Raw genomic sequence first — 57,671 nt, forward strand, 5'->3', positions numbered from 1 at the left:
TTGTTCTGTAAATCTGTTTCCATGCGCACGATATTGACCGGGAAGCGGGTTAAAACACGTTTTACTGGTTCATCTTTGAAATACTCATCTACACTTAAATCAAGATTAACCGTCCAGCTATCGGGGCTATGAACAATCACACTATTATCTTTAAATCCACGTCCCACAATTTCATAAACACCACGTGCACGTTCCCGTAATTCACCGTTAGATAAACGGTCATAGTAGTCTTTCTTCAAAAATTCTTGGCAACTTGGCGTAATAAAGGCTTTATTTCTTTCAATATTTAATTTGTATTCTTCCTCGCCATTCTCCATCCAGCGGTTTAACTGCTGGAAGGTTTGATAAGCAAAGGCATAAACGGTTGATTTTGGCACTTCCCACCAAGGGCGTTGACTTCCCGCACGTAAATCCGGTGGGTTATAAATCATTAACCGACTTGGCGCGGTAAAAATAATGGCACATAGCACCAAACAAATCACAAGCAATGCACCGATAGCAATTCGCCCGGTCATGATTTCGCGATTTTTTTGATGAACAATCCCTTTTAAGTCTTTCATAATAAACTCTCTTATTTTTTAACTCGGCGAATAGACCAAGTGCCTTGACGGGAGATAAAGCGATTCCCCCCTAATATTCCATCTAATTTAACCTCAATCATTCGATTCAAGTAGGCTTCCGGCTTACCTCGTTTAAGGCGCGCAATAATCACTTTGCCAATCACCACAGAAAGAATGCAAAACAACATGGCGAGAGACGGAATTAACAACCAAAAATCAAAGCCTAAGGCAAAACAACAAAGGAGGCCAAGCACTGCACCTAAGATAAATCCCATTGCTGCAGCCAACATAAATTCACTTACAGATAACCCGCCATACACACTCGATTCACGATTTAATCGAGTAGGAAGAAAGGGGATCGTTTGCTCTTTATCACTTGACATCTTGACCTCACAGAGATAATTAAAACAGACCGATAGCCAATTTCACCAACCAGAGGCTGAAGAAAATTAAAATGAAACCAAGAATAAGAGCGATAATAAATGGGCCCCATCCTTTTTTGTCATTTTCGTCAGTCGCTGCGTTATAGGTTTTAATTAATGCTTTAACCACTGTCATGATTGACCATGCTGCAAATAAAATTGCAAACAGGGTTGCCAATGATTTAGCAACAAGATAGATAATTTCCATCGGGTCTTTGGTATTGCTATCTACGCCTGGGATTTTAAAATCAGGGATTTTAGAGGCATTGATACCATTACCACCGCCTGTAGCAAATGCATTTTCAACGGATAACCAAAGTAAAGTTACTACCGCAAGAAAACGACTTGAAACATTCTGAAAGAAGGATTTAATCAACTTCATGAGATGTCCTTATGGTTTATTAAATAAAAAAGCTGACAACACATATAATTAATGCTGCGCCCCATAGAATCAGTTTAAAGAATGACCAAATGTCACCATCATTCACCATGCCTTTGTAGCCATGATTAGTTGACCACATATACGCAAGTAGTAATACGGCAATCAAAATAATGGCCAACATGATTTTCAGTTTTAGCGGATCTAAACCACTTACAGCATAAAAGCTGTCTAACGGTGAAACAGAAGGGAAATTAGCGTTACTCATGTCCTATTGACTCCGAAGATTAAGATAATCTTCTTTTAAGTTACGAATAGCTTTAGGATTTCTAGGAATAGCCCGGGAAGGGTTAATATATTGTTTAATCCCTGCCTGCACAGTAGTAATATCTTGATGCGCTGAAGCGTAATCAAAATATTCTCGACTTTTCGCAGAAACCTTTGCACTTGCAGCTGCTCGCTGTAATGAGAGTTTTGCTGCATCCAACTGTTTAATTGCTTGCGCTAAATGCTCTTGCTCTGTTGCTTGAGCACTTATAGCGCCAAACAATAACCCTATTGCTAGAGATAAACTGAAAATATTTTTAGTCACGGAGAACTCCTTACTTGAAACAGATTCCAAGCAAAGAGTGCCAAAGAAGAGAGGGAAATTTAATGAGAAACTCTTTTTAAATTCAAAACAGTTTTTAGTGATAAAAAAGGGCGCTTATTCTTGGAAAAATAAGCACCCATAATGACAACATAGAGGAATATTAAAGGTATTTTTTAAAGCTCGCTGCCGTTACACAGATGGATAGTCCAAATAGAAATGCAGCTGGCACCAAAATTATATTCGGGTAAATAGAAATTGGGATAGAAAGATACAATACCCATGCCGACAACATAATCGGGCCAATTAATCGACGTGCATGATGATAAAGAAAACTAGACTCTCTGCCCGCACCAAATTTACGACGGTCACGCATCATTAATCCTTCAGTAAAGCCCGCAAATGCGGCTAACAAAAAGAGTGGGGACGTAAAAACAATCACTACAAGTCGAATAACAAAGGTGATAAAAACATAAATCACTGACTCAATATAAGCTCGCCCATAATGATACACCCACAAACCTACGCCACTATGCTCACGAGGGTTGGCTAACCAATCTTTTACACCTATTTTCACAAAAAGCCATTCATGTAATGACAAAATAAGACCTTCAGCCAGCTCTTTTGGAGAATGATAGAAAAGACCTCTCGTTAGACTATCAGAAAGCCATCCAAGCTCAGTTAGCATCATTTTTTGACTGTGTAAATGACCTTCTTCAGGCCATAAAAATGCAATACCTAACCATTCAAGAATAATGCTCAAAATCAGGGAACCCAATAAGGCGGCTAATACCGCATTAATGTAGTAAAAAAGACCCTTTTTCTTTTTTTTGACTTGTTGTTCTGCCATTACTGTAATGTTCCCGCTGGAGATAATTTACAGTGAAAGAAAAGATACCCTTTTACTTCACCGTCTAAAAAAATTTGAATTGCCTGGATGCCATTTTCAGATTTTTTTACATCATTAGCCGTCCAAAGTGAGATGCCTTTATTTGCATACTTTTTCGCAAATTCATGTGTGGTATAACGCTGATTATTCCAATCTTCCAAATAAGGTAAAAAGTAATTAAGTAATTCATCAGCGTTTTCCAACCCACAAGAACAGCTAGTGACTGAATTGAAATCTACGCTCATATCCGGAATATCAAGCAAGTTCATATCCGGCTGATTAATTATCTGTGTCATCAAAATCATCCTCATCTGTATCATCATTCTGATCAATATCTTCATCTTCCATATCTTCAGCAACTGGAGCTTCAACATCCCCGAAAAGCATTTCTTCTCCTGCGTGTGAAGGTGCACGATTTAATGACATTGACTGAAAAGCGGTTGCTATATCTTGACTTGGCGCATAATCAGAAAATGCAGATTGCCACCAATTTGGAGAAATATGGTAGTTTTTGCGCATATAAGCCGTCAATTCTTGAAGTGATTCCGGCATCACATCATCTTTATCAACCGCAGGTAAAGGCATTCTTAATTTATAAAGCGTACTCCCTTCAAGAAGAGCAAATGCCTGTCCTTTTGGTAAATTTGTAATATGTGCTGGCGATAGCATTGGCACCATTTTTTCAGAAATACGTTCACCAGTATTAGACGTAAACGCCTTGCCATCATCCGGATTGCTGTTATCTGTCGTACTTGATGTCACCATGCTTTGATAAATTGTGACATCGTTGAGCTGACGCGTTAAAAACTCTGCAGTGGCCGGCTCTTTTACCCGGAACATTAAAAGTGTATTGAAGTTACCTGTTGTTTGTCCCGTTTTCGCTTTACTTCCAATACGAGCTTCAATATCTGAAAGTGTTTGAGTATAGGCTGTTACCTGCATTCCCGCACCACGACCTTTATTGATCAGTGGAATGAATTCATCCCCCATTAATTCATTAAACTCATCGCAATGAAGGTTGATTTTAGGCGGTTTGCTTTTAGTTTTAAATGCATCTGGCAACCCCTCATCTACGCCAAATTTATAAATATGACCAGCCATTGATACCAAATCAGCAAACATACTATTACCCACAGCTGCAGCGACAGTCGCATCAGATAGCGCGTCTAAACCAACGTAAACAATCCCTCTTTTACGAATAATAGATTCCCAATCAAAGATAGGGCGCTCATCATGAATATCAGTGTAATCAGGCGAGAGAAGCTCTGCAGTTTTACCTGTAGTGAGTTTTTCAAGTAACGGTAAAAGCGATGCCACAATTTTATCAAAATAGGTTTTGTCGTAACGTACCGCACTTGATAATCCTTCAAGTACTGGGTCAAAAATTTTATTCTCTAAAATATATTGGTTAATAACAGCAATAAGCGGTCTATCTTTCATCGAGAACGGTAAATTTTTTACATCTAAGTTAGCCGCAACTGAAGCCAACGTTGGCCATATTTTCTTATCGACGGCATCGAAATGAAGTTTTGCGTAGTCTAAGAAAAGTGCATCAATATTTTGTACAAAACGCGAGATTTGCACATAGTCCGGGCGTTTTCCCATTTCAACCAATGCACGGGAGACAATATTCACAAAACGCCACGCAAACTCTTTAAATGCTGCACTATTTCCAGCTCCACTTAATTGCCCAGAAATACGTCCTGCCACTTCAGAAATTCGACCGAAGCGACCAACTGGGTTATATCGAGCAGAAATTTCCGGATGCCCTAAATGGAATACATAAAATTCATTTTCACGCCCAGCACGTTTTGCTTCTGCATACATTCGTTTTAACATATCCGGGTCGCCTTTCGGATCAAAAAAGACAACCACTTCACGCTCTTCAGGTGTTTTACCTCGATGTATATCTTGTGTAACAAGCACTTCAGCAAAACGAGTTTTCCCTACGCCAGTTGTACCAAATACTAAGGTATGACCGCCACGGTCGCCTAACGGAAGCATAATATCGCGTTCATTCGGCTCCACACCATGCATCACCGGAATGCCGCCAACTGGCGGTAGCGGTCTGACTGGATTTAATGGAGAGTCCATTGAAGTGAGTCTAGATAACCAATTATCATGCACTTTTTCATAATCACGAGCGGCTTTAAACCACTTCCCATTTTTCCAATAAATTTGCCCATTTGCAGAGAAACAGTCATAAAGACGTTGCGTATGCTTTGGCTCCCATTCAAAGCCTCGTCCTAAGAACAAGGCTTTTTTACTTACTGGAATTTGACGACTGGTCAAAGCATAGTGAGGGAGTCTGCGTAAATTTCGGTGATAGCGTACAATTTCCATGCCTTGACGAAAACGCATAACCCCCATACCTGCGAAAGCAGCCCCTAATCCATATCCAATAAGAGGATTTAATGCGAGCGACCAAGGCGCACCGCAACAAACAAAAGCACAAGTACCATGGACGGCAGCTGGAAAAAATTCAACAGGCGGTCTAAGTAAACCTTCTAATACATGTTTTTGACTCATTGCGACAATCCTTCTGAAGTCAATAAAGCAGGGTAGTGAGCAAGATTCAATCTTGAAGCTAAGTCATCCCCTGGCGTTGGCATTAAGGTTAAATCAGGTGCTAATTGGCGTAACTCGCTTAATTCGTTTGTTGTTTTAACGCTTACTACAAGTCCCATTGCACCAATTTTTTTAAGGTAATTATAATTAGCGTGTAGCCAATTTTTAGATAAGTTATCTGTTCCAATAAGAAAAATAGGCAACATTCCAGGAAGATTCATTCTGACTGGTTGTATTTGGCCCGGTGTCATTCTATGTGAGATAACAGGTAAAATATCCGCTTCGGTCAATGTTGAAGGAACGCTATTAGGGTAGGCTTGAACCATTGATTCATCCGGTTGTAATGCTTCATAAAAACGGACTGCACTTTCTCCGCCAAAATCACCAATAACTTTTAATTCAGCTTGCGCCTGAACTACTGCTCCTAAGCAGACCAAAGAGAGGAAAAAGGATTTATACTGCATAATTCTGTTCTCGTATTAATTGGTTGGATTTTGCCAACGAATAGCTTGTTGATTTGTTTGATTTGACGCTGGCTCAACCCAACGCATAGCGGTTTCTGTTGGAGAAACCCAATGTAAATTGGCTGGTAATGGTTTGTTCTCAATTTGATAACGTGGTGATACTGAAGGGCGCTGGAAGTTAGCTATTTGTTTACTGACATTAAAACGCTCACTTTGATAAACAAGAAAGCCTTGTACCGACATTCCTTTTTTCATCCCGTTACGTTTCATATTTAGAATATCTTCACGTGTTGCTCTACCTTGTAGCGCTCGATGTAACCCATCTATACCGATATTATGAGCAAGATATAAATTTTCATGGGATGGTTTTATGCCTCGCTCAAAAAACTGATTAATATGCCATCTAGCTAAAAGTGCGGTTGCTAGAGTGTTAAGTTGATTGTTTTTTCTAGGGTCGAAAGGTGTATCACGATTGTAACGAGTGATTTGAGTCATACCTAAGGCTCGCCCCTCATCTGTTGTGGCAAGCCAATTCCAGGTACCCCGGGTAAATTGCCCCACACCGGTTGCCCCGGTTGGGGAAACATTTCCATACCACCCATCTTCAATTTTTACTAACCCACGTAGCATCGCTTCATCGACCTGGTAGCGATTAGATGCATCTTTAATATAGCCATCAATATCAGTTCCAAAGCCATTAAATGCAACGGAGTGAGTCGCAACTCCAAGACCGATTAAGCTAAATACGATTTTTAATAGACGATTTGTTGCCATTGCCCATCCTGTTGAATTTGGAATGCAGCAGGCATTTTGCCATCTGCATACTGTAACCAGGCTCCATTATCATGATTAAGGGTAATTAATTTTCTATTCACTTTATTTGGGTCGATATTATGTTTTTTCGCCCAATTATAGATTTGCTCATTATTCTTCACGCCAACAAAATAAATATCTATAGGCGTTTTATCATTCACATATTGCAGTACACGATCAGCATTCGCTTCACATTTGTCACAATTTTCTAGGCGAGTAAAATAAATCACCCGTCCAAACCGCTCTGAAATATGAGGTTCAACCTTAAATGGTTGCTCATTTGGATACATTTCAGCAAATACGCGATCATAAGTGCGTTGGAACTGCAGCTCTCGCTCCATGCGGTCGTGCATTTTTTTTGCCAGTAGTCGAGCATAACGCTCTCTTTCCTGCTCATTTCGAGACTCCACACCAAGCGAGGTTAAAGGGTCAAGACCTGGCGACCATATACCACGAGCACCTTGATTAAGCTCTTGGTAGCGTTGCCATTCTTGCTCAGTTAAACCCCACTCCTGAGACTTAGCTAATAACTCTTGTTGATTTAATTTATTTGTCACCAAGTTTTGCTGGTTTAAGGATTGAGTAGCCAGCGTATTCGCTGCTGTGACATCAGCAAATACAGCAGTAGAAAACATCCCTAATATCATCGCCACATAGGATATTTTTTTAACATGATTCATTGCTTATTCCTCGATGATTTCTGTTGTGGTTGTTGTCGTTGTTGTGGTTTCTACTTTCGGCTTTTCCCCTGTAGCACGTTCCGGTACAGCTGGGCGTAATTTAAAACAAACGGTACGAGAAACGTCATTGATAGTAATTTCATAAGCCGGCCCTGCTAACATTTGAAGGGCATCACGTAAAGCCATCGGGCCAAATTGATAATGTACTTTTGGTAATGGACGGGAATAAAGCGTAGAAAGTGTTGGTTCATTCTGACCAAAGCCATGGCAAAGTGAAAGGCCTGTATCTTTTAACGTCGTGCGTAATCCCTGCTCAACGGTTGCCGTTAAGGCTCGTTTCTTTTTACCTAACATGTTGACAGTGACACTTTGGTCTAGAAGGTATTTTTGACCTTCTTCCGGAGAGAAATTAATTAAAGTGTATCGACCTTCACGTAACACTTCTGTACGTTCAGGCTGATAGTCTGTGTAAATATCCGGACGAACAATTCTATCTTCCGGTTGTAAAACTTGATGCTGACCTTGTTGAATATTTGGATTTTCTAGTGCTTGTTGCTCATCGGCTGTTTGTTGTTTATGTGCACAACCTGAAAGCACAACCAATGCAAAAGTGGTTAATAGAATTTTTTTCATGATGAGGCTCCAATTAAGGTATTTAAATAATGCCTTAATATGGATAACTCTCACCTGAATTTGAATAATTTATTCTTCTTGAAGTAAAGATAGAAAAATTAGCTGAGAAAAATATATTTAACGCCAACAATAATTGTTAAGTGCACCGGGTAAAAAAGATAAAAGAAAAGCTTAGGCATTCGAGAGATTGAGAGATTACATTGGCGAAGGCCTTTAGGGTGAAGAATAAATATCATTGTACCGACCACAACAGTTACAACACTGATTGTTTCAACAATAGTTTCCCCGAAATTATCAATAAAACTATGATTGACGAAAAGTGCGAGCAATACACAGGTTGGCATCGTAATAAGACGATATTGAGTATCTTTTGTTTGCAAAAAGAGATAACAACCAATGCAATATAAAAGCCCAGGTAAACCATAATCAGAGAGTGCGGAAAGAATAATAAAAAAGCCCAATCCAAAAAACATGACCCAGCTATTTAAGTCTTGACGGTTTTTATATACCCATATTACCCCGATTACAGATAAAAACTGAAATAGGACATTTAAACGGTCATAATTAGGCTCGAAAAGCGTAAAACTGATTTCAGATAAAAATGCGGTTGCTATCATCCAAGTGAAATAACTTTTAAAGTTCACTTTATCTCGAGATAAATTAAGTGCGATGATAAATCCAAACGCCACGTAGGAAAATCGCCCTATCACCCGACACCAGGATAGAGCAGGGTAAGCATTTGAAAAAGCCACACCAATGTGATCGATAATCATCGTGATAAGAGCTAACCATTTTAAGCATTCAGTTTGAGAAGAGGTTAAATAAGGCATCGTTATACTATTAAAAAGAGTTTTATTTATCATACCCTAAAAAGGAAAAGCCTATCTACTTTATGTAGATAGGCTTTCAAGGTAAATAGATTAATATTCATATCCGAGCATAATCGTTGTAGAGCTACGATCTGCTTCAGTGATGATAAAAACACTTTCCCCATCAATAAAATGCTGGCTCACAATGCGTTTATCCTTCTCTACGGCATGATCGTTTTCAATCCAATCTTCAACGCTGGTAGCACCCCAATCATAACTTAATTGTTTTTCAATTAAGCGATGAATGGTTGGCATTCCCAATAACTGTTTAGCGCAGATAGTACACGAAACATCCCCTAACTTAAGTGGTGTTCTTTTTGATTGACATATATCCCAATCAAAGTGTCCTCTTTGCTCATCTTCACTTTCATCAGAAAAAGAAATCTTAGTTGTTCGATTCCCGTCATCATCTACTGAAGTAGAGAGTTGAATAGTGTCTTTACCATTATCTGCTTGATAGAAATTCATGACAATTTCTGAAAGCGGATGTGGCGGTTTTTCAATCCAATCTTTATTCCCCAGCATGATAATGCAGCCATTTTGATGCCACGAGATGACCTCATTGATCTTTTCGGTAGTTAATTCCGCTAAGATACGACGAGAGACGAAGATTTTTCCAAGTTCTAAAATACGATTTTCCTTACACATAAGTGTTTCTCCTAAATTTTTAAAATGTAAAAAGTAAAGGGGATAACACTGCCATTGAGGGTGTTATCCCCCAATGGGTGAAAGGTTGTTAGCTACATAAGATGATTATCAGTAAAGCAAAAAGACGCAGAACCAGAAACGATAAAGTGATCAAGTAATTTAATATCCATTAATTCACAAGCTTCCTTTAATCTCTTGGTTATATATTTATCAGCATCACTAGGCTCAACATTTCCAGTTGGATGATTGTGCCCAATGATAATTGCTGATGCATTTAGCTTTAATGCCTGTCGAATAATCTCCCGAATCGACACAGAAATTTCTGAAACAGATCCTTGAAACATCACCTCAGATTTAATCAATCTGTGCATTCTATCCAAGAAAAGTACCACGAAATTTTCTCTTTCTTCATTACCTATAATGGTTTGAAAATAGAGTTTAGCTATTGATGGCTCAGTAAATTCCTGTGCACCTTGGTAAAAGGGCTTTTCTTCCATCACTTTAGTTAAAATAACCTGTGCCTGTTCTAAAATAGCTTGTTGTTGCTCGTTTAATTTAAACATTCGATATTCCTTCTAAAATAGGGAATATCGCCCATAAGGGATATATCCCCTATGGGTGAAAGTGCGGTCAAATTAACACACACTTTAATGGTACATGGTTTTAATAGAGTCCACTTTATTTAAAAAGTCTGACTTGCATTTACGCCCAAAGTAATTCGGCTAATTTTACTTTTTTCTCAAGCTCATTGACTGCTTTTTTAGCATAAGTGAGAGAAAAAGCATGTGTTCGCAATTCAGGTTTATCTTTAAGCTCTTGGTGTTTTTCTTTGGCTTTTTCCAATTCAAACTTAAAGAACTCAAGACTTTCCGGCATGGATAAATCAATTTTCCCTGCCATCTGTTCCCAATAAGCGATTTTACCGTCATAACTTTCTGCTTTACGCATTTCTTCAATAGACTTATCCATGCGTCTTGCATTACGTTCAATCAAGGCTCTATGACGTTTTTCGCTATGATGACCGATTTTAATCGGTTCCCCCAAGCGAAGAAATTCACGGCCTTCATTAGCAGCTTCACAATATTGTTCACTGCGTTTTAATGCATTATTAGCTGCGTTTTGATAACGCTCAGCTTTTTGTTCTGCACGAACTTGACTATTCACTCCATCACAACGGGTGAAGGAATAAAAATACGCATCCTCAGAGGTTTTTACGAGATTATGAATCTCCACTTCAGTCTCTTTACCGTATTTACTGGTTAAGATGATAACGTCACCTTTTTGGTGAGCATCCGGACATTTAGCAACAAAAACATTAGGGCAAAATTTAGCGTAAGTATTCATAGGTTTCTCCTCAAATAGAAATAAAAAAGGAGAAACCACCCATAAGGGGAGTTTCCCCTTCAGGGTAAAGAAAAAGCCAACAAATCTTGTTGTTGGCTTTCATCAGTTTATAGGTTAGTCATTCCCTTGCTCATCTTGGCGTTTTGCTTGATATTTCAACTCACCATCAACTTTAATAAAGTTAATACGATAGAGTCGTCCTTTAATCGACACGCCAGTATCACCTTTTTTGTGATATTCGCTATCTTTTGAATAAGTGAATGTGTCATACCACAAATCACTCATTACAAAGGAAACCAAGACTTTTTTCTTAGCTTCAACAGCTTCTTGACAGCGTTTGATTAAATTTACAGTTTCTTCACCGGATACGTTCATATCAAAAAAACGATATTCCGGAGAATCGGAAGAACCTGTAAGAGCAGCAATTCGACAAGCCCAAAATGCATCTCCTTTTTTCGGCTTGATTTCGCGAATATCGCTTAAATAACCAATGCCAGAAGTATGAAGATTGAAATATTTTGGTTGTGCGTTTTGAGTAGACATAATGTTTCTCCTAAGTAGTAAAAAAGCGGAGAAACATCCTTACCCAACACGGGAAAAATGTTTCCCGCCAAGGGTTAAATTGTGATTAAACTAGAATAAGTAATCTTATTTTAGGTTAAGGGTAGTTTAAGGTGGCACACCTACGAATTATTCGTAGATTCTCCTTTCAGTGTGCTGGAAAAAATTTTGGCTATGATTCTACTTGCACTAAGGCAAGGCGTTGCTTCTCAAGAATCATGCAACTTCTTAAAGGCTGTTTTCACAGCACCTTAAAAACTGTTGTTATTAAAATCTAAAGCAAACTGTAAATGTATAAAAAATTAAAAATTCTATTTGGAGATATTTTAGTCAAAAGAAAAGGTCACCCAGTTTCCTGAATGACCTTATAGTTTTTGACTATAGATTGATTAAATAAAAATTAAGTAGGCCAAACTAATTTGATTCATAAAAATACTGATACGTTCGTTACCATATACGGATTTTTACGGCTCGCCTTATCCGATTACTTTGTGGCCATCAATCGGTTATATCTGTGGCATCAAATTGACACAAAGGGCACCCATTGTTTCACCGGTGGGCTCCGGTAAGGAGAAAGTAGCAAGCCATTGCGAATTTTCAAAATGCACTTTGCAATACACTTTAAAAATCCGCAATGGCCAGCGATTTGAAAAGTCGAGAGTAAATTGGGGCGTTACTCCATCATTACTCTGATTAACTAGGTGGCACACCTCACAAGGAGCGTTAATCAATGTGAGAAATTCCTTTCAGCGTGCTGGAATCATTTTTGGCTAGTGTGAATTGATAACCGACAATTCACGAACGGTCTTACGAAGGCTTTAGTATAGCACTATTTTTGAGGGCTCGCCATTCACAGGCGCTTAAATCCTAGTTCAATAAGCTTCGTAAAGATGAAATTTGCTCACTCACACTTTTACTCGACTTTTTCTTTAAATTTTTTGTACTTTTCGTATTCTTCTTGCTATCAATATTTTCAATATGTTGGCAATTTGGATAAGCAGAACACCCAAAAAAAGCCCCATTTTTACCATTTCTTTTAATCATTGGCGCACCGCACTTAGGGCATTTACGAATTTCAATATTCCCCAAACTCATTCCCTTTTTAAGGCAATCAGCCATCAAATGCCGCACAAAGACTTCTTGTTTTTGCATAAACACGTCTAGAGAAAGCGTTCTTTCAGCAATTTGATTGAGCGCTTGCTCCCAAAGTGCGGTTAAACCAGGATCTTTTAACATCTGAGGTAAATTATCAATTAGCGTCATTGCTTCATCTGTCGCTAATAGTGATTTACCTTTCTTTTTCAAGAAACCTTTATCAATCAAACCTTGAATCGTTCCCGCCCGAGTAGCTTCTGTACCAAGCCCTTCTGTTTCTCGTAAGCGTTGTTTTAAACGCTCATCAGTTACAAAGCGAGCTGCATTTTTCATTGCGGTGAGCAATGTACCTTCCGTGAAGTGATTAGGTGGTGATGTTTGTAAGGTTTTTATTTCTGAATCAGAAATCTGACAGATTTGTCCTTGCTTTAACGTCGGCAAGGCTTGAGGTGCGTCATCATCTTCATCAAGTGATTTGCCAAATAGAATTTTCCAACCTGGAGCAATAAGCACATTCCCACGTGCACTTAATATATGTTGACCGCACTTCAAAATAATTTGTGTTTTATCTGTTTCAGAAACAGGTAAGAATTGAGCTAAATAACGACGACGTATGAGATCATAAAGCTTTAATTCTTCATCAGACATTTTGCTAATATCAGCTTTAATCATAGTTGGAATAATGCCATGGTGAGCGGTAATTTTTTTATCATTCCAAACTCGTGATTTTTGATTAAGGTTTAGCATACCTGCAAGGGGTTGTAATCGATTATCGGATTGCAACAAACATTGGATAATTTGAGGCGCTTCTGCAAACTGAGACTCCGGTAAATAACCACAATCTGTTCTAGGATAGGTTGTCGCTTTGTGAGTCTCATAAAGTGATTGAGCTATATCCAATACTCTTTGCGCACCCAGTCCATAAAGGCGGTTAGCTTCTGATTGTAAGTCACTTAATGCAAAGCAAAGTGGGGCATTTTGTCTTTCACGTTTAGTTTCAACTGATTCCACTTTCGCTTGGCCCAATTGACGAATTTGCTGATTTGCTGCTTGTATAACTTGGGCAGACAAACAAAGTCCATCAGGATCACAATATTGCTCCGGAATAACATATTGCGTAGCAAAATGCTGATTTCCATCAGAAAGCATTACTTGCAAAGCAAAATGTTGCTTAGGAATGAAGTTTTTTATCTCACGGTCACGATTAACAACCAGGCTTAATGTTGGAGTTTGTACCCGACCAACACTTAAAGGTTTCCCTTGATACCCTTGTTGTTGAGCTAATAAGGTATAGAGACGAGAGAAATTCATACCAATAAGCCAATCAGCTCGACTACGTGCAAGCCCCGCATAGTAAAGAGGTAGTGTCTCCTCATTATTTTTAAGTGCACCCAAGGCTTTGCGAATACTGGTATCATCTAGTGCGGACAACCAAAGGCGTTTTATTTGCCCTCGAAATCCTGCCAAATCCAGCAATTCTCTTGCTATAGTTTCGCCCTCTCTATCAATATCGGTTGCAATGACAACAAGTTTAGCTTGTTTGATAAGTTTCATGACGACATTGAACTGTTTTTTTGTTTCTTTTTTAGGTGAAAGCCCCCATTTACCCGGGATAATTGGCAAGGTCTCAAATGCCCACTTTTTAAAGGCAGGATCATATTCTTCAGGATTAAATTGCTCTACTAGATGACCAATTCCCCAGGTAACTGTAAGCTGACCGTCAGGTGTTGATAAACAACCCTCACCACGCTTTGTCGCACCTAATACTTTTGCAATATCATTGCCTTGTGATGGTTTTTCACATAAAAATAATTTCATGATGTTTTCTCTCATTGATATTTGAGAGATATTTTCGATGTAATAAGATAAACCACAATTAGGAATTCTTTTTAAACTGAGGAGTAAATCATGATAAAACTGACCCCTTCATCAATTGGAGTGATGGTTGATACGCTTAGATATTCAGGTCGAGATAGATATATTATTTTTAGAATGAAAACGAGAGAGCAGAAAGTCGTGTATATGCGTTATCCACAGCATATTGAAAATATGGCTAATCAAGAGAACATGATTGTCATCGTAGATGCTCAAAAGTTTCTTTCTTTATGGCAGCGATCACCGTATGAGGTAGATAAAAATACATGTGCGGGCGATGAGTCAACATGGAGAAAAGATTATAAGTTTCATCATGCTGAAAACGGATTTGCTAAAAGTATGGATTCTCCAGTTCCACTTGCAGATGTAAATGTTCATATTAAAGATGGAGAAATAAGCTGTAGTCTTAATGATGGTATGACAAGAACGCTTTGGTTGCTTGCAAATGGTGTAAAGGAGTTTCCTATTTTGGTTAGAAACCATAAAGAGAAAGCTAAAATTCTGTCAAAGTATGCAAGCCCATTATCTTCACTTCATTTTGAGCCACTTAATTTATTTTTTGCAATTACAGGAGAAAAATACCCCTTGTAGCCAAGGGGTAAACGTTTGAGATATTAAACAATATGAGGAAAAGGAAAAGTTTGGATGGATCTCAAAAAACAAATTTGTTTCGTTATCTATCATACAAAATAATCGTTATTATCGGTATCGAAATTTAAAAATAACTGAAATAAAAAAAGCCCCACTAAGGTTGGGGCAAAGGAGAATGAGGTATTGATTACCTACACTATGTTTATGTTGTCGTATTATTTAATTGCTTTTATCACTTCTGATTTAACAAATTGAGCAAAATCAGATTCATTTGAGGATGCAATCCAGGAAATTCTAACCTTGCCATCCTCTTTTGCAAGCGTTATGTCAATTTTTCGACCGCCAACATAGCTATTTGCCATGTGATAATAGACCCCAGGAGTCGCTTCATGAGCATGTCCTTCTTCATCTAAAAGCGATTCGTAACGTTGACGCTCATACCCGGATAATCCACTTAATGCTTCCTCCCGTGTTTTGAATTTTAAATTACGTTTAATTTTTACGTAAAGAGAGTCAATATTTTTAGATGATGTAATTGAATCCTCTACGTTATAGCGATGAGAACGAGAACTTTGAGTGTAAGCCACACCGGAAGAACTAGAGGAACTATTCCCCCCGCCAAGAACACTGCTGAGCTGACCTGCAACATTACCAACCGCATCATTCAATGAGTTTAATTCAGCACAACCACTTAAAGCAGCGACGGCAGATAAAACAAAAATTATTTTTTTCATCACGATTAACCTTAATTATATTGAGTTCAGAATGGTATTGAATCATCAAAAGCATTTGCCGATGCATCTTGTTGTGGCATTGGCTGAGAATTATTTGCACCATCTGCACTTTGAGGGCGAGTACCTAACATTTGCATTACATCACCTTGGATTTCCGTGGTATAACGATCTTGCCCGTTTTGATCTTGCCATTTACGAGTACGCAAGCGTCCTTCAATATAAACTTGCGCTCCTTTCTTGAGATATTGGCCACAAATTTCAGCTAATTTGCGATAAAAAACGATTCGATGCCATTCAGTCACTTCACGACGTTCACCGGTGTTTTTATCCGTCCAAGCTTCGCTAGTTGCTACACTGATATTTGCAACTGCTTCACCATTCGGCATGCTTCGCATTTCAGGATCATTACCTAAATGTCCCACGATAATTACTTTATTAATTCCAGCCATATTGATTTCTCCTAAATCACAAAATTAACTGTCAAGATTGTGCATTTTTTACATCTAATCCTTAAGGGTAAATTCAGTAAAAAACACAGAGATTTTTTAACACAACCACGAAAGGCAAAGGCTTTTTTTCGTTAAGGTAAGGGGCTTGTCCCCTTACCTTTAAAAGGCCTTTTAGTGAGCCGATCACAAACTATATAAATTAGCCGATTACAAACTAGAAGATCCAACGTTCACAAATGTGAATGTTATAAATGATCTTCTATCTCTTTAATTTTATCTACCGCACTTGATACCTGTCTCATCATAAAATTTAGTACGGAGACCTGCAGATTAATCAAAATGCGTTCTTTCTCAGCTGAGACAAGTTTTTGTCGTAAGTCTGAAGATAACTGAGGATTATTAAATACCGGATTTAACACAGCATCACCAGTCTTAGAAGCTTGAAAACTGCGCCAGCGTAAAAACGTCCCACCGGATGATGATGCTTTATCTCGGATCATGTGAATAGGTAATACACTAAGTTCACTTTTACGGACATTCTGCAACATTTCATTCTGCTGCAACATTAAAGCTTCACGGACTGTAGCAAGGGATTCAGCTAGTAATTCATACTGTTGCACTGAGTCTAACTCACTGAATAACTGTTTCAGCGAGTCATTAAGTGGGGTTGTGCGTCCTAATTGTTTATACATATCAGAAGGAATGAGCACGTTATCCATAATCCCAATCTCCATTATTCAGTTTTATTTGCTGTAATTTGGACTTCAACAGAGCCATTATTATCTGATTCAGCAAGTGATGATTTTTTAATTGTTGGAGCAAATGTTGCACGTGTTGTACCGGAAAGCACGTCAGGCGTTAAGGTATATTTCATACGTTTTACAGCAGCTTGATAGCGAGCGTTATTTTCAAGCGCATCTTGGCGTGTAATACCGGAATTTCGGTAATTCTCAAGCACACCAAATGCACGACGAATTAATTTAGCTCCGGATTCTAGCCAATCATACGCATCATCTTTTGTAAGTAATGCAATATGTGAAGCGGTCATCACTGTACGAGCTAACGAATCAAAATCAGCCAAAAGATACAATAATTGATAACCCAGCTGAGTATTCACAAAAATAGGGTATTGAATCGGAGCAATATTGGCGCAACGCTCAATTTGAAAGTTTTCAGGGATTTTCTCACTGTAGAGATTAACCATTCTCCAGGTCATATCTTGCATCTCTTTACGAAACCCTAATACTTTTTGTTCAAAACGAAGAAGATAATCATCAGCATAAGGATCATCTTGTTCGGCAGCTTGCTGAATTTGACTCAATAGAGATAGAGCATTAGGAATACTGAGAATTGATGATGTAACGACTTCCCCGGCTTCATTTTTAACTAAGTCACGACCATTCCAAAGACGTGTTGCATACTGAGTATGAAGCGTAAATGTAATCTCACTGCGTAACGGCCCAAGCTGTTGGTTGTATGTTGTTGTCATGTTATGTCACCTTTTATCATTTGGTTAAAATTTGCACTTTGTAAAGTCCCTTTACATTGGTTAAATATTGTTCACTGTGCAGTCCCCGCACACTGGTTAATTTTTGTTCACTGTGCAGTCCCCGCACACTGGTTAATTTTTGTTCACTGTGCAACCCTAGCACAGTGATTAATTTTTGTACTTTGTCCAGCCCCTGGACAGTGATTAAATTTTGTACTTTGTAGAACCCTTCTACACGACACAGTTTGCTTTTATACAGCTTATTCAATTGCAAATTGAAGCTTTAAATTGTCGAATACGATCAGCTCTCGCTTTTCGCTCTTCTTCAGATTGCACTCGCATTGGCTTTATTGCGTTATCTGCTTTTACATTATTAACTAAGCTAGTTTCATCATGTTGTGATAACCGATTTTTTGATGATAATGATTGCGCTTGTGTAGCTAAAAATTGTTCATACAAATACGGTTTAAATTCACCACGATGTGCACGTTGGATTAATGTCACTACATAGCCTTGTGGTTTTTTCACTTCACCTTTTATCACACGCTGTTCAAGCTCAAATAAAATCGCTTTACAGATTCCTAAATCAAGTCCACGCATCGCTTGCATAATTGCTGTTTTTTCCAATGATGAAAACTGAATATTAGTCGGCCAGTCAATTTCATCCGCATTACCAGTACAGTACGTATTTATATAAATACTAGTACCTGTACTGTACTGTGAAAAACCTGAGTTCCCTTTTGGAACTAAGCCTGAAATCAATGACTTATCATTATTTTGGGCACTGAGTTCCCTTTTGGAACTCTGTTTGATTTTGCTGAGTTCCATTTTGGAACTAAGGTGATTTTTACTGAGTTCCCCTGTTTTTTCACAGAGTTCCTTATTGGAACTTAGTAGGTTTTCTTGAATAAATGTTGATTCTTCTTGCTCTGAAATATCCATTTTTGGACGTTTTTGATAGTCTTGAAGGCGAGCTCGCATCCAGTCAATGTGAGAAATATAATGCCACTGAGTATTATCCGAGAGCAGGTTTTCTACAATATGGTTTGCTACACCTCGCACAAAGTTATCTCGATGCTGAATGGATTTTTCAAGGAGTGCGATGTAATCATGGTTTAATTGAATCGTATCAATGATTGGCATAGGTTCATCATGAAGGATGTAAAAATTACCCAATACTTGACCTTGCTCATTACGTACAGTTTCACAAAGTGTTAGCCAACGAGTTAATCTAAGTAATAACAACGTTTGGCTAACTAGCTTACGCGAGAGTTCTGCTTCATCATAAGGTTTATCTGAAAGTAATTTTGCAAGCACTTCGTATGATGGGAACATGCCTGATTGAAATTCTCTTGCTTTGTATTTTATAAGTTGCCATGCCAATTTTGCTCTTGATGTTAAATAAGGATCAAATAGCAAACGGGTTGGAACTGTTTCATGCTGGTTGCCAAAAAAGAGCAACCCATGCTCTTGTAATTTTGTTTCCATAATTTAATTCTCTCTGAGAATATTTCATTTTTATTGTTGCAATGTGCTTAAACATCTTTACAATAGCCAATGAACTTTCCCAAGTTCCTTACTAACGATATGAATAACGCCCAACTTAACGTAACGCACTAGGTTGGGCGTTATGTTTTTTAAGCTGCATTCCAGCGGCTAACAAGTTTCCAAATTTCAGTTAAATTAATACCGGTTTCTTCCGCAATTAAAATTAACAGCTCTAGTCCTTCTGTTGATTCAATTGTTTGAACATCACCTTTATGCTCTTGCCATAAGTCCCAAATTAATTTTTCTTCCTCTTCGGTTGCAGCTGGCTTACGTCCCATTGGTTCTTGTTTTCCAAGTAGGCTACGACGAGCAGATACTTTTGAAGTGGTTAAGCCGAAGTAGGAATTGAGCATTTGGATGGATGCACCTAACATTAATGCGCGATCAATAAGGCGACGTTCTTGTGACGACATGCGTACTCGAGCCACTAATCGCCAAAATGCATCGTGATTAATTTCAACTTTGGCAAAGGGAGCTTTGGTGTTAGCCAGTTCATAAACTTCCTCTGTGCTGAGTTTTTCAATTTCTTGCAATTCTTGTTTTGAGAAACCATAGTTCCGGCAAACATTGATATTGCCTTCTTGTAAATTAACCAAAATCTCATTCAATACCACTTGGTTTAAATTGCTGAACATGCTCATTATGCATCTCCTTCTGAACGAATATAGCGAACGAGGCGAATTAAACGGAATAATTTAACTAGCGTGGTATCATCAATTTCTTGAGTATTGAGTAAATATTCCGGTAATAAGGTGAAAGATGTCTGTGGGTGCACATCTGTTTGTAATAAATTTAAGAAGTCATAACACATCTGTGCTACACCGCTCACATCTTTATCTAATGGTTTTACGCGGTAAGTGTAATCAACAGGCTCTTTTACTACATGTTCAATGTAGTCAGTTAATCCAACACTTTCCGCAATGTCGAGTGCTAGTGAATAAGCTTCTACTTTATGCTGACGACCAGGATAAATTTTCCAAATATCATCAACTGGTTGACGGCCTACGCAAGCAAAGCTTAATCCATTTTCTTCCGCACGTTGTTGACGTTGTTCTTGGATGCTCATACCTGGAGTAATGCCAAATTGTTGAGTTAAATTTTTAGCAAAATCAAAAGAAAGCCCTTCTGAATTAGCATTAGTTTCATCAAACTCTTCATCCTCTGTTTTATTATCTGCTTCATCCTCAAATGAAGGAGAAATTTCAACACTTGCTTGCTTTAATACTGGCGCAGGTATTGATTTTTTTTCAGTAGTAGTCATTTTTGGAGTAGTGACTACACTAGGTTGAGATAATGTATCTAATGTGGTTTCTTGTGGCTGTGGTGTATTAAACGCTTGAACATCTTGGATGCTTTCTTGTACGCTTTGCTGTATTTCGTGTTGTTTTTGCGCCATTTTCTTGAATTTTTGCTCATCGAGATCAATTTCAAGATAAAGGACTTCATAACTCACACGATCACCTAACATGGATGACATTTCATCAATAAGATAATCTTGGAAAGTTTTAATATGGAATGGCTGATCGTCGTTACAGCGAGATAAGCTATTTCCCCAAATTTCATCGAAAGAAACATCTAATTCAAATTGATAATTTTGCCAAATGGCTAAGGCGTTATTACGAATCGCAAGCAATTTATCAATTGGCGCATGTCCCAGCCCATTAAATAGCACATCAGGAATGTATGGGTATAGGAAATTAATACAGCGTTCCATTTTTGCTACTGTTGTATTAGCAATAATGTATCCATCATGTTCTAACTCACTTGAAAGCTCGCGAGAAGAAAGGGATTTTCCTAACTTTTGCTCATAGTATTCTTTCGCTTGCTGGATGCCCAAGGCTTTCTCAATAAACGTGAGGTCTGCACGTGTATCATTTTCAATTAAATGACCAATAAGCAAATCTAATTCCGCTTCTACACTATCAGCACTTCCACCTTTCCAGGGTTTATATAAGCATTCAATAGACCAAAAACGTTGATCTTGAGTCTCTGTAAACAGTTCTTTTAATGCTTGAATACGAGTATTCCCACCGTCAGCGATGATATAAAAAGGTTCACCAGGTCGTTGAGTGATATTTGGTTTATGATCAAGACCACGACGACGAATTGACTCTTTAATCATTTCAAAGTTAGGATTACGTGTCTTACGAGGGTTGTGTTCATAAGGGCGTAATTTATCTAACGTAACGGTAATGTATTTAGATTGCGCAGGATAATGTGTTGCTGTTGTTGTTTGATAAGCAGCAGACTGATTATTAATAGGTTGAACATTTAATCCTTTCGCAATCGCGTCTAATTGACTTTGTTGTTTTTTATTTTTAGCAATAAATGGATTATTCATAATATCTATCCTGTGTCGTTAAATTCTCAAAAAGGCTGTATTGACCTTGAAACAGTGTTTTTACTGTGGCTAACGGGCCATTACGCTGTTTACCAATGATGATTTCCGCAATGCCTTTATCTTCTGTGTCAGGGTTATAAATTTCATCTCTATAAAGATGAATGATGACATCAGCATCTTGTTCAAGAGAGCCGGAGTCACGTAAGTCGGCATTGATTGGACGCTTATTAGCTCGATTTTCTAAACCTCGGTTTAGTTGAGATAATGCATAAATTGGGCATCCAGTTTCTTTGGCTAATTTCTTTAAATCATTGGATATTTCGGCAAGTTCTAAATTGCGATTTTCAGTTTTATTTCCGGTTCTCATTAGTTGGATATAATCAATGAAAATCGCTTTAGGTTTACCGTATAGACGAGTGTTTTTACGTACTTTGGCGCGTAAACGATGAGGTGTTAAAGAAGGTTCATCATCAATTAGCAAACGACCTTTCCAGTCTTTTTTAATTGTCCCCATTGCATTAGCAAGACGAGTCCATTCTTCCTCTTCAAGCTCAGTCGCTTGACGAATAGATTGCAAGCTGACGCGAGAGCGCATTGCCATAAAACGCTCTAATAGTTGATCAGCTGGCATTTCTTGGCTGTAAAATTGGATAGGGCTGTCAGGGAATTTATCTAACGTACTTGCGGCAATCGTTTGTGCAAAGGTTGTTTTACCCATTGCTGGACGAGCTGCAATAATGATAAGTTCTCCTGGTTGACCGCCTGTTGTTGCTCTATCTAATTCAATAATGCCTGTTGGTGTTCCACTAACTGGATCGGCATTAATAGAGGAAGTTTCCATGCGAGAAAGGATTCTCTCGAAACTGGCATTAAGATCAGCAACACCATCCGTCTCTTGTTCGATGACAATATTGGTATATTGCTTATCAACACTTTCCTCAAAAGAAGTTAATTCAATTTCATCTTTTGAAGATTGCATTTCAGTTACAATAAACTGGCCCAGGGTCAAAAAACGACGTTGTTTGCTATAACGAGAAATAATCTCAGCATACGCAGTTATATTTGATGCAGAAGGAGTATTGTGAATAACTTCTGCTAGATATGCTAATCCCCCTATCTGATCAATCAGTTTTTTATCTTTGAAATACCGCTCCAAAGTTAAAATATCAGCGGGTTTTCCTTGTGTTAATAGATGGCTAACACCTTCAAACAATACTTTATGAGCTGAGACATAAAAATCATCAGAGCGCAGTAAAGTTGCGATCTCATCAAATTTATCATTATCAATAATGAGAGCACCAATGACCGCACTTTCTGCTTCAATAGAAGCAATAAGTTTATCAGTCATATTAGCCTTCCTTTTTCATTGGTTTATCAAAAAGTGTTTTGAATTGAGGGAGTAACAAGCAACACAGTTCTTTGATAACGGGATATTCAGCCTGGCTATGGCGATAAACTGGCAGTGAATAAGTTGCAGCTTCTCTATATGCCACATGCGCTGGGATTGAAAAATCAAGGAAGGTTTTGCTTTCATCAAAATTGGTTTCAAAGAGTACGTGTAATTGATTGAGTACAAATTTCACGTCATTAGTATTATCAACGCAATTTGCGATAGCTTTGAGAGGTGGTAATTTGAAACCAAATGATTCAAAGGTTTCTAAATCTTGATACATTCCGATAGTTCCACGGATAAATTCTTTCGCAGAAAGAATGTGTGGAAGAATAGGGCAGAATAGGATGTCAGCTGCTAAGACAGACATATCGACAGTAATGTCTCTAGTACCTCGAGTATCAACCACAATAACATCATAATTATCAATGTTTTTAATTAAGTGACTAAATCGAATTGCACCATCAGGGGCATTACGTAGAGTTTGACTTACATTGTTTGATGGGTCATTTGATTGAATTAAATCCAAATTTGGAATGGATGTTTTTGAAATGATATGGGAAGGTTCAATATCACGACGGGTTAAAAACTCATAAATACCACCGGGAGCTTCTTCAGTTAAAGCATAATAAGAGCTTAAGGTTGGTTGAGTATCAGTATCAATAAGAAGAGTTCTTAAACCGTGGTCAGCGCAGAACGCCCCAATATTGGCAGCATTTGTACTTTTTGCAGAACCGCCTTTAGTACAAGCGACAGTAATAATATAAGGTTTTTTAGAAATAGAAGAGAAGTCCATAATTCCTCACCTAACGATAATTAAAAATTAAAGTTAAGTATTGGACTAGGTACTGATTATTGGTTTGGAATTAGATGGTGCCCGAAGCCAGACTTGAACTGGCACGCCTCGAAAGGCGAGGGATTTTAAATCCCTTGTGTCTACCGATTCCACCACTCGGGCAAATTGGAGCGGGAAACGAGGCTCGAACTCGCGACCCCGACCTTGGCAAGGTCGTGCTCTACCAACTGAGCTATTCCCGCGTTTGCTTGTTGCCAAACAACGGGGCGTATTTTACGGATTTATCTCATTGTGTCAAATAAAATTCGTAAAAAAAGTTTTTGATTGGTTAAAAATAGTTCAAAAATAAAAGGTTCGATTAAAATAACCGCACCTTTTATTTAAAATTTAGTCAATTCTATAATTCAATGTTATCTAACAAGCTGCCTTTTGCTGCTTTTAAGTATTGAAGCATTGACCAAACCGTTAAAATCGCAGCTAAATAGAGCAATACAATTGCTAGCGTTTCCATATACACATTATATCGCCAGAGTAATCCACCTAAAGCGAGCATTTGAGAGGTTGTTTTTACTTTTCCTAGCCATGAAACAGCCACTTTATTACGCTCACCTAATTCAGCCATCCATTCACGTAAAGCAGAGATAATGATTTCACGTGAAATCATGATAATCGCTGGAATAGTAATCCAGAAAGAATGTTGATATTCTACAATTAATACTAGCGCAGTGATCACCATTACTTTATCGGCAACAGGATCAAGGAAAGCACCGAAACGTGTTGTTTGTTTTAATTTTCGAGCAAGATAGCCATCAAACCAGTCAGTGACCCCGGCGATAAAGAAGATAAGCGTTGTAATAAAAGGTGCAGAAGGGATAGGCAAATAAAACGCCACGACGAAGAATGGAATTAAAATCACTCGGAGAATCGTCAGAAAAATAGGAATATTATATTTCATAAAAAAATAACCGTACTTTGGTTAAAGATACGCTCATTCTAAAGGATCTACAAAAATAAAAAAAGCCACTTAGTGTGGCTTTTTCTTAAAAGTTAAAGTTTATCAGCGTTTTGTTTCAAGTATTTAGCAACACCTTCAGGGTTGTCTTTCATGCCTTCTTTACCTTTTTCCCATTGAGCAGGGCAAACTTCACCGTGTTCTTCGTGGAATTGCAACGCATCAACCATACGTAACATTTCATCGATGTTACGACCTAATGGTAAATCGTTTACGATTTGGTGACGAACAACACCGTTTTTGTCGATTAAGAATGAAGCACGTAATGCAACACCTTCTTCTGGATGTTCGATACCGTATGCTTTCGCGATCTCATGTTTAACGTCAGCTGCTAATGCATATTTAACTGCACCGATACCGCCGTTTTCAGTTGGGGTATTACGCCATGCGTTGTGAGTAAATTGAGAGTCAATAGATGCACCAACAACTTCAACACCACGTTTTTTGAATTCTTCATAACGGTGGTCGAATGCGATTAACTCAGATGGGCAAACGAAAGTGAAGTCTAATGGGTAGAAGAATAATACCGCTGCTTTACCTTCGATATGTTTTTTGAAATTGAAGTTATCAACGATTTCACCATTGCCTAAAACTGCAGAGGAAGTAAAATCTGGAGCTTGACGAGTTACTAATACCATAGTCATAATTCCTATATAAATGTTAATAAAAATTTTGCGAATGCAAAATTCGGGGAATATTTTAAAAAAATTAACCGCACTTTAACAGCTGTTTTTATCTATTGAATTAATTAATATTGTCTAAGTTATAGGTGAAATATATGTCAGAACATCATACTTTATCAACTACACTGGTTCATGCAGGACGTAAAAAACGTTTTACCCAAGGGGCTGTAAATCCAGTGATCCAACGTGCTTCTTCTTTAGTGTTTAAAACTATTGCAGATAAAAAATATTGCACAAAAAATCGTTACAAGGGAGAGCTTTTCTACGGTCGTCGTGGCACGTTAACTCACTTTGCACTTCAAGATTTAATGTGTGAAATGGAAGGCGGAGCTGGTTGTTATCTTTACCCTTGTGGCGCTGCAGCGGTAACAAATGCAATTTTATCCTTTGTGGAAACAGGAGATCATGTCTTAATGACAGGGGCGGCCTATGAGCCGACACAAGATTTTTGTAATATAATTTTGAAAAAAATGCATATTGATACGACCTATTATGATCCAATGATAGGTACTGATATTGCGAAACTCGTGCAGCCAAATACAAAAGTCTTATTTTTGGAGTCACCAAGTTCTTTAACGATGGAGGTGCCTGATATTCCTGCAATTGTTAAAGCGGTTCGAGCTGTGAGTCCTGAAATCGTCATTATGATTGATAATACATGGGCTGCGGGGGTATTATTTAAAGCGTTAGAGCACAGTATTGATATTTCTATTCAAGCAGGAACGAAATATTTAGTAGGGCATTCTGATATCATGATCGGTACAGCCGTGGCTAATGCACGTACTTGGGATAAATTGCGTGAGCATTCTTATTTAATGGGACAAATGGTTGACGCCGATTCTGCCTATACGACGGCTCGTGGCATTCGCACCTTAGGTGTGAGATTAAAACAACATCACGAAAGTAGTTTAAAAGTGGCCAAATGGTTAAGTGAACAACCACAAGTTAAAGCAGTGTATCATCCTGCGTTACCAAGTTGCCCAGGCCATGAAAACTTTAAACGTGATTTTACCGGCGCAAGCGGTTTATTCTCTTTCGAATTACATAAACGTTTAAACGATGAAGAGCTTTCCGCCTTTATGGATCATTTTGATCTTTTCACAATGGCTTATTCTTGGGGCGGGTTTGAATCGCTCATTTTATGCAATCAACCAGAAGAAATTGCAAAAATTCGCCCAGGTATTGAGCGTAAATTAACGGGGTCATTAATTCGTGTGCATATTGGATTTGAAGACACGGATGAATTAATTGCTGATCTTCAAGCGGGCTTTGATAGAATCAAATAAGAAAGAGGGCTGTTTATGTAAACAGCCCTTATTTACTCAATCTTTGAGTTGATTTATCATAGTCAGCATTTTTAGTAAGTAGAGAAGAACAATGAAACATATTCATATTTTAGGCATCTGCGGTACCTTTATGGGTGGTGTTGCGATGATTGCCAAACAAATGGGCTATAAAGTAACGGGTTCCGATACCAATGTTTACCCACCGATGAGCACCTTTTTACAAGAGCAGGGCATTGAGATTATTCCCAATTATGATGTAGCTCAACTTCAGCCTGCGCCAGATATGGTGATTGTCGGAAATGCTATGAAACGTGGTAATCCTTGCGTGGAATATATTTTGGATAATGCCTTGCCTTACACATCAGGCCCTCAATGGTTACACGACCATTTATTGCGTAATCGTTGGGTGTTAGCGGTTTCAGGTACACATGGTAAAACCACAACAACGGGGATGTTGACTTGGATTTTAGAACAAAATGGCTTAAAACCAGGTTTCCTAATCGGTGGAATTGCGGGCAACTTTGGTACTTCTGCTCGTTTAGGGGAAAGTGAGTTCTTTGTGATTGAAGCGGATGAGTATGATACGGCGTTCTTTGACAAGCGTTCTAAATTTGTACATTACAATCCGAAAACCTTGATCATTAACAATATCAGCTTCGATCATGCTGACATCTTCGATGATCTTCACGCGATCCAGCGTCAATTCCATCATATGATCCGAACTATTCCTTCTACAGGACGCGTTCTTTCTTTTGCAGATGAGCAGAGCGTGAAAGAAACCCTCAATATGGGCTGTTGGTCAGAACAGCAGTTTATTGGTAAAGATAAAGAATGGTTTGCGGAACGTATTACTAATGATTGCTCAGAATTTACTGTATTCCATCACGGTAAAAAAGTTGCTGAAGTGAAATGGAATATTGTCGGACAGCACAATATGCACAATGCGTTAATGGCGATTGCGGCGGCTTACCATGCGGGTATCAAAATTGAAGATGCATGTCAGGCATTGGGCAGCTTTATCAATGCAAAACGTCGTTTAGAAGTGAAGGGGGAAGTAAACGGTATTACGGTTTATGATGACTTCGCTCACCATCCAGAAGCCATTCTGGCGACACTTACTGCGTTGCGTGACAAAGTAGGCGGTGGCGTACGTATTCTTGCCGTATTAGAGCCTCGTTCAAACACCATGAAAATGGGCGTGCATAAAGATGAAATTGCGCCAGCGCTTGGACGTGCTGATGCGGTGTTTATGCTACAACCAGATAATATTCCATGGGATGTGGCTGAAATTGCAGGACAATGTGTGCAACCTGCACATTACACAGGAAATGTTGATAAATTAGTCGATATGATTGTGGCAGAAGCAAAACCAACGGATCATATTCTTGTGATGTCAAATGGTAGCTTTGGCGGCATTCATCAAAAGATTTTAGATCGATTAAAATAATCTCAATGTTAAGTGTGGTCAAAAATGAGAGTGTTTTTGACCGCACTTTTTATTATCAAAAATAAGGAAATTACATGGCTGATCCACATATTCAATCTCTAATGGATGTTTGGGATAAACTCACTGTCATTATTTATCGCACAGGCTTTGTCATTGCGGCATTTAGCATCTTGGCTTTAACTTGGTATCCTCAACAAGCTCAAATTGCCGTGTTGATTGCGGCAACTTGTTGTGCATCATCCCTTCATATTTATTTAAAGCATTTCCGTTTAACATTCCAATTTGCCACGTGGCTTGCACTCTTATGTGCGCTTTTAGGTTGGCATGAATTGGCACTGGGTGGAGCATTGGTCACACTGGGCGGTTTATGTTTTAAAGAATACTTCTGTTTTAGAGTACCGCTATTAAATTTACAACCTGCATTTGTCGCCGCACTTTGGTTTACTTGGGTATTTGAAGGTGGTTGGATTGTCCGAATTTTGTCGGTGATTGTTGGCGGATTATTATTAATTCTAGCGGTTCAAAAATGGCGAATGCCATTACATTTTGATATTGGCGATAAGACAAAGTATCAAATCTAATAAGATTGAGTGATAAAGGCATAATGTTTCAGGACATTGTGCCTTTTTATTTCGATTAAATTTACCTTTATTTAAAAACGAAAAAAGCACCGAAATTTCGGTGCTTTGTAATTTGGTTGCGGGGGCCGGATTTGAACCGACGGCCTTCGGGTTATGAGCCCGACGAGCTACCAAGCTGCTCCACCCCGCGTCTGATGGCGCGTAATATACTCGTTTCAAAAATTATTGCAAGATTTAAACTGAATTTGACTTTCCGTTTGTTAAGAAAATAAACAAAATGAATATTAATTAACCATTTTATGAAATAGTGCTAGTCCTAAAAGGGAATTTTTGATAGCGTATGCACCTTTGTATTGAGTTAGTTTAATTTAGGAAAATAAGAATGAAATTTCGTCAAAATCTCGCTGTAAAAATGCTCTCTGTAATGGCGGCAGTTTCGGTGCTTGCGTCATGTGGTTCAGCACCAAGTAAAGTCTCTTCTAAAAATAATTCTAGCTTGCCGCGTACAGCAACGGGCGATGATCCACAAAAATTTGGGGCAAAGTATAGCGGACGTAATTATCAACAAGCTATTTTAAGCCCAGTGGCTTCCGTGGAGAACAAAGGTGCGGTAGTTAACCAAGGTGATTTTTTAACGCAGTTGACGAATGTTCGTGATTATTCAAATTCATTAACAAATCGCTTTGCGGCGAATTATGGCAAAATCACTAACTGGGTACTTGCAGGGGCCAATGTGAATGAATTAGCGCAATACGGCATCAACCCACAGATTATGAAAGGTTTCGATGGTTATCAAAACGTGTTGATGACAGGTTATTATTCGCCAGTGATTCATGCACGCCGTACTGCACAAGGTCAATATCAACATCCAATTTATGCGATGCCAAGCTATAAACGTTATAGCCGTGCAGAAATTTATAATGGTGCATTGGCAGGACAAGGCTTAGAGCTCGCTTACAGTGATTCAATGATGGATAACTTCCTACTAGGCGTGCAGGGGAGTGGCTATGTTGATTACGGTGATGGCAATTTAAATTATTTAGCCTATGCGGGTCAAAATGGTTATAAATATCAAGCGGTTGGTCGTTTGTTAGTAGAAGATGGTGAAATTCCAAAAGAAAAAATGTCTATTCAAGCGATTCGTGAATGGGGGAAAGCAAACCCATCTCGAGTACGAGAATTGTTAGAACGTAACCCATCTTATGTTTTCTTTAAAAACGATCCGACAGGTAAAGTGAAAGGTTCTGCTGGTGTGCCTTTAGTGCCAATGGCTGCTGTTGCTTCTGATCGCAATGTGATTCCTTCTGGAACCGTATTATTGGTTGAAGTACCTGATATTGATAATGAGGGTAACTGGATGGGCACACACAAATTACACTTAATGGTAGCACTTGATGTGGGCGGAGCAGTAAATGGTCACCACTTTGACTTATACCGTGGTATTGGCGATCAAGCGGGTCATATTGCGGGGTTATCAAAACACTATGGACGCGTTTGGGTACTACAATAATGGCTCGAGTTGATAACTACGAACAACGTTTTGGCGGCATTGGCCGCCTTTACACACCAGAAGGCTTGGCGCGTTTGCGTCAGGCTCATGTGTGCGTCATTGGTATTGGCGGTGTAGGTTCGTGGGTGGTGGAAGCGCTTGCGCGAAGTGGCGTAGGGCAGATCACAATGATTGATATGGATGATATTTGTGTCACTAATATTAATCGTCAGCTTCCTGCGTTGAGTGGCAATATTGGCAAGCTTAAAACGGAAGTGATGGCAGAACGCGTTAAGCTGATTAATCCAGAATGTGTGGTGAATATTATCGATGATTTCATTTCACCGGATAATCAAGCCGAATACTTAAATCGTGGTTATGATTATGTCATTGATGCCATTGATAATGTGAAAACCAAAGCAGCCATGATTGCCTATTGCAAACGTAATAAAATCAAGATTATTACTATTGGTGGCGCAGGTGGTCAGACAGATCCATCCAAAATCCAAATTGCTGATTTAAGCAAAACGATTCAAGATCCATTATTGGCGAAAGTGCGGTCAGTTTTACGTAAGGATTTTAATTTTACCCAAAATCCACAACGTAAATTTGCAGTTGATGCGGTGTTTTCAACCCAGCCTTTGATTTTCCCTAAAATGGGCGAGGGCTGTAAAGTATCAGCCACCATGAATTGTGCAAATGGTTTTGGTGCGGCAACCATGATCACCGCAACCTTTGGATTTTTTGCCGTTTCTAGGGTAATAGACAAGTTATTAAAATAAAGAAATGAAGCAACGTGAAAACGTTGCTTTTTCTTTATGAATAAAAGTATTCAATAAGATGAAGAAATATCACTTCATTTTTTTAATTTGAAATGTTGCAATTTTATCAAAAAGGCGTAGTCTATGTTGGGTTTGAGAATAATTCCCAATAAAAGTAAGGAAACAAAATGAAACAAGTATTAAAAATGAGTGCAATTTCTACCGCACTTTTAACCCTTCCAATGATGGCAAATGCTGATGTATTGGCCTCCGTGAAACCGCTCGGTTTTATTACATCATCTATTGCAAACGGTGTGACAGATACACAGGTTTTAGTACCAGCTGGTGCTTCTCCACATGATTACAGCTTAAAACTTTCAGATGTGCAAAAAGTGAAATCTGCAGATTTAGTGCTTTGGGTTGGTGAAGATATTGACGCTTTCTTAGCGAAACCGATTAGCCAAATTGATAGTAAAAAAGTCATCAATATTTCTGATATTCCAGAAATTAAACCGCTTTTAAGCAAAGTCCATCATGAACATTATCATGAAGGCGATGAACACGAGCACGGTCATGATCATAAACATGGACACGATCATAAGCACGAACATGGTCATGACCATAAGCATCATCACCACGACGTGGATGAAAATGGATTAAGCGTGAACTGGCATTTATGGTATTCACCAGCCATCAGCCAAATTGTGGCACAGAAAGTGGCGGATAAATTAACGGAACAACATCCGGATAAAAAAGAGCTCATTGCGAAAAACTTAGCCGATTTTAACCGCACTTTGACTGAGCAAAGCGACAAGATCAAAGCACAATTAGCGCCACTCAAAGATAAAGGTTTCTTTGTGTTCCATGATGCTTATAGCTATTTCAATGAGGCTTATGGTTTAAATCAAACCGGTTATTTCACCATTAATCCATTAGTGGCACCAGGTGCAAAAACCATTGCTCACATCAAAGAAGAAATAGAAGAACACCATGTAAATTGTCTTTTTGCTGAACCGCAATTCACACCAAAAGTGATTGATTCGCTTGCACAAAGCACAAAAGTTAATGTTGGTCGTTTAGATCCTATTGGCGATAATGTACAGCTTGGTCCAAATTCTTATGCGAATTTCCTTCAAGCCACCGCTGATAGCTATGCTCAATGTTTAAGTAAATAATCAAAAATCTCCCCCTCGCCCCCTCTTTACAAAAGAGGGGGAATATTCTTGAAATATCCCCAAATTTAACCGCACTTTCGTGCTATAATCCGCCCAATTTTTCCCTATCGAGAAAACGCATGAAACAACTATTTGCCACAACTGCCCGTGGTTTTGAAGAACTCTTAAAAGTCGAACTGGCTGAGCTTGGTGCAACAGAATGTAAAATTGCACAAGGCGGCGTACATTTTCAGGCTGATGATGAAACACTTTATCGAAGCTTACTATGGTCACGTTTAGCTTCACGTATTTTGTTACCTATTGTAAATGGCAAGGTATACAGTGATTTAGACTTGTATTCAATTGTGACAGGGCAAGATTGGTTAAGTTATTTTGACGAGAAAGCCACATTTTTTGTTGATTTCAACGGGACAAACCAAGAAATTCGTCACACCCAATTTGGTGCGATGCGTGTGAAAGATGCCATTGTGGATTATTTTGAACGCCAAGGGAAAGCGCGCCCAAATGTGGATAAAGACTATCCGGATATTCGAATTCATGCTTATTTAAATAAAGAAGAACTCGTTGTTTCACTCGATTTAAGTGGTGAAGCATTGCATTTGCGTGGCTATCGTGAAGATACAGGGCAAGCGCCTTTACGTGAAACCTTAGCCGCCGCGATTGTGCTTCGTTCAGGTTGGAAAAAAGGAACACCGTTAGTGGATCCAATGTGTGGTTCTGGCACCTTGCTAATTGAAGCGGCACAGATGGAAGCACAAATTGCACCGCAATTACATCGTTTACATTGGGGCTTTGATTGCTGGAAAGGGCATAATCAAGATGCTTGGGATAAGGTGAAAGCAGAGGCGGTACAACAAGCGGAAACTTATTTTAATCAAAATCTAAAACCGCATTTTTATGGCTTCGATCTCGATCATCGCGTACTGAAAAAAGCACAAAAAAATGCACAAAATGCAGGTGTGGCACATTTAATCCAGTGGAAACAAGGTGATGTCGCCGCATTAAAGAATCCAAGCCCAGATGAAGTGGGAACAGTGATTTGTAACCCACCTTACGGTGAACGTTTAGGCACAACCCCTGCGTTGATTGCACTATATTCAGTCTTTGGACAACGTCTTAAAAATGAATTTGGTGGTTGGAATGCATCGATTTTCAGTAGTGAATCTACGTTGCTTGATTGCTTGCGTATGCGTTCTTATCGTCAATTTAAAGCGAAAAATGGCCCATTAGATTGTGTTCAGAAGAATTATCAAATTTCCGAGCGCAAAGAAAGTGCGGTTGAAAATCCGCTTGAATTTGACCGCACTTCAACGGTCGCGGTGGATTTTGCGAATCGCTTGCAAAAAAATATCAAGAAAATTGAAAAATGGGCGAAACAGCAAGGCCTTGATGCGTATCGTTTATATGATGCTGATTTACCGGAATATAACGTAGCGGTGGATCGTTATGGCGATCATATCGTGGTGCAAGAGTATGCCGCCCCGAAAAATATTGATGAAAATAAAGCCCGTCAACGTTTATTGGATGCAGTGACTGCAACCTTGCAAGTCACTGGTATTGAAACCAATAAACTGATTTTGAAAGTCCGTCAAAAACAAAAAGGCACCAATCAATATGAAAAATTGGCCAATAAAGGCGAATATTTCTATGTAAATGAATACGGCGCACAGCTTTGGGTGAATTTAACGGATTATTTAGATACAGGATTATTCTTAGATCATCGTTTAACCCGTAAAATACTTGGTGAAATGGCAAAAGGCAAAGATTTCCTCAATCTTTTTGCTTATACCGGTTCAGCAACGGTTCACGCAGCATTAGGTGGGGCAAAATCGACAACAACCGTGGATATGTCTAACACTTATTTAAACTGGGCAGAGCAAAACCTGATTTTAAATGATATTGAAGGCAAGCAGCACAAGCTCATCCAGGCAGATTGTTTGCAGTGGTTAGAGAAATGTGATTGCCAGTTTGATTTGATTTTCGTGGATCCGCCAACATTCTCGAATTCTAAGCGTATGGAAGACAGTTGGGATGTACAACGTGATCACATCAAATTAATGCGTAATCTTAAGCGTATTTTACGTCCTAACGGCACCATCGTGTTCTCGAACAATAAACGTGGTTTTAAAATGGATTTTGAGGCGTTAGATGAATTAGGATTAAGTGCGGTCGAAATTTCAGCGAAAACCTTACCGCTTGATTTTGAGCGAAATAAACAAATCCACAACTGCTGGGTTGTGACAATGAAAGCCTAATAAAAAGCCCGATAATGATTTATCGGGCTTTTTTGTTATTCGACTTCTTTTTGTTTTTCGGTTTCAGAATCATCATGAAGAAGGGTTTCGACCGCAGCTTCATCATTGATCTCATCTTCTTTTTCTAAGATTTCCGCTGCTTCTTCATTTAATGCTTTAGCATCAGAATGTGGTTTGATGAAGGGTTTAGGCATCCAATATTTTCGGATGATGTCTGTTGAGAAACTATGTAAAACTTCTTCATTTAAGCGTTCTTGATCTAAATAACGAACTTCCGCAATGATTTCATCTGCTTCAATTTTGTTTACACCTAATTGCATTAACGCTGCATGACTGAGCGTGAGGGCAGACTCAAAGGTCTCACGTACAATAAAGTCCACATCTAGCTTAATAAGACTCACGGTTGTTTGGCGGTCATAAGTTCGCGCCAATATTGGGAGTTTCGGATAAGCATCTTTCAAATTCTGAACGATGTTTTCAATACGTTGTGTATCGTTAATCCCGATGACAACACATTTAGCTTTTTCGATACCCGCTGCACGTAAAACATCAAGGCGAATACCGTCACCGTAATAAACTTTAAAACCAAATTTAGCTGCCGCACGAATGTTTTCGATGTTACGGTCAATCACCGATACGTTAATACCACGAACAAGAAGCGATTGACACACGATTTGGCTGAAACGACCAAAACCAATCACGAGCACGCTATCTTCTAAATCCACAATTGGATCGAGATCGCTAGTATCGACTTTTTCCTCTTGATTCGCTGATTTGCGTTGGTTGATTTTACGCATTAATAAGCCAATCAATGGTGAGAATAACATTGAGATAATGACTGCAGCGGTAAAAGTCGCATTTTGATCTTTTGTCATCACGCCTGCAGTAGTCGCAGCAGAGAAGAGTACGAATGCAAATTCACCACCGTGCGCCATGATGGTCATTCGTCCAACCGATTCGGTACGGTCAAGTTTTGTAATACGCGCCACGGTATAAACGGCTAAGGCTTTGCCGACGATGTAAAGGCATACGATACCTAACAACCAAACCGCATCATTGAAGACTAAACTGAGGTCAAGCGACATTCCCACGCCCATAAAGAAGAGACCGAGCAATAAACCACGGAATGGTTCAATATCGGCTTCTAATTGGTGACGGAATGCGGATTCTGAAAGCATTACACCTGCAACGAATGCGCCCATCGCCATTGAAAGGCCGCTCGCTTCCATTGCCAATGCAGCACCTAACACCACAAGTAAGGCGGCAGCTGTCATCATTTCGCGAATATGAGCTTTGGAAATCAAACGGAAAATTGGGTTCATTAACCATTTACCCGCAACGACTAAACCGACAACGGCGCCGAGTGCAATAGCGATGGATGTCCAGTTGGTTTGATGTTCAATATGTTTGGTTTCAGGCGTTAAAAAGGCAATAGATGCCAATAATGGCACAATGGATAAATCTTCAAAAATTAAGGTAGAAATAACTCGTTGGCCTTTTGGTGTATTCGTAATCCCGCGTTCTTCTAATACCTGCATCACAATAGCGGTGGAAGAAAGCGTAAAGCCCATACCCGCAATAAATGCGACCTCTTTAGGAAGATTTAAAATATAGATACCTGCAAAGGTAAGCAGAACGCCACATAGCCCGACTTGTAGAAAGCCCCGTCCAAAGATCGCTTTTCGCATCGCCCATAAACGTTCTGGATGCATCTCCAAACCGATAATAAATAAGAACATCACCACGCCCAGTTCGGCCATATGCAGAATCGATTCTGCATCTTTCACTACACCGAACACGGAAGGACCAATTAAACAGCCTGCCACTAAATAACCCAACACGCTACCTAAGCCAATACGCTTAAAAAGCGGCACGATAGTGACACTGGTAGCAAGCAGGACAACAGTTTTAATTAATTCAGGGCTGACGACATTCGACATAGGGCAAAAAACCTTAGTAAAAACAGGGAGTATGAGAAGAAAGTTGACTTGTATTCTAGCCTTTTTTCACTAAATAAAAAACACAGAAAAGCAAGAAATTGGTATAATTTACAAAAACTTTACACGCATAAAAATGGTCAGTTTTTTGACCGCACTTTAGAGGTATTATGACATTACAATTCAATATGGTCGCGTTGTTATTGGTTTTCTTAATTGTTTTAGGTTTAATTAGCCAAAATAGCGCGATTACCATCTCAGCCGCCGTGCTGTTAATTATGCAGCAAACCTTATTATCCAAATACATTCCTATACTCGAACAATACGGAGTCAAAATCGGGATCATCATTTTAACGATTGGTGTCCTAGCACCGTTAGTGTCGGGAAAAATCCAACTGCCCGATCTCAGTTCATTTTTAAACTGGAAAATGGGTGTTTCTATTTTAACAGGGGTATTCGTCGCATGGCTTGCAGGTAAAGGTGTGCCATTAATGAGTGAACAACCTGTTTTGGTGACAGGATTATTAATTGGTACGATTATTGGTGTGTCTTTCTTAGGCGGTATTCCAGTGGGACCTTTAATCGCCGCAGGGATTTTAGCTGTATTAATAGGAAAATTTTAAATGAAAAACAAATGGTTATTTATCGCGGGATTGAGCGGTTTTTTGTGTGTGACAATTGGTGCTTTTGCGGCACATGGATTAAGCAAGGTTTTAGAACCTAAAGAGTTAGCCTGGATTGAAACGGGTGTGAAATATCAAATGTTCCACACCATTGCGATTTTAGCGATTGGCATTTTGCAATTATGCCGTGAATCATTGGTTGCAAACAAAATAGTTAATCTTGCTGCAGGGACTTGGGTGTACGGTATTCTGCTCTTTAGCGGTAGCCTTTATGCGCTTGCGCTTGGTGCGGGCAAATTTCTCGTTTGGGTGACACCGATTGGAGGCACGCTCTTTTTAATTGGTTGGCTTTGCTTGGCTTACGGTGGTTTTAAAAGTAAATCAGTATGAAGAACAAATCAATCAAACGTGAATTAAATCCGATACAACAATCTCTCTTTTCGAAACTCAAGGATATTATGCTGGTGGATCAACGTCGTTTATCCGCCCGCATTCATGGTATTGGAAAAATTAAAAGCCAAGAGGCTCAGCAAGCCGTTGCCGCAGAAATCCAGATGCAGATTGAACAGGCTCAATTGCGTGTAGAAAATCGTAAAAGTGCGGTCAAAAATCCGATTGTTTTTCCAGAGAGTTTGCCCGTTAGCCAACGCAAAGCCGAAATTCAAAAACTGCTTTCTGAGCATCAGGTCATCGTGGTGGCAGGGGAAACCGGTTCAGGTAAAACCACTCAATTGCCGAAAATGTGTTTGGAATTAGGTTTCGGCAATTTAGGCATGATTGGTCATACTCAACCACGCCGTATTGCTGCTCGTTCGGTGGCGGCGCGTATTGCGGAAGAACTGGAAACGGAGCTTGGCGATTTAGTTGGTTATAAGGTTCGTTTTAACGATCAAATCAGTGATGATACGCAAATCAAGTTGATGACTGACGGGATCCTGTTAGCAGAAATTCAAAACGATCGTTTTCTCAACCAATATTCTTGTTTGATTATTGATGAAGCCCACGAACGTAGCCTAAATAACGATTTTATTCTCGGTTATCTGAAACAACTTTTACCACGTCGTCGTGATTTAAAACTCATCATCACATCCGCGACCATTGATGTGGAACGCTTTTCTAAACACTTTAACAATGCGCCGATTATTGAAGTCTCAGGTAGAACCTATCCTGTTGAAGTGCGTTATCGTCCCGTAGTGGAAGAAGACGATCAAGATCAGCTACAAAGCATTCTCAACGCAGTGGATGAACTGCAAGCAGAAGGTCGGGGCGATATCTTGATCTTTATGAACGGTGAGCGTGAAATTCGCGATACCGCCGAAGCTTTACAAAAACAAAACCTAAAACACACGGAAATTCTACCGCTCTTTGCACGCTTGTCTGCGCAAGAACAAAATAAAATTTTCCATCCGAGCGGATTAAATCGCATCGTGTTGGCGACCAACGTCGCAGAAACCTCATTGACCGTGCCGGGCATTAAATATGTAATTGACCCAGGTACTGCGCGAATTTCCCGTTATAGCTATCGCACCAAAGTACAACGTTTACCGATTGAACCCATTTCACAGGCATCTGCTAATCAGCGTAAAGGTCGTTGTGGTCGTGTAAGTGAAGGGATTTGTATTCGTTTATATTCGGAAGAGGATTTTAATTCTCGTCCGGAGTTTACCGATCCTGAAATTCTGCGCACCAATTTAGCCTCCGTTATTTTGCAAATGACGGCATTGGGTTTGGATGATATTGAAGCCTTCCCATTTGTGGATTCGCCAGATAAACGCCATATTCAAGATGGTATAAAATTGTTGGAAGAATTGGGTGCGTTTGAAATCGTTCGCACCAAATCTGGAGAGAAGCGTCAATTAACGGCTGCAGGTCGTCAATTATCGCAATTCCCTGTGGATCCACGTTTAGCGAAAATGTTGTTGAGTGCTGTTTCACAAGATGCGTTGCATGAAGTAATGATTATTGTTGCAGCGTTATCCATTCAAGATCCGCGCGAGCGTCCACAAGAAAAACAGCAAGCTTCTGATGAAAAACATCGTCGTTTTGCCGATAAAAAATCAGATTTCTTGGCTTTCCTCAATCTTTGGCGTTATCTACAAGAACAACAAAAAGAATTGAGTAAAAACCAATTCCGTCGCCAATGCCAAAAGGATTTCTTAAATTATTTACGTATTCGTGAATGGCAGGATATTTATCATCAAATTCGTTTAACTGTACGTGAAATGGGTTTGCCGATTAATTCCGAAAAAGCAGAATATCAGCAAATTCATACCGCACTTTTAAGCGGTTTGCTTTCTCATATCGGTTTAAAAGAAGCGGAGAAACAACAATATCTTGGCGCACGTAATGCCCATTTTGCAATTTTCCCCAATTCTGTACTTTTCAAAAAACAACCGAAATGGGTGATGGCGGCAGAGTTAGTGGAAACCTCCAAACTTTGGGGGCGTATGGTGGCAGAAATCGAGCCAGAATGGATCGAGCCACTAGCCGAGCATTTAATTAAAAAATCCTATTCTGAACCGCGTTGGTCAAAATCTCGTGGGGCGGTGATTGCAGATGAGAAAGTGACGCTTTACGGAGTGCCGATTGTGGCTGCGCGACCAGTGAATTACGGCTCTATCGATCCAACGGTAAGCCGTGAGATCTTTATTCAATCTGCCTTAGTGGAAGGGGATTGGAATACCAAACATAAATTCTTCAAAGAAAATCAACGACTCGTTCGAGAAGTGGAAGAGTTGGAACACAAAAGCCGCCGCCGCGATATTTTGGTGGATGATCGCACGCTTTTTGAATTTTACGATCAGCGTATTGGCACAGAAGTGGTTTCTCAAAAACATTTTGATACATGGTGGAAAAAGGCGCAGCAAAAAGATCCTGAATTGCTTAATTTTGAACGTTCATTCTTAATTAATGATGATGCGGAACAAGTGAGCAAGCTGGATTTCCCGAATTTCTGGCATCAAGGTAATTTGAAACTCAAATTAACTTATCAATTTGAACCGGGTACCGATGCAGATGGTGTGACTGTGCATATTCCGTTGCCGTTGCTCAATCAAGTGGAAATGACGGGGTTTGATTGGCAAATTCCGGGCTTGCGGGAAGAACTGGTGATTGCATTGATTAAATCGCTGCCGAAATCTTATCGCCGTAACTTCGTGCCGGCACCTAATTATGCCCAAGCTTTTTTAAGCCGAGCAGTGCCATTGGAAAAACCGTTATTAGATACGCTAATTTATGAATTACGTCGTATGACGGGCGTTACTGTAGAAGCGGAACATTGGAATTGGGAACAAATTCCAAGCCATTTGAAAATGACGTTCCGTGTGGTGGATGAAAACGGCAAGAAAATCGCTGAATCCATGAATTTGGATGAGCTGAAATTCAACTTAAAAGATCGCGTACAGGAAAGTATTTCTGCTGTGGCAGATGATGGTATTGAACAAAGCGGGCTGCATATTTGGAGCTTTGCAGAGCTGCCACAATGTTACGAACAAAAACAACGTGGTTTCAGCGTCAAAGCGTTCCCGGCCATCGTAGATGAAAAAGATGCGGTTGGTATCAAACTGTTTGAAACAGAATTTGAGCAAGCGGTGGCGATGCAACAAGGTTTGCGCCGCTTATTGTTGCTCAATGTACCGTCACCGATTAAATATCTGCATGAAAAATTGCCGAATAAGGCTAAATTAGGTCTGTATTTTACTCCGTTCGGTCGCGTGTTGGATTTGATTGATGACTGTATCGCTTGTGCGGTGGATAAACTGATTGCTGATTTTGGCGGTTTTGTGTGGGATGAAGCAGGCTTTGAAAAATTGCGTGATTTCGTTCGAGAAAATCTGAATGAAGTGACCGTGGATATCGCGCAGAAAGTGGAACAAATCCTCTCTCTCAATCACGCCTTAAACCAACGTTTAAAAGGCAAAATGGATTTCACCATGGCCTTTGCCTTTTCTGATATTAAGGCGCAATTAAGCGGGCTGATTTATCCAGGTTTTGTGCAAAAGAGCGGTTATGATCGCCTATCAGATTTACAACGCTATCTGCAAGCCGTTGATAAGCGTATTGATAAACTGGCTCAAGAGGTGAACCGCGATCGTGCCGCGATGCTACGCGTGGAACAAGTGCAACAGGCTTATCAACAATTACTCGCTAAACTGCCGAAATCTAAACCAATTTCTGATGAAGTGGCAGAAATTCGCTATATGATCGAGGAATTGCGTGTGAGTTTATTTGCTCAGCAGTTAGGTACGAAGTACCAGGTGTCGGATAAGCGGATTTTGAATGTGATTGCCGATATTTAATATATATAGAGAGATTAATAAAATATGGCTATAAAAAATAACCAGAAGCAGAGATATAGTTATTTTTGTCATGACTCGAGAAACTCTTATTTTTTTAATAAGAATTTTAATAAAACTAATAGTTTCAAAACAAATTTTTCAAATTCAAAATTTTCGAATTGTGGACTTGTCAGTGCGAAGTTTAAATTTTGTTCTTTTTATAATGTGATATTTGATAATTGCTATATTAGAGGTGCTTTATTTAAAAAATGTAATCTTATAAATACAAATTTTAGAAATTGTATAGTTAGTTCATCTGTATTTGAACGTTCAAAATTAAATAATTGTCAGTTCATTGATTGTATCATTTTAGATAAAAATCAATTATTAGATTCTTGCCAATTCTGTAATACAGAAAGACTATCTTGTTTTCCTTATGAAAAAGAATTTGATTCTAGGCTTATTAGAGAAGTTAGGACGCTAAGAGAAAACTTTTTTATTAGGCGATCAACTATTCTTCATCGCAAAAAAGGAAAATTGGAAACCGTATCAATAAAATATCTTTGTAGAGTTTTTGGTGAGCGCTTTTTGATTCAAAATATTTCTAAGCTTTCAACGCTTATAACGAAAGAGTTTTATAGTCTGAGCTATATTATAACTATGTTGAATAAAATACGAAGTTGATGTAGGATCTAGTTACCCGGTTCTATTGCCCTCAGTATTCCAACATTAAAATAAAAGAAAATGTCTACGGACCGATGCGGGTTGTCTTCTTTTATATATAATTCTTTAATGGGGGTGTTGCCTATGGTAATGGATATTTTAACAATTAGTAACTTTATTGTTTTTGTTATGTATAAGATACTATTTGTAATCAATATTGAGGTTAGCAATAGAATTGACAATAGTCGCCTTCCCGATGGCGCACTTTTTCTACGTGTGCCTTTTCCAAAAAATATAAGCATACGCCAGAAAGCATGCATTATTTATAGTTCTTCAAGATAGTACAAGCGTTCATGCTTGTGCTTATTTGGTCAAAGCGAGGACGCTTGAACCATCGCTCTGTTTTAAAAAAGTGCGGTTGTTTTCTCAAACGTTTTTTATTAACTGCAAAAATTTAATTAAAATCAACCGCACTTTATCCCCAAAATTCTTTTTGTGATCTATCTCAAATTTTCGTATTGAACTGATTTACAACAGCCAATTCAATCGCTAATTAGCCACACAAATGGGCGTCAACCCAGCGTTCTTAACCATTCCAATGTTACAAGCCTCTAACTTAGGTCGTGGTTTATCACCGGTTTCTGGCGTGGTTGTAGCAGTATCTGGTATGGGAAAAATCTCACCATTTGAAATCGTAAAGCGTATGTCTGTACCAATGTTGGTTGGTTTTATTTGTCTGATTATCGGCACAGAAATCTTTGTTTCTGTTGCCGCCTAGATTGATAGGTAAAAAAGAAGGGCTGATAGTGAATATCAGCCCTTTTGTTTTGAGTTAAGTGCGGTCAATTTTTTCGCTATTTTTGATTTTATGCATTTGATGATTTTCAAAGGCTTTCACCAAATCTGCGACTTTTTCACCTTCCGGTAAAACCAAATCTTGTGCGATATCATTAAGCGGCACAATCACGAATTCGCGATTTTTCATATCGTAATGAGGCACGGTTAAGCGTTCATTTTGAATGATTTGATCGCCGTATAGCAGAATATCCAAATCCAGTGTACGCTCACCCCAACGACGTAAACGTACGCGACCTTGTTTATTTTCAATGCGTTGCAATTCATCGAGCAAAGCTAAAGGTGGGCGAGTGGTTTCAATCATCGCTACCGCATTCACATAATCAGGTTGATCTTGCGGGCCTAATGGTTTGCTTTGATAAAACCCGCTGACCGATTGTAATTCGGTATTAGGCAGCGCAGAAATTGCCTCTAATGCGGAATTTAATTGTTCTGTCGGCGTATTTAAATTGCTGCCAAGGGCGATATATACTTGAACCATTAGTTAGCCGCCTTAGGTTTATGTCTGCGGTAATATTTTTTCTTCGGCGCTGGATGCAATTTTTGTTGCTCTTGAACCAATTGACGACGTTGTTCTTGATTGCTGAGTTGGTACTCATGCCACCATTTTGCGAGTTCAACGGTTTCACCGCCTTCCACTTCAGCACGCATCGCCAATAAATCAAAGGCTGCACGGAATTTTTGATGTTCCATCGTGCGAGCAGGGTGAGAACCGGTACGTTTAAGCAGTTGTAATTGCAACATCCAAATATCACGAATGACGGATGTATGACGACGAGGTGCGGCTAATGATCGGCATAATTGATCAAGCACTTCATTGCCTGCAAGGGCATAGGCATCGTGATTGTTTAAGCCACCTTCATTTTTCAGCACATCCACTTTTTCGCGTAATGGATACCAGAAGAATGCCGCAAATAAAAAGGCTGGATTAATACGTAATTTATCGGCAATACGTTCATCAGTTGAATTTAACGAAGTTAAAATCATGCGCTCCGCAAGGCTGTCTTCTTTTTCGGTGAAATAAGGCGTTAAGCTCGGGAAAAGCTGTTCAAATAAGCCATATTGACGAAGCAATTTATAGGTTTTTACGCCATTGCCAGACTGCAATAATTTTAAGCTTTCATCGAATAAACGTGCGGGTGGAATATTTTTCAGCAATGGTGCAAGCTCACGAATTGGCTGTTCACTTGGTTTTTCCAAGAACATATCCAATTTCGCCATAAAGCGCACAGAGCGTAACATACGCACAGGATCTTCTTGATAACGGGTAACCGGATCGCCAATCAGACGTAATTTCCCGTTTTTCAGGTCATCAATTCCGTTGAAGTAATCACGCAACGTATTATCTTGCGGATTGTAGTAAAGGGCGTTTACGGTGAAGTCACGGCGCTCCGCATCTTGTTCAATAGTGCCATACACGTTATCACGTAATAACATCCCTTCATCACTTTGTTTCGCTTGATTTTCACTGCGCGCATCTGAATGATTAGCACGGAATGTGGCCACTTCGATCACATCGCGACCAAACATAATATGCGCAAGACGGAAACGACGACCAACTAAACGACATTGACGTTGGAATACCGCTTGAATTTGGTCGGGACGTGCATTTGTTGCTACATCAAAATCTTTTGGATGTTTGCCCAACAATAAATCACGCAAACAACCACCAACGATATAAGCGTCATAACCTTGGCGTTGCAATTTTTCTACCACGGTAATGGCATTACGGCTAAACATACGTGGGTTAATACCAAAATAAGAGGCTTTAACGATATGTTTGTCGTGACGATGCGCTTGGGTGTTCGTTTTTTTGTGGTGAGAAGAGGACGGGGCGATCTTGGGTTGTGAACGCTCTGTTTTTGAAACGTTTGGTTTTTCAGTTTTTGGCGCCGTTTTGGGGACAGGCGAATTTATATTGGTTTCAGTTTCTTTTTTAGTTTTTTTACCAAATAAATTTTTTATATAAGTAAGAATAATTTACTCCATTCTCTATGTTAAATGCGCATTTGATAAAAACACGAAAAGTGCGGTTGTTTTTGACCGCACTTTTTCGTTGGGTTATTTGAATCAATTAACCTGCGACTTGTTTTTCACGAATTTCAGCAAGAGTTTTGCAATCAATACAAAGATCAGCAGTAGGGCGCGCTTCTAAACGACGGATGCCAATTTCTTCCCCACAAGAATCGCAATAACCGAAATCATCGGTATCTAATTTTTTCAATGTATATTCAATCTTTTTCATTAATTTACGCTCGCGATCGCGGTTGCGTAATTCCAGACTGAATTCTTCTTCTTGTGTCGCACGATCTGCAGGATCAGGGAAGTTAGACGCTTCATCTTGCATATGAGCAACGGTTCTTGATGCTTCTTCTACAATTTGTTCGTGCCATGCAGTTAAAATTTTTCTGAAATGAAGAATTTGATCTTTATTCATGTATTCTTCATCAGGCTTTAGTTGATAGGGTTTAACACCTGCTAAATCTAGCAAACTTAGAGACGCCTTAGACATAATAACTCCTAATTGTGGTACAGATTTTTACGACTTCCTGTCTTGTTGTTGTGATGGGTTCTCATCATCTAAAAAATAGTTGAGATCAGCCCCTGTTATTTTGAGGGCGATATAAATAGCAGAACTTCATCTATTTAGCAAATAAATTTAACCTGGAAATTTAAATTTTGCGATCGAGATCGCAAAAAATGGCGTAATTATTTGTTTATTTATGAGGTTAAGGCTAGGTTGCCTTATTTTCTCGCGATAGATCACACTCCAAATGAAACTCACGTTATTTCAACTGTGCATCATGCTCATCATTTCAGCCTTTTCTTTGCTTATCGTGCCTGATTTTTTACTGTTTACCTGGCAACGAGCGGGGCTGAGCATTTTAATGTTGGTTATGACTGCATTTTGTTTCCATTGGTTCAATTATTTTAAAGTCAGAAATTTTTGCATTAACGGCATTTGTTTTTTGCTTGCCTTAGCTTACGTGCATTCACAAGCCTTGTCCTTATTGACTCAAGCAGAAAAAATCTCCAGTTTACCGAATAAAATCGCTTTAGATCTTCACATCTCAGAAATTTTTCATCAGCAAGATTATCAAACGTTGGTTGCAAGAACGTCCTTATTTGATGGGCAAGAACAACGGATTTTTATTAATTGGAAAACACCTGAAAAGCCACAGTTAGGCGAAGTTTGGCGAGCTGATGTAAAGCTTCGTCCTATTTCGGCGAGATTAAATCATGGAGGGTTTGATCGACAACAATGGTATTTTTCCAAAAGAATTATTGCCGTAGGGAATGTGAAAAGTGCGGTCAAAATTGGTGAAGATTTTTCTTTCCGCACACATTTTCTACAAAATAGCCTCAAACAGACGGAAGGGCTTTCTTTACAAGGTTTACTTATCGCATTGGCATTTGGTGAGCGAGCTTGGCTGGATAATAAAACGTGGCTGATTTACCAACAAACGAATACAGCACATTTAATTGCCATTTCAGGACTCCATATCGGTTTAGCAATGGGCTTAGGCTTTTTCTTTGCTCGATTCTTGCAACTTGCACTGCCTACACGCTTTATTTCGCCCTGGTTTCCGCTTTGCTTTGGTGTATTGATTGCTTTAGGTTATGCCTATTTAGCTGGATTTAGTTTACCAACCTTCCGTGCAATGATGGCATTGGTTTTTATTGCCATCCTTCAATTTTCTCGGCGATATTACACACCTTTGCAAATGCTGTGTTTGGTGGTAGTATTTTTGCTTTTTTGTGATCCGCTTATGCCGCTTTCGGTGAGCTTTTGGCTTTCAATTGGTGCCGTTACCTGTCTGATTGTGTGGTACCGATATGTTCCCTTATCAATCATTGAATGGCGACATCAAAAATTATCCAACAAAGTGCGGTGGATTTTAGGCTTGTTTCATTTGCAGTTGGGGCTGCTGATTTTATTCACGCCTATTCAGCTTTTCTTTTTTAATGGTACGGCGTTAAATGGATTCTTAGCAAATTTAATTGCAGTGCCCTTGTATAGTTTCTTACTTGTACCCTTAATTCTCTTTGCGGTATTAACGAATGGTGCATTTTCTTCTTGGCATCTTTCAAATGCGATTGCTCAAGGTATTACACAATGCCTTAGTTTTTTCCAAGGCTGGTACATGCCGATTTCAATTAATTTATCTCTCATTCTGACCACACTTTTAAGCCTTGTTTTCGGCGGAATGTTATATGGTTTGTATTTTGCATCTCAAAGGAAAACAAAAAACACACCGCTAAAATCAAGTCGATTTTTCACATTAAACAGCACAAAAATCTTATCACCAGAAGAGTATAAACAAGCGCTTCGTAGTGTCATTTTTATTTTTTGTTTTTGTATTGGCACGCTTGGGTATCGATATATCATGAAACCCAAATGGCAGTTAGATACGTTAGATGTTGGACAAGGTTTAGCAACCTTAATTGTGAAAGACGGGAAAGGTGTATTGTATGACACAGGGCCTGCTTGGCAGAGTGGAATAGGTGGCTCTTCTATGGTGGAATTGGAAATATTGCCTTATCTTCAACGAGAAGGCATTGAACTTGAAACCTTGATTTTAAGCCATGATGATAATGATCATTCGGGCGGCGCCAAAGCGATTTTAGCCGCATATCCAGAGATTGAACTGATTACACCTTCTCGTAAAAACTATGGCGAAACGCACCGCACTTTTTGTCTTCAGGAGAAACAGTGGCAGTGGCAAGGGCTTGATTTTAAAATTCTTTCACCCGCGCAAATAACCGATAGGGCGGAGAATCCCCAATCTTGCGTGATTTTATTCACGGATGGACAGTATCAGATTCTGTTAACCGGTGATGCGGATGTGGCAACAGAAAGATCTTTTGCTGAAAACCTCGGCAAGATTAATGTGTTACAGGTAGGACATCATGGTAGTAAAACTTCAACAGGCGAGATTTTACTGGCACAGACAAAACCTGATCTAGCCTTAATTTCAAGCGGGCGATGGAATGCGTGGAATTTTCCTCATCCAACCGTCATTGAACGATTAAATCGTTATCAAAGTGCGGTCGAAAATACCGCTATTTCAGGTCATATAAGGTTAAATTTTACTGAAAAGGGCATTGAAATTGAAAAGGCGAGAGGAGATTTTTCACCTTGGTTTGCCCGTGTAATTGGATTATCCCCGAAATAACAGGTACAATGCAGCCAATTTTTATTAAGATAATATGATGCAAAACAAACTATGCAAGATAAAGATTTTTCAACCTCGCAAACTTTTAAGCGTTTATGGCCGATGATTTCACCTTTTAAATCAGGTTTATTTGTTGCTGCCGTCGCTCTCGTTTTTAATGCATTAGCTGATTCTGGCCTGATTTATATGCTTAAACCGTTGCTCGATGATGGTTTTGGGAAAGCAGATCATTCCTTCCTAAAACTGATGGCGTTTGTTGTGGTTGGTATGATTATGTTGCGTGGTGTGACTAACTTTATTTCCAGCTATTGCTTGGCTTGGGTGTCTGGCAAAGTGGTGATGATTATGCGCCGCCGTTTGTTTAAACATTTAATGTTCATGCCAGTAAGCTTCTTTGATCGTAATTCAACGGGGAAATTGCTTTCTCGTATTACTTACGATTCAGAAATGATTGCCAATTCTTCCTCTAATTCATTAGTGACCATTATACGTGAGGGTGCCTATTTAATTTCATTGCTCGTAGTAATGTTCTACACCAGTTGGGAACTGACTTTGGTTCTTTTTGTCATTGGGCCAGTTATTGCGGTGCTTATTCGTTTTGTATCGAAGATCTTCCGTAAGCTTAGTAAAAACATGCAAGACTCTATGGGGGAATTAACCTCTGCGACGGAACAAATGCTAAAAGGACATAAAGTGGTGCTTTCTTTTGGTGGTCAGTTAGTGGAAGAAGAGCGTTTCGATAAAGTGAGTAACGATATGCGTCGTAAAGGCATGAAAATGGTAACGGCAGATGCCATTTCAGATCCAGTTGTTCAAGTGATTGCATCTTTAGCATTAGCCGCAGTACTCTATTTAGCAACGACACCGTTAATTGCTGATGATAATTTAACCGCGGGTTCTTTCACTGTCGTCTTTTCTTCTATGTTAGCGATGATGCGTCCATTAAAATCGTTGACGAATGTAAACTCACAATTCCAACGCGGTATGGCAGCTTGTCAGACATTATTTGCGATCTTAGATTTGGAAACAGAGAAAGATAATGGCACATATAAAGCCGAACCCGCAAAAGGTGATTTAGAATTTAAAAACGTCAGTTTTGCTTATAAGGGTAAAGAAGAGAAAGCCTTAAATAATATCTCTTTCTATGTGCCCGCAGGCAAAACCGTGGCTTTAGTGGGGCGTTCAGGTTCGGGTAAATCAACCATTGCTAATCTAGTCACACGCTTCTACGATATTGATGAAGGTGAGATTTTATTAGATGGCGTGAGAATTCAAGATTATCGTTTATCTAATTTACGTGAGAATTGTTCTGTTGTTTCTCAACAAGTGCATTTATTTAATGATATGATTGCCAATAATATCGCCTATGCGGCAGAAGATAAATACAGCCGTGAGCAAATTATCGAAGCAGCAAAAGCGGCTTATGCCCTAGAGTTTATCGAGAAACTTCCACAAGGTTTTGATACCGTTATTGGTGAGAATGGCGCAAGTCTTTCTGGTGGTCAACGCCAGCGTTTAGCCATTGCTCGTGCATTACTACGTAATTCACCCGTCTTAATTTTAGATGAAGCGACTTCTGCACTCGATACCGAATCTGAACGTGCGATCCAGTCTGCATTAGAAGAACTGAAAAAAGATCGTACGGTATTGGTGATTGCGCATCGTTTATCAACCATTGAAAATGCCGATGAAATCTTAGTCATTGAACACGGTGAAATTAAAGAACGTGGTACGCATCAAGATTTATTAGCGCTTGATGGTGTGTATAAACAATTACACAGTATGCAGTTTAGCGGATAAAATAATAAGGGCGAACCAATGTGTTCGCCCAAAATCAATATAGGATAAATGAAATGCCTTTTTGGTACTCTAATTCACAGCTAGCTTGGTTGCTCCTTCCTTTTTCACTGCTATTTTGGTTGATTAGCCAAATTCGCCGAGCATTATTTTCTCTTAATATCTTATCCTCTTATAAATCCCCGAAACCCGTCATTATTGTTGGTAATCTTTCTGTTGGTGGAAATGGTAAAACACCTGTCGTTGTGTGGCTAGTTGAAGCGTTACAAAAACAAGGATTACGTGTAGGCGTGATTTCTCGTGGCTATGGTAGCCAATCTAAAACCTATCCTTTACTTGTCACACCTGAAACAGACCCTGTTCAAGGGGGCGATGAACCTGTCTTAATTGCTAAAAGAACAGGTGTGCCTGTGGTGATTTCACCGAATCGTCAACAAGCTATTGAATTACTTTTGAAAACACAGGATTACGATCTGATTATTTCGGATGATGGATTACAACATTATAAGTTGCAACGTGACATTGAAATTGTGGTGATGGACGCAGAACGCGCTTTAGGGAACGGATTTGTGCTACCTGCAGGGCCTTTGCGTGAGTTACCAAGTCGTTTAAAAAATGTGGACTTTGTGATTACTAATGGCGGAAAAAATGCTTATTCTGATGCGGTTATGACGCTCGTTCCTCATTATGCGATTAATTTAGTGACGGCAGAAAAACGCTTGTTAAGTGAATTTACTCAAGGTTCAGCCATCGCGGGAATTGGCAATCCTCAACGTTTTTTTACAATGTTGGAAAATTTAAATATTCGTTTAGAAAATACGAAAGCTTTTCAAGATCATCAACATTTTGAGCCGCAATTATTAGAAAAACTTGCTGAAAACCAACCGCTCTTTATGACCGAAAAGGACGCAGTAAAATGCCAAGCTTTTGCTAAAGAGAATTGGTGGTATATTCCTGTTGATGCGGAGATTGTGGAGGCTGAAAATCAAGGCCAAAAACTTCCACAATTGTGGGAAAAAATCCGTCATTTGGTTTAACTTTACTCGAGTGAAATATGCGTGAAAAACTCAATCCTCGATTATTAGACGTGATCGCTTGCCCGCGATGTTTGGCAAGATTGAAATACGATCAAGAAAATCAACGGCTCATTTGCCCTTTTGAGCAAGTGGCGTATCCTATTGAACACGGCGTGCCGGTTTTGTTGGCAGAAAAAGCCGAAACATTAAAAGAATAAGGAATACTTATGTCATTTACAGTTATTATCCCTGCTCGTTTTGCATCGAGTCGCTTACCAGGTAAACCTTTAGCTGATATTGCCGGTAAACCCATGATTCAACATGTTTTTGAGAAAGCTCAACAATCAGGCGCGAGCCGAGTCATTATTGCGACAGATAACGAACAAGTTGAAAAGGCAGCAAAAGCTTTTGGGGCAGAAGTGTGTATGACATCAGAAGCACATAATTCTGGTACTGAGCGTTTAGCGGAAGTAGTGAGTAAGCTTGGTATTGCTGATGATGAAATTATTGTAAACATCCAAGGGGATGAGCCGCTAATTCCTCCCGTTATTGTGAGTCAAGTGGCAGAGAATTTAGCGAAATTTAATGTGAATATGGCGACGCTTGCAGTGAAAATTCACGAAGCGGAAGAGTTATTTAACCCAAATGCGGTGAAAGTTGTTACGGATAAAGATGGCTACGTTTTATATTTTTCCCGTTCAGTGATGCCTTACGATCGTGATCAATTTATGCAATTAGCGGATACCTCCAAGGCGCAATTGGCTGATGCGTATCTTCGCCATATTGGTATTTATGCTTATCGTGCAGGCTTTATTAAACAATATGTGCAATGGGCACCAACGCAGTTAGAAAACTTAGAGAAATTAGAGCAACTCCGTGTATTGTGGTACGGTGAGCGTATTCACGTAGAATTGGCAAAAGAAGTCCCGGCTGTTGGTGTGGATACAGCAGAAGATTTAGAAAAAGTAAGGACTCTTCTAAAATCTATCACTTGATGTACTTTGAACAAATCAGATGCTATTTAAATAAATAGGTCGCTGAAAAAATGTCTGCTATATGATATGAACTATATTGAAGAGAGATAACAAGAATATGAAAAAATTTAACTTATTGATGACATGTCTCTGTATGACTCAGATACCTCAACTTGCTCAAGCGGAAGAACAGGAAAATACTTGGGTTGATAAACAACATATTAATGTTAAAACTACGTTGAATAGTTGGGCAAAAAGTATTGACAGCTGGATAAGCGATCCTGATCCAGAACATTCAGCTAAGGCAGGATTACGTGTAATAATGGATAGCCAATGGAATCATTATGACCATTTTTCATTTAAACCGCGGGTCCGTGGTAAAATTCGTTTACCGAGTTTGAAGAAGCGATTAAGTTTAGTATTCGGGGATGAAGATTTGGAAAACCAGGCTAGTGATAAAAACCATGTCGGCAATGTGTATAAAAAACCCTTAGATAACAATAAAAGTTACAATCGTAGTCAGGCACGTAACGATAATGCCTCTATTGGTTTACGCTGGTCTGATGGTATTAAAAAATTAGGCATTGATACTCATCTGGATCTTGGTATTCGCTCAGGAGCGGATGTTTATGTTCGCTTTAAAGCTGAAAAAGGATGGCAGATTAATGATGATCTTGCGACTAGGCTAGAACAAATTTACCGCTATGGCAGCAATAGTAAACATTACGTTCGTACTAATTTTGAAACAACTTATAGCCGTTCAGTAAACACATTTATCGGCAACAACTTATACCTGCAATATGAGCATGACATCGACGAAGATATTTCATGGGGAAATAGTATTTATCAACAGCATGATTTTGCAAATGATAAACGCTTAAGTTACGGTATTTTTATTGGTGGTGATTTAGATCATAATAAATTTGATATAAACCAATACGGACCATTTATAAGCTGGCGTCAGCCAATTTGGCGAAAATGGCTGTTTATTCAACCTGAACTAAATTACTATAATGACCGAAGTCAGGGTCGTAATCATCATCTTGGTGCATTTGTACGATTAGAAGCAATTTTCTAGCAATAATAACATTAACTATTATGGAGTCATATGTCATGAAATGATAAATTGACTCTTCCTTGTAGAGATTGAATTGGTTGTTCTTACAATATTCTTTCAGTGTTGAATTGTTAAACTCAGTATAATTTATAGTGAATTTTCTTGAGGTTATGGATTCATCTTATTTCAAAAATCTTATTCATGTTTGATTCCAAAAAGTTTCTATCCGATGTTTCTCATAAACCTGGTGTGTATCGTATGTATGACGATAAAGATCAGGTTATTTATGTGGGTAAAGCGAAAGATCTTAAAAAGCGCCTTTCCAGCTATTTCCGAAAAAACTTAAGCAGCAAAAAAACAGAAGCCTTGGTGTCGTCAATTCATCATATTGATACGACGATTACCTCTTCAGAAACAGAAGCATTATTGCTTGAGCATAATTTCATTAAGCTTTATCAACCTCGTTATAACGTATTATTGCGAGATGATAAATCCTATCCTTTTATTTTATTGACGAAAGAACGTCATCCTCGTATAACTTCTTATCGTGGAACAAAAAAAATTGCAGGCGAGTATTTCGGACCTTATCCTCATGCGGGTGCCGTGCGTGAAACCTTGTCGTTAATGCAAAAATTATTCCCTGTTCGTCAATGTGAAAATTCAGTTTATAACAATCGTTCCCGCCCTTGTTTGCAATATCAAATCGGGCGTTGTTCTGCACCTTGTGTGGCAGGTTATGTGAGCGATGAAGAATATAACCAACAAGTTGAATTAGCACGACTATTTTTACAAGGAAAAGATCAGCAAGTATTAGATTATCTCATTGGTAAAATGGAACAGGCGAGCCGAGATTTAGATTTTGAAGGAGCTGCACGCTATCGTGATCAAATTCAAGCGGTTCGTGCGGTTATCGAAAAACAATTTGTTTCCAATGAACGTTTGGACGATATGGATATTATGTCTATTGCGTATCAGCACGGTTTAGCTTGTGTTCAAGTGATGTTTATTCGTCAAGGTAAAGTATTAGGCAATCGCAGTTATTTTCCGAAAGTGCCTGCTAATACAGATTTATCTGAACTCGCAGCCACTTTTGTTGGGCAATTCTATTTGCAAGGTCATCAGGGCAGAAGTATTCCTAATAGTATTATTGTGGATCATAAATTAGATGAAAAAGCGGAGCTTGAGGCCTTATTAACTGAACAAGCTGGCCGAAAAGTTGTGATACAAGAATCTGCTAAAGGTGATAAAGGTAAATATCTACAACTCGCACAAATTAATGCCAAAGCGGCTTTAGCGACTCAACTTAAACAATCTTCCAGAATGCATGAACGTTATCAGGCGCTTTGTGAATTGCTCGATATGCCTGAAATTAAACGTATGGAATGTTTTGATATTAGTCATACGATGGGGAATCAAACCGTCGCATCTTGCGTGGTATTTAATCAAGAAGGCCCACTGAAATCAGATTATCGCCGTTTTAATATTGAAGGCATTACTGGTGGCGATGATTATGCCGCGATGGAGCAAGCCTTAAAGAAACGTTACGACCGCGATCTTGAGGAAGATAAAATCCCCGATATTATTTTTATTGATGGTGGTAAAGGGCAGCTTAATCGTGCCTTAGCGGTTTTTCATCACCTCAACGTAAAATGGGATAAAAATCGACCGCACTTAATTGGTGTGGCAAAAGGAGTGGATCGTCGAGCAGGACAAGAGGTGTTGATTATCAGCAAACAAGATCGTGAAATCCATTTGCCGGATGATAGTCTTGCGCTGCATTTAATCCAACATATTCGAGATGAAAGCCATAATCATGCGATTAGCGGTCATCGTCAAAAACGCCAAAAAGCCTTTACCCAAAGTGGATTAGAAACCATTGAAGGGGTGGGCGCTAAACGACGTCAAGCCTTGCTGAAATATTTAGGGGGATTGCAAGGTGTGAAAAATGCCACGTTGGATGAGATCGCCTCTGTACCCGGTATTTCTAAAGCGTTAGCAGAAAAGATTTTCGAGACCTTAAAAAGTTAGGAAAAACCTTGATTTTCTATGCGAACTGTCTATGATCCAACCTTTCGGATTTTATTATAGGAACATATTATGTTTGAATGGCTTGTTGATCCTGAAGCATGGATTTCATTGCTTACTTTGACCGCACTTGAAATCGTCTTGGGTATCGATAACATTATTTTTATTAGTATTTTAGTGGGACGTTTACCGGCGAATCAACGCCAATCTGGTCGCATTATCGGTCTTGGATTAGCGATGATTACCCGTATTTTACTTCTTATTTCTCTTTCTTGGATGATGAAATTAACGGAACCGCTATTCACTTTAGTCGGTCAGGAAATTTCAGGTCGTGATTTGATTTTATTCCTCGGGGGCTTATTTCTGATTGTGAAAAGTACAGGTGAAATCAAAGAAGCGATGCATCCTGAATCACATCATGAAGAAGAGAATAATAAGAAGAAAGTCAGCTATTTAGGTGTGCTAATCCAAATTGCGATTTTAGATATCGTATTTTCTTTAGACTCTGTAATCACAGCTGTAGGGATGGCAAATCACCTTCCAGTGATGATATTGGCAATTATGATTGCAGTAGGTGTAATGATGTGTGCGGCCAAACCAATTGGTGATTTTGTTGATACCCATCCAACATTAAAGATTTTAGCCTTAGCCTTCTTAATTTTGGTTGGCGTAAGTTTAATGGCTGAAAGTTTGGATATTCATATTCCAAAAGGCTACATTTACTTTGCAATGGGCTTCTCAGCAGTAGTTGAAATGCTCAACATCAAAATGCGAAAATCACTTGGTCATTAAATCATATAAAAAGGCGGAACAATGTGTTCCGCCTTTTTTAGTCATTATAGAACACGCCTTTCCCATATAAATACAGCGTGACTTGTTCGCCAGTATGATATTCGTTAATGAGCTCTTCATTGATATTCAATTTATAACCGCTAACATCAATACAAATATTGATAGCTCGTCCTCTTGATTCAATCCGTTTAATCTCACCGTTAAAAGAAGCGCTCGGATCTTGGATTTTTTTCGCAAGAGAGAATTGCTCTGGGCGAAATAGAACTTTACCTTGCGTATGGCTATTTCCTTTATTTTCGATGGCAATTTCACCTAATTGACAGGTCGCGATGCCTTCGTTTTTTAATGTTGCAGGAAGAATAATGTTTTCCCCAATAAATTTAGCAATAGACAAATACTGAGGTGACCAATAGAGCGTTTTAGGTGTCGCAATCTGGAGAATTTTCCCTTCTTGAATCACTGCAATTTTATCCGCATGGCATAGCGCTTCATCACGATCATGGGTCACGAATACGGCAGCGGAACCACTTTCTCTTAATACTTGCAACATATCGTAACGAATTTGATTTCTTAGATGTTCATCTAATGCACTAAATGGCTCATCAAACAGGATTAACTCAGGGCTTGGTGCAAGAGCTCGAGCAAGTGCAACACGTTGCTGTTGACCACCAGAAAGCTGATGAGGGAAACGGTCAGCTAAACTGCTAATGCCCGTCAGTTTCATCACTTCCTGTATGCGTTGTTTTTCCTCTTCAGTTTTCCCTTTACCATCACCTAAGCCATAAGCAATATTGCGGTAAACATTTAAATGAGGGAATAATACGCCTTCTTGTACCACATAGCCTAATTTGCGTTGCTGAGTTGGCACATTCAGATTTTCTTTAAAAATAGGTTGATTCTTTAACCAAATCTCCCCACTTGTAGGTTGTTCAAAACCAGCAATGCTACGCAATAAGGTTGTCTTCCCACAACCAGATGCACCAAGAAGAAAGAGAATTTCACCTTTCTCTAATTGTAGCGAGATGTTATGTAGAACCTGGTGCCCATTAAAGGATTTATTTAAATTTTTAATATCGAGTAATATTGTCATTTTTATCTTTCGTTATTTAAAACCGTATCGTTTCAGTAAAAATACAGGAATCCCTGAAAATAGCACTAACATAATGGCATAAGGGGTAGCGGCCGCATATTGTGCATCGGACGTATATTCCCACACCGCAGTTGAAAGCGTTTTAATGTCATTTGGAGTCAGCAATAGGGTCGCGGTGAGTTCTTTCATTAAGTTTAAGAACACTAAAGCAAAGGCGGCTGCAATCCCTGGCAACATGGCTGGAATAACTAAGGTACGGAAAATATAAAAGTTGCTACGGCCTAAACTTTGTCCTACCTTTTCAATGTTGCTAGACATTTGTTCAAGTGAGCTACGCAAGGTCGTTTGTGCCATTGGAAGATAAAGCATAAAGTAGGCGACGATAACCATGGCAAAGGTTTGGTAAAGGGAATACGCATAGTTGATGGTAAAGAAAACTAACGATAATGCGATAACAAGCCCTGGCACAGCATGAAGTAGATAAGGGATTCGATCAAGCCAAATTGTTAATTTACTGCGATAGCGTACTGCGGCCCATACCAACGGCAAAGCACAAATAACGGTAAGTGCTGCACCAAGGATAGATATGGTCAATGAATTTGTGAAGGCGGTAAAAAATTCTCCAAAATCGACCGCACTTTTAATAGAGCTTCCTACTTTTAGCCAATAAATCAGCATAGTAATCGGTACACCAATACTGAGCATAAAAATGGTTGTAAAGAAGCCCACGATTAAAATTTGTTTTCCTACGGATAGCGTTTTCAACGGATAGGGACGTATTACACCTTTGCCGCTTTGATAGAGCGTTTGTGTGCCTCTAAAACGAATTTCACCCATTACAACAAGGATACAGATCACCATTAACACACCAGAAAGTAAGGCAGCGGTGTTGTTATTAAAGGCCATTTCATATTCTTGGAAAATAGCTGTGGTGAAGGTTTGATAATTTAAAATAGAAACTGCCCCAAACTC

Annotated in this window: 55 protein-coding genes, 3 tRNA genes and 1 pseudogene (2 of these 59 running past the window's edge); 21 read left to right on the forward strand and 38 right to left on the reverse strand. The window is 39.1% G+C overall.

Going from position 1 to position 57,671, the window contains the following annotated elements:
• The 18 genes from QQS40_RS06815 to QQS40_RS06900 form a co-directional block, all read right to left on the reverse strand.
• A protein-coding gene (locus QQS40_RS06815) for a PFL_4703 family integrating conjugative element protein (RefSeq protein WP_047922049.1) crosses the window boundary here: on the reverse strand, positions 1-560 show its 5' portion. Its footprint begins 85 nt before the window's first position; only the first 560 of its 645 coding nucleotides appear in the window; the start codon lies at positions 558-560; its stop codon lies beyond the left edge, outside the window.
• An 11-nt stretch (positions 561-571) separates the two neighbouring features.
• Entirely contained in the window at positions 572-943 is a 372-nt protein-coding gene (locus tag QQS40_RS06820) for a TIGR03750 family conjugal transfer protein (protein WP_011271844.1), read from the reverse strand.
• Between the two features lie 19 nt (positions 944-962).
• Positions 963-1,364, reverse strand: a complete 402-nt coding sequence (locus QQS40_RS06825) for a DUF2976 domain-containing protein (RefSeq protein WP_005653541.1) — start codon at positions 1,362-1,364, stop codon at positions 963-965.
• Positions 1,365-1,383: 19 nt separating this feature from the next.
• Positions 1,384-1,629, reverse strand: coding sequence for a DUF3262 family protein (locus QQS40_RS06830; RefSeq protein ID WP_005750915.1), 246 nt, complete (start codon positions 1,627-1,629; stop codon positions 1,384-1,386).
• Positions 1,630-1,632: 3 nt separating this feature from the next.
• Complete coding sequence (locus tag QQS40_RS06835; RefSeq protein ID WP_053007201.1) at positions 1,633-1,953, reverse strand: integrative conjugative element protein, RAQPRD family; 321 nt, start codon at positions 1,951-1,953, stop codon at positions 1,633-1,635.
• 160 nt (positions 1,954-2,113) lie between these two features.
• The gene (locus tag QQS40_RS06840; protein WP_329504506.1) at positions 2,114-2,800 is read right to left on the reverse strand and encodes a TIGR03747 family integrating conjugative element membrane protein; all 687 of its coding nucleotides are present in this window, start codon (positions 2,798-2,800) and stop codon (positions 2,114-2,116) included.
• Entirely contained in the window at positions 2,800-3,135 is a 336-nt protein-coding gene (locus tag QQS40_RS06845) for a hypothetical protein (protein WP_005687581.1), read from the reverse strand. The genes QQS40_RS06840 and QQS40_RS06845 overlap by 1 nt, the downstream gene beginning before the upstream one ends.
• A complete protein-coding gene (traD, locus tag QQS40_RS06850; RefSeq protein ID WP_047922048.1) occupies positions 3,119-5,368 on the reverse strand; it encodes a type IV conjugative transfer system coupling protein TraD in 2,250 nt (749 codons plus the stop codon). Before traD ends, QQS40_RS06845 begins: the two co-directional genes overlap by 17 nt.
• Positions 5,365-5,871: an integrating conjugative element protein gene (locus QQS40_RS06855; protein WP_011271841.1), complete on the reverse strand. Its 507-nt coding sequence runs from the start codon at positions 5,869-5,871 to the stop codon at positions 5,365-5,367. Before QQS40_RS06855 ends, traD begins: the two co-directional genes overlap by 4 nt.
• 15 nt (positions 5,872-5,886) lie before the next feature.
• Positions 5,887-6,645 carry a transglycosylase SLT domain-containing protein gene (locus QQS40_RS06860; protein ID WP_011271840.1) on the reverse strand — a complete coding sequence of 253 codons (759 nt, stop codon included), beginning with the start codon at positions 6,643-6,645 and terminating at the stop codon, positions 5,887-5,889.
• Complete coding sequence (locus tag QQS40_RS06865; RefSeq protein ID WP_012564936.1) at positions 6,624-7,364, reverse strand: TIGR03759 family integrating conjugative element protein; 741 nt, start codon at positions 7,362-7,364, stop codon at positions 6,624-6,626. Before QQS40_RS06865 ends, QQS40_RS06860 begins: the two co-directional genes overlap by 22 nt.
• A 3-nt stretch (positions 7,365-7,367) precedes the next feature.
• Positions 7,368-7,997, reverse strand: coding sequence for a PFGI-1 class ICE element type IV pilus protein PilL2 (gene pilL2, locus QQS40_RS06870; protein ID WP_012564935.1), 630 nt, complete (start codon positions 7,995-7,997; stop codon positions 7,368-7,370).
• A gap of 98 nt (positions 7,998-8,095) precedes the next feature.
• Positions 8,096-8,860: a TraX family protein gene (locus tag QQS40_RS06875; RefSeq protein WP_012564934.1), complete on the reverse strand. Its 765-nt coding sequence runs from the start codon at positions 8,858-8,860 to the stop codon at positions 8,096-8,098.
• A 57-nt stretch (positions 8,861-8,917) separates the two neighbouring features.
• Entirely contained in the window at positions 8,918-9,514 is a 597-nt protein-coding gene (locus QQS40_RS06880) for a hypothetical protein (protein ID WP_233781949.1), read from the reverse strand.
• Positions 9,515-9,606: 92 nt separating this feature from the next.
• Positions 9,607-10,077 carry a RadC family protein gene (locus QQS40_RS06885; protein ID WP_112064985.1) on the reverse strand — a complete coding sequence of 157 codons (471 nt, stop codon included), beginning with the start codon at positions 10,075-10,077 and terminating at the stop codon, positions 9,607-9,609.
• A gap of 139 nt (positions 10,078-10,216) precedes the next feature.
• Complete coding sequence (locus QQS40_RS06890; protein ID WP_040975694.1) at positions 10,217-10,858, reverse strand: DUF3560 domain-containing protein; 642 nt, start codon at positions 10,856-10,858, stop codon at positions 10,217-10,219.
• A gap of 114 nt (positions 10,859-10,972) precedes the next feature.
• The gene (locus tag QQS40_RS06895; protein WP_011271832.1) at positions 10,973-11,401 is read right to left on the reverse strand and encodes an STY4534 family ICE replication protein; all 429 of its coding nucleotides are present in this window, start codon (positions 11,399-11,401) and stop codon (positions 10,973-10,975) included.
• An 885-nt stretch (positions 11,402-12,286) separates the two neighbouring features.
• Positions 12,287-14,332, reverse strand: a complete 2,046-nt coding sequence (locus tag QQS40_RS06900; protein ID WP_105872825.1) for a DNA topoisomerase III — start codon at positions 14,330-14,332, stop codon at positions 12,287-12,289.
• A 90-nt stretch (positions 14,333-14,422) separates the two neighbouring features.
• Here QQS40_RS06900 and QQS40_RS06905 point away from each other — a divergent pair, with 90 nt between their 5' ends.
• Positions 14,423-14,980, forward strand: a complete 558-nt coding sequence (locus QQS40_RS06905) for a plasmid fertility inhibition factor family protein (RefSeq protein ID WP_011271830.1) — start codon at positions 14,423-14,425, stop codon at positions 14,978-14,980.
• Between the two features lie 215 nt (positions 14,981-15,195).
• Here the strand turns inward: QQS40_RS06905 and QQS40_RS06910 are convergent, their stop codons facing one another.
• From QQS40_RS06910 to QQS40_RS06970, 13 genes are all read right to left on the reverse strand, one after another.
• Positions 15,196-15,714, reverse strand: coding sequence for a membrane lipoprotein lipid attachment site-containing protein (locus tag QQS40_RS06910; protein ID WP_005687559.1), 519 nt, complete (start codon positions 15,712-15,714; stop codon positions 15,196-15,198).
• Between the two features lie 26 nt (positions 15,715-15,740).
• On the reverse strand, positions 15,741-16,163 hold the full coding sequence (locus QQS40_RS06915; RefSeq protein WP_005687556.1) for a single-stranded DNA-binding protein: 423 nt from the start codon (positions 16,161-16,163) through the stop codon (positions 15,741-15,743).
• Between the two features lie 245 nt (positions 16,164-16,408).
• On the reverse strand, positions 16,409-16,882 hold the full coding sequence (locus QQS40_RS06920) for a DUF3158 family protein (protein WP_005653583.1): 474 nt from the start codon (positions 16,880-16,882) through the stop codon (positions 16,409-16,411).
• A gap of 14 nt (positions 16,883-16,896) precedes the next feature.
• Positions 16,897-17,652 carry a PFL_4669 family integrating conjugative element protein gene (locus tag QQS40_RS06925; protein WP_112064984.1) on the reverse strand — a complete coding sequence of 252 codons (756 nt, stop codon included), beginning with the start codon at positions 17,650-17,652 and terminating at the stop codon, positions 16,897-16,899.
• 264 nt (positions 17,653-17,916) lie between these two features.
• Positions 17,917-19,140 carry an STY4528 family pathogenicity island replication protein gene (locus tag QQS40_RS06930; RefSeq protein ID WP_049380300.1) on the reverse strand — a complete coding sequence of 408 codons (1,224 nt, stop codon included), beginning with the start codon at positions 19,138-19,140 and terminating at the stop codon, positions 17,917-17,919.
• Between the two features lie 149 nt (positions 19,141-19,289).
• Positions 19,290-19,841 carry a DUF2857 domain-containing protein gene (locus QQS40_RS06935; RefSeq protein WP_005653590.1) on the reverse strand — a complete coding sequence of 184 codons (552 nt, stop codon included), beginning with the start codon at positions 19,839-19,841 and terminating at the stop codon, positions 19,290-19,292.
• Entirely contained in the window at positions 19,841-21,541 is a 1,701-nt protein-coding gene (locus QQS40_RS06940; RefSeq protein ID WP_112064982.1) for a ParB family protein, read from the reverse strand. The genes QQS40_RS06935 and QQS40_RS06940 overlap by 1 nt, the downstream gene beginning before the upstream one ends.
• The gene (dnaB, locus tag QQS40_RS06945) at positions 21,534-22,889 is read right to left on the reverse strand and encodes a replicative DNA helicase (RefSeq protein WP_112064981.1); all 1,356 of its coding nucleotides are present in this window, start codon (positions 22,887-22,889) and stop codon (positions 21,534-21,536) included. The genes QQS40_RS06940 and dnaB overlap by 8 nt, the downstream gene beginning before the upstream one ends.
• A 1-nt stretch (position 22,890) precedes the next feature.
• Positions 22,891-23,727 (reverse strand): ParA family protein, encoded by an 837-nt coding sequence (locus QQS40_RS06950; RefSeq protein ID WP_005653598.1) that lies wholly within the window; start codon positions 23,725-23,727, stop codon positions 22,891-22,893.
• Between the two features lie 75 nt (positions 23,728-23,802).
• Positions 23,803-23,889, reverse strand: a tRNA-Leu gene (locus tag QQS40_RS06955).
• Between the two features lie 4 nt (positions 23,890-23,893).
• Positions 23,894-23,969 (reverse strand) — tRNA-Gly (locus tag QQS40_RS06960).
• Between the two features lie 155 nt (positions 23,970-24,124).
• Positions 24,125-24,682, reverse strand: a complete 558-nt coding sequence (gene pgsA, locus QQS40_RS06965; protein ID WP_054418055.1) for a CDP-diacylglycerol--glycerol-3-phosphate 3-phosphatidyltransferase — start codon at positions 24,680-24,682, stop codon at positions 24,125-24,127.
• Between the two features lie 92 nt (positions 24,683-24,774).
• A complete protein-coding gene (locus QQS40_RS06970; protein ID WP_126470937.1) occupies positions 24,775-25,377 on the reverse strand; it encodes a peroxiredoxin C in 603 nt (200 codons plus the stop codon).
• A 140-nt stretch (positions 25,378-25,517) separates the two neighbouring features.
• Here QQS40_RS06970 and metC point away from each other — a divergent pair, with 140 nt between their 5' ends.
• From metC to QQS40_RS06985, 3 genes are all read left to right on the forward strand, one after another.
• Entirely contained in the window at positions 25,518-26,708 is a 1,191-nt protein-coding gene (gene metC / locus QQS40_RS06975) for a cystathionine beta-lyase (RefSeq protein ID WP_329504530.1), read from the forward strand.
• A 91-nt stretch (positions 26,709-26,799) separates the two neighbouring features.
• Complete coding sequence (gene mpl / locus QQS40_RS06980; RefSeq protein ID WP_329504532.1) at positions 26,800-28,155, forward strand: UDP-N-acetylmuramate:L-alanyl-gamma-D-glutamyl-meso-diaminopimelate ligase; 1,356 nt, start codon at positions 26,800-26,802, stop codon at positions 28,153-28,155.
• A gap of 74 nt (positions 28,156-28,229) precedes the next feature.
• A complete protein-coding gene (locus QQS40_RS06985) occupies positions 28,230-28,736 on the forward strand; it encodes a DUF2301 domain-containing membrane protein (RefSeq protein ID WP_289901257.1) in 507 nt (168 codons plus the stop codon).
• A 113-nt stretch (positions 28,737-28,849) separates the two neighbouring features.
• On the opposite strand, the gene QQS40_RS06990 is transcribed toward QQS40_RS06985, so the two are convergent.
• Positions 28,850-28,926 (reverse strand) — tRNA-Met (locus QQS40_RS06990).
• A gap of 192 nt (positions 28,927-29,118) precedes the next feature.
• Between QQS40_RS06990 and mltA the strand changes: the two genes are divergently transcribed.
• The 4 genes from mltA (at position 29,119) to rlmKL (ending at position 34,416) form a co-directional block, all read left to right on the forward strand.
• A complete protein-coding gene (gene mltA, locus QQS40_RS06995; RefSeq protein WP_289901256.1) occupies positions 29,119-30,246 on the forward strand; it encodes a murein transglycosylase A in 1,128 nt (375 codons plus the stop codon).
• Positions 30,246-31,007 (forward strand): tRNA cyclic N6-threonylcarbamoyladenosine(37) synthase TcdA, encoded by a 762-nt coding sequence (tcdA, locus tag QQS40_RS07000; RefSeq protein ID WP_289901255.1) that lies wholly within the window; start codon positions 30,246-30,248, stop codon positions 31,005-31,007. The genes mltA and tcdA overlap by 1 nt, the downstream gene beginning before the upstream one ends.
• A gap of 167 nt (positions 31,008-31,174) precedes the next feature.
• Complete coding sequence (gene znuA / locus QQS40_RS07005) at positions 31,175-32,161, forward strand: zinc ABC transporter substrate-binding protein ZnuA (RefSeq protein WP_329504537.1); 987 nt, start codon at positions 31,175-31,177, stop codon at positions 32,159-32,161.
• A gap of 119 nt (positions 32,162-32,280) precedes the next feature.
• Entirely contained in the window at positions 32,281-34,416 is a 2,136-nt protein-coding gene (gene rlmKL, locus QQS40_RS07010) for a bifunctional 23S rRNA (guanine(2069)-N(7))-methyltransferase RlmK/23S rRNA (guanine(2445)-N(2))-methyltransferase RlmL (RefSeq protein WP_289901253.1), read from the forward strand.
• A gap of 35 nt (positions 34,417-34,451) precedes the next feature.
• Here rlmKL and QQS40_RS07015 read toward each other — a convergent pair whose 3' ends face one another.
• A complete protein-coding gene (locus QQS40_RS07015; RefSeq protein ID WP_329504540.1) occupies positions 34,452-36,356 on the reverse strand; it encodes a monovalent cation:proton antiporter-2 (CPA2) family protein in 1,905 nt (634 codons plus the stop codon).
• Positions 36,357-36,523: 167 nt separating this feature from the next.
• Between QQS40_RS07015 and QQS40_RS07020 the strand changes: the two genes are divergently transcribed.
• The 5 genes and pseudogenes from QQS40_RS07020 to dcuC all read left to right on the forward strand — a co-directional run.
• Entirely contained in the window at positions 36,524-36,976 is a 453-nt protein-coding gene (locus tag QQS40_RS07020) for a DUF441 domain-containing protein (protein ID WP_065243362.1), read from the forward strand.
• Positions 36,977-37,366, forward strand: coding sequence for a DUF423 domain-containing protein (locus QQS40_RS07025; protein WP_128787532.1), 390 nt, complete (start codon positions 36,977-36,979; stop codon positions 37,364-37,366).
• Entirely contained in the window at positions 37,363-41,274 is a 3,912-nt protein-coding gene (gene hrpA, locus QQS40_RS07030) for an ATP-dependent RNA helicase HrpA (protein ID WP_329504543.1), read from the forward strand. Before QQS40_RS07025 ends, hrpA begins: the two co-directional genes overlap by 4 nt.
• 24 nt (positions 41,275-41,298) lie before the next feature.
• Positions 41,299-41,937, forward strand: a complete 639-nt coding sequence (locus tag QQS40_RS11235) for a pentapeptide repeat-containing protein (RefSeq protein WP_420485548.1) — start codon at positions 41,299-41,301, stop codon at positions 41,935-41,937.
• A gap of 532 nt (positions 41,938-42,469) precedes the next feature.
• Positions 42,470-42,694: pseudogene (gene dcuC / locus QQS40_RS07035) on the forward strand (anaerobic C4-dicarboxylate transporter DcuC); the annotation flags it as partial.
• A 54-nt stretch (positions 42,695-42,748) separates the two neighbouring features.
• On the opposite strand, the gene folK reads toward dcuC, so the two are convergent.
• The 3 genes from folK to dksA form a co-directional block, all read right to left on the reverse strand.
• Positions 42,749-43,252, reverse strand: a complete 504-nt coding sequence (gene folK / locus QQS40_RS07040) for a 2-amino-4-hydroxy-6-hydroxymethyldihydropteridine diphosphokinase (RefSeq protein WP_128787529.1) — start codon at positions 43,250-43,252, stop codon at positions 42,749-42,751.
• Positions 43,252-44,511, reverse strand: coding sequence for a polynucleotide adenylyltransferase PcnB (gene pcnB, locus QQS40_RS07045; RefSeq protein ID WP_420485549.1), 1,260 nt, complete (start codon positions 44,509-44,511; stop codon positions 43,252-43,254). Before pcnB ends, folK begins: the two co-directional genes overlap by 1 nt.
• Positions 44,512-44,845: 334 nt before the next feature.
• Positions 44,846-45,283, reverse strand: coding sequence for an RNA polymerase-binding protein DksA (gene dksA, locus QQS40_RS07050; protein ID WP_128787527.1), 438 nt, complete (start codon positions 45,281-45,283; stop codon positions 44,846-44,848).
• A 262-nt stretch (positions 45,284-45,545) separates the two neighbouring features.
• Here dksA and QQS40_RS07055 point away from each other — a divergent pair, with 262 nt between their 5' ends.
• The 8 genes from QQS40_RS07055 to QQS40_RS07090 all read left to right on the forward strand — a co-directional run bounded on the left by QQS40_RS07055 (position 45,546) and on the right by QQS40_RS07090 (position 55,609).
• Positions 45,546-47,948 carry a DNA internalization-related competence protein ComEC/Rec2 gene (locus tag QQS40_RS07055; protein ID WP_172622016.1) on the forward strand — a complete coding sequence of 801 codons (2,403 nt, stop codon included), beginning with the start codon at positions 45,546-45,548 and terminating at the stop codon, positions 47,946-47,948.
• A 51-nt stretch (positions 47,949-47,999) separates the two neighbouring features.
• Entirely contained in the window at positions 48,000-49,748 is a 1,749-nt protein-coding gene (msbA, locus tag QQS40_RS07060; RefSeq protein WP_297568630.1) for a lipid A ABC transporter ATP-binding protein/permease MsbA, read from the forward strand.
• 53 nt (positions 49,749-49,801) lie between these two features.
• Positions 49,802-50,782 (forward strand): tetraacyldisaccharide 4'-kinase, encoded by a 981-nt coding sequence (gene lpxK / locus QQS40_RS07065; RefSeq protein WP_329504551.1) that lies wholly within the window; start codon positions 49,802-49,804, stop codon positions 50,780-50,782.
• 17 nt (positions 50,783-50,799) lie between these two features.
• Positions 50,800-50,979 carry a Trm112 family protein gene (locus tag QQS40_RS07070; protein WP_070583226.1) on the forward strand — a complete coding sequence of 60 codons (180 nt, stop codon included), beginning with the start codon at positions 50,800-50,802 and terminating at the stop codon, positions 50,977-50,979.
• Between the two features lie 9 nt (positions 50,980-50,988).
• A complete protein-coding gene (gene kdsB, locus QQS40_RS07075; protein ID WP_329504555.1) occupies positions 50,989-51,756 on the forward strand; it encodes a 3-deoxy-manno-octulosonate cytidylyltransferase in 768 nt (255 codons plus the stop codon).
• 97 nt (positions 51,757-51,853) lie between these two features.
• Positions 51,854-52,813, forward strand: coding sequence for a hypothetical protein (locus tag QQS40_RS07080; RefSeq protein ID WP_289901244.1), 960 nt, complete (start codon positions 51,854-51,856; stop codon positions 52,811-52,813).
• Positions 52,814-52,993: 180 nt separating this feature from the next.
• Positions 52,994-54,820 (forward strand): excinuclease ABC subunit UvrC, encoded by a 1,827-nt coding sequence (gene uvrC / locus QQS40_RS07085; RefSeq protein WP_297568640.1) that lies wholly within the window; start codon positions 52,994-52,996, stop codon positions 54,818-54,820.
• Positions 54,821-54,889: 69 nt separating this feature from the next.
• Positions 54,890-55,609: a TerC family protein gene (locus QQS40_RS07090; RefSeq protein ID WP_289901242.1), complete on the forward strand. Its 720-nt coding sequence runs from the start codon at positions 54,890-54,892 to the stop codon at positions 55,607-55,609.
• A gap of 37 nt (positions 55,610-55,646) precedes the next feature.
• Here the strand turns inward: QQS40_RS07090 and QQS40_RS07095 are convergent, their stop codons facing one another.
• Together QQS40_RS07095 and QQS40_RS07100 are read right to left on the reverse strand one after the other, a co-directional pair.
• Positions 55,647-56,699 (reverse strand): ABC transporter ATP-binding protein, encoded by a 1,053-nt coding sequence (locus QQS40_RS07095; protein WP_289901241.1) that lies wholly within the window; start codon positions 56,697-56,699, stop codon positions 55,647-55,649.
• A 12-nt stretch (positions 56,700-56,711) separates the two neighbouring features.
• Positions 56,712-57,671, reverse strand: partial view of an ABC transporter permease gene (locus QQS40_RS07100; protein WP_289901240.1) — the 3' portion only. It continues 561 nt past the right edge of the window; 960 of the gene's 1,521 nt are visible here — the last part of the coding sequence; its start codon lies off the right edge, out of view; the stop codon is at positions 56,712-56,714.

It is taken from the genome of Haemophilus parainfluenzae (genome assembly GCF_036288925.1).
Classification (GTDB): Bacteria; Pseudomonadota; Gammaproteobacteria; order Enterobacterales; family Pasteurellaceae; genus Haemophilus_D.

Coding starts and splice junctions, on each gene's coding strand:
- QQS40_RS06820 (WP_011271844.1), bottom strand. CDS start 943: ATGTCAAGTGATAAAGAGCAAACGATCCCCTTTCTTCCTACTCGATTA.
- QQS40_RS06825 (WP_005653541.1), bottom strand. CDS start 1,364: ATGAAGTTGATTAAATCCTTCTTTCAGAATGTTTCAAGTCGTTTTCTT.
- QQS40_RS06830 (WP_005750915.1), bottom strand. CDS start 1,629: ATGAGTAACGCTAATTTCCCTTCTGTTTCACCGTTAGACAGCTTTTAT.
- QQS40_RS06840 (WP_329504506.1), bottom strand. CDS start 2,800: ATGGCAGAACAACAAGTCAAAAAAAAGAAAAAGGGTCTTTTTTACTAC.
- QQS40_RS06845 (WP_005687581.1), bottom strand. CDS start 3,135: ATGACACAGATAATTAATCAGCCGGATATGAACTTGCTTGATATTCCG.
- traD (WP_047922048.1), bottom strand. CDS start 5,368: ATGAGTCAAAAACATGTATTAGAAGGTTTACTTAGACCGCCTGTTGAA.
- QQS40_RS06855 (WP_011271841.1), bottom strand. CDS start 5,871: ATGCAGTATAAATCCTTTTTCCTCTCTTTGGTCTGCTTAGGAGCAGTA.
- QQS40_RS06860 (WP_011271840.1), bottom strand. CDS start 6,645: ATGGCAACAAATCGTCTATTAAAAATCGTATTTAGCTTAATCGGTCTT.
- QQS40_RS06865 (WP_012564936.1), bottom strand. CDS start 7,364: ATGAATCATGTTAAAAAAATATCCTATGTGGCGATGATATTAGGGATG.
- pilL2 (WP_012564935.1), bottom strand. CDS start 7,997: ATGAAAAAAATTCTATTAACCACTTTTGCATTGGTTGTGCTTTCAGGT.
- QQS40_RS06875 (WP_012564934.1), bottom strand. CDS start 8,860: ATGATAAATAAAACTCTTTTTAATAGTATAACGATGCCTTATTTAACC.
- QQS40_RS06880 (WP_233781949.1), bottom strand. CDS start 9,514: ATGTGTAAGGAAAATCGTATTTTAGAACTTGGAAAAATCTTCGTCTCT.
- QQS40_RS06885 (WP_112064985.1), bottom strand. CDS start 10,077: ATGTTTAAATTAAACGAGCAACAACAAGCTATTTTAGAACAGGCACAG.
- QQS40_RS06890 (WP_040975694.1), bottom strand. CDS start 10,858: ATGAATACTTACGCTAAATTTTGCCCTAATGTTTTTGTTGCTAAATGT.
- QQS40_RS06895 (WP_011271832.1), bottom strand. CDS start 11,401: ATGTCTACTCAAAACGCACAACCAAAATATTTCAATCTTCATACTTCT.
- QQS40_RS06900 (WP_105872825.1), bottom strand. CDS start 14,332: ATGAAATTATTTTTATGTGAAAAACCATCACAAGGCAATGATATTGCA.
- QQS40_RS06905 (WP_011271830.1), top strand. CDS start 14,423: ATGATAAAACTGACCCCTTCATCAATTGGAGTGATGGTTGATACGCTT.
- QQS40_RS06910 (WP_005687559.1), bottom strand. CDS start 15,714: ATGAAAAAAATAATTTTTGTTTTATCTGCCGTCGCTGCTTTAAGTGGT.
- QQS40_RS06915 (WP_005687556.1), bottom strand. CDS start 16,163: ATGGCTGGAATTAATAAAGTAATTATCGTGGGACATTTAGGTAATGAT.
- QQS40_RS06920 (WP_005653583.1), bottom strand. CDS start 16,882: ATGGATAACGTGCTCATTCCTTCTGATATGTATAAACAATTAGGACGC.
- QQS40_RS06925 (WP_112064984.1), bottom strand. CDS start 17,652: ATGACAACAACATACAACCAACAGCTTGGGCCGTTACGCAGTGAGATT.
- QQS40_RS06930 (WP_049380300.1), bottom strand. CDS start 19,140: ATGGAAACAAAATTACAAGAGCATGGGTTGCTCTTTTTTGGCAACCAG.
- QQS40_RS06935 (WP_005653590.1), bottom strand. CDS start 19,841: ATGAGCATGTTCAGCAATTTAAACCAAGTGGTATTGAATGAGATTTTG.
- QQS40_RS06940 (WP_112064982.1), bottom strand. CDS start 21,541: ATGAATAATCCATTTATTGCTAAAAATAAAAAACAACAAAGTCAATTA.
- dnaB (WP_112064981.1), bottom strand. CDS start 22,889: ATGACTGATAAACTTATTGCTTCTATTGAAGCAGAAAGTGCGGTCATT.
- QQS40_RS06950 (WP_005653598.1), bottom strand. CDS start 23,727: ATGGACTTCTCTTCTATTTCTAAAAAACCTTATATTATTACTGTCGCT.
- pgsA (WP_054418055.1), bottom strand. CDS start 24,682: ATGAAATATAATATTCCTATTTTTCTGACGATTCTCCGAGTGATTTTA.
- QQS40_RS06970 (WP_126470937.1), bottom strand. CDS start 25,377: ATGGTATTAGTAACTCGTCAAGCTCCAGATTTTACTTCCTCTGCAGTT.
- metC (WP_329504530.1), top strand. CDS start 25,518: ATGTCAGAACATCATACTTTATCAACTACACTGGTTCATGCAGGACGT.
- mpl (WP_329504532.1), top strand. CDS start 26,800: ATGAAACATATTCATATTTTAGGCATCTGCGGTACCTTTATGGGTGGT.
- QQS40_RS06985 (WP_289901257.1), top strand. CDS start 28,230: ATGGCTGATCCACATATTCAATCTCTAATGGATGTTTGGGATAAACTC.
- mltA (WP_289901256.1), top strand. CDS start 29,119: ATGAAATTTCGTCAAAATCTCGCTGTAAAAATGCTCTCTGTAATGGCG.
- tcdA (WP_289901255.1), top strand. CDS start 30,246: ATGGCTCGAGTTGATAACTACGAACAACGTTTTGGCGGCATTGGCCGC.
- znuA (WP_329504537.1), top strand. CDS start 31,175: ATGAAACAAGTATTAAAAATGAGTGCAATTTCTACCGCACTTTTAACC.
- rlmKL (WP_289901253.1), top strand. CDS start 32,281: ATGAAACAACTATTTGCCACAACTGCCCGTGGTTTTGAAGAACTCTTA.
- QQS40_RS07015 (WP_329504540.1), bottom strand. CDS start 36,356: ATGTCGAATGTCGTCAGCCCTGAATTAATTAAAACTGTTGTCCTGCTT.
- QQS40_RS07020 (WP_065243362.1), top strand. CDS start 36,524: ATGACATTACAATTCAATATGGTCGCGTTGTTATTGGTTTTCTTAATT.
- QQS40_RS07025 (WP_128787532.1), top strand. CDS start 36,977: ATGAAAAACAAATGGTTATTTATCGCGGGATTGAGCGGTTTTTTGTGT.
- hrpA (WP_329504543.1), top strand. CDS start 37,363: ATGAAGAACAAATCAATCAAACGTGAATTAAATCCGATACAACAATCT.
- QQS40_RS11235 (WP_420485548.1), top strand. CDS start 41,299: ATGGCTATAAAAAATAACCAGAAGCAGAGATATAGTTATTTTTGTCAT.
- folK (WP_128787529.1), bottom strand. CDS start 43,252: ATGGTTCAAGTATATATCGCCCTTGGCAGCAATTTAAATACGCCGACA.
- pcnB (WP_420485549.1), bottom strand. CDS start 44,511: ATGTTTAGCCGTAATGCCATTACCGTGGTAGAAAAATTGCAACGCCAA.
- dksA (WP_128787527.1), bottom strand. CDS start 45,283: ATGTCTAAGGCGTCTCTAAGTTTGCTAGATTTAGCAGGTGTTAAACCC.
- QQS40_RS07055 (WP_172622016.1), top strand. CDS start 45,546: ATGAAACTCACGTTATTTCAACTGTGCATCATGCTCATCATTTCAGCC.
- msbA (WP_297568630.1), top strand. CDS start 48,000: ATGCAAGATAAAGATTTTTCAACCTCGCAAACTTTTAAGCGTTTATGG.
- lpxK (WP_329504551.1), top strand. CDS start 49,802: ATGCCTTTTTGGTACTCTAATTCACAGCTAGCTTGGTTGCTCCTTCCT.
- QQS40_RS07070 (WP_070583226.1), top strand. CDS start 50,800: ATGCGTGAAAAACTCAATCCTCGATTATTAGACGTGATCGCTTGCCCG.
- kdsB (WP_329504555.1), top strand. CDS start 50,989: ATGTCATTTACAGTTATTATCCCTGCTCGTTTTGCATCGAGTCGCTTA.
- QQS40_RS07080 (WP_289901244.1), top strand. CDS start 51,854: ATGAAAAAATTTAACTTATTGATGACATGTCTCTGTATGACTCAGATA.
- uvrC (WP_297568640.1), top strand. CDS start 52,994: ATGTTTGATTCCAAAAAGTTTCTATCCGATGTTTCTCATAAACCTGGT.
- QQS40_RS07090 (WP_289901242.1), top strand. CDS start 54,890: ATGTTTGAATGGCTTGTTGATCCTGAAGCATGGATTTCATTGCTTACT.
- QQS40_RS07095 (WP_289901241.1), bottom strand. CDS start 56,699: ATGACAATATTACTCGATATTAAAAATTTAAATAAATCCTTTAATGGG.